General features: G+C 56.3%; 47 protein-coding genes (1 of these 47 cut by a window edge). 37 read left to right on the plus strand and 10 right to left on the minus strand.

The window, feature by feature from the left end:
* Positions 1-21: 21 nt before the first annotated feature.
* A complete protein-coding gene (gene nhaB / locus ACMWKA_RS10230; protein WP_058682217.1) occupies positions 22-1560 on the minus strand; it encodes a Na(+)/H(+) antiporter NhaB in 1539 nt (512 codons plus the stop codon).
* Between the two features lie 201 nt (positions 1561-1761).
* On the opposite strand from nhaB, the gene fadR reads away from it, so the two are divergent.
* The gene (gene fadR, locus ACMWKA_RS10235) at positions 1762-2481 is read left to right on the plus strand and encodes a fatty acid metabolism transcriptional regulator FadR (RefSeq protein ID WP_013096152.1); all 720 of its coding nucleotides are present in this window, start codon (positions 1762-1764) and stop codon (positions 2479-2481) included.
* 82 nt (positions 2482-2563) lie between these two features.
* Here the strand turns inward: fadR and ACMWKA_RS10240 are convergent, their stop codons facing one another.
* Positions 2564-4096, minus strand: a complete 1533-nt coding sequence (locus tag ACMWKA_RS10240; RefSeq protein WP_013096153.1) for a SpoVR family protein — start codon at positions 4094-4096, stop codon at positions 2564-2566.
* Between the two features lie 320 nt (positions 4097-4416).
* Between ACMWKA_RS10240 and ACMWKA_RS10245 the strand changes: the two genes are divergently transcribed.
* Together ACMWKA_RS10245 and dadX are read left to right on the plus strand one after the other, a co-directional pair.
* Positions 4417-5715, plus strand: coding sequence for a D-amino acid dehydrogenase (locus ACMWKA_RS10245; protein WP_414760170.1), 1299 nt, complete (start codon positions 4417-4419; stop codon positions 5713-5715).
* A 9-nt stretch (positions 5716-5724) separates the two neighbouring features.
* Positions 5725-6795, plus strand: coding sequence for a catabolic alanine racemase DadX (gene dadX / locus ACMWKA_RS10250; RefSeq protein ID WP_161657809.1), 1071 nt, complete (start codon positions 5725-5727; stop codon positions 6793-6795).
* Positions 6796-6842: 47 nt separating this feature from the next.
* On the opposite strand, the gene ACMWKA_RS10255 is transcribed toward dadX, so the two are convergent.
* Together ACMWKA_RS10255 and ldcA are read right to left on the minus strand one after the other, a co-directional pair.
* Positions 6843-8576 (minus strand): potassium/proton antiporter, encoded by a 1734-nt coding sequence (locus tag ACMWKA_RS10255; RefSeq protein WP_013096157.1) that lies wholly within the window; start codon positions 8574-8576, stop codon positions 6843-6845.
* Between the two features lie 97 nt (positions 8577-8673).
* Positions 8674-9588, minus strand: coding sequence for a muramoyltetrapeptide carboxypeptidase (gene ldcA, locus ACMWKA_RS10260; protein WP_057071797.1), 915 nt, complete (start codon positions 9586-9588; stop codon positions 8674-8676).
* A 96-nt stretch (positions 9589-9684) separates the two neighbouring features.
* On the opposite strand from ldcA, the gene emtA reads away from it, so the two are divergent.
* On the plus strand, positions 9685-10296 hold the full coding sequence (emtA, locus tag ACMWKA_RS10265; protein ID WP_023621731.1) for a membrane-bound lytic murein transglycosylase EmtA: 612 nt from the start codon (positions 9685-9687) through the stop codon (positions 10294-10296).
* Positions 10297-10334: 38 nt separating this feature from the next.
* On the opposite strand, the gene ycgR is transcribed toward emtA, so the two are convergent.
* On the minus strand, positions 10335-11066 hold the full coding sequence (ycgR, locus tag ACMWKA_RS10270; RefSeq protein ID WP_023621730.1) for a flagellar brake protein YcgR: 732 nt from the start codon (positions 11064-11066) through the stop codon (positions 10335-10337).
* Positions 11067-11272: 206 nt separating this feature from the next.
* Between ycgR and ACMWKA_RS10275 the strand changes: the two genes are divergently transcribed.
* On the plus strand, positions 11273-11527 hold the full coding sequence (locus tag ACMWKA_RS10275; RefSeq protein WP_020690853.1) for a GlsB/YeaQ/YmgE family stress response membrane protein: 255 nt from the start codon (positions 11273-11275) through the stop codon (positions 11525-11527).
* Between the two features lie 113 nt (positions 11528-11640).
* Positions 11641-13743, plus strand: coding sequence for a TonB-dependent siderophore receptor (locus ACMWKA_RS10280; RefSeq protein WP_414760171.1), 2103 nt, complete (start codon positions 11641-11643; stop codon positions 13741-13743).
* Positions 13744-13810: 67 nt separating this feature from the next.
* On the opposite strand, the gene ACMWKA_RS10285 is transcribed toward ACMWKA_RS10280, so the two are convergent.
* A complete protein-coding gene (locus ACMWKA_RS10285; protein WP_414760172.1) occupies positions 13811-15496 on the minus strand; it encodes an alpha,alpha-trehalase in 1686 nt (561 codons plus the stop codon).
* A gap of 365 nt (positions 15497-15861) precedes the next feature.
* Between ACMWKA_RS10285 and ACMWKA_RS10290 the strand changes: the two genes are divergently transcribed.
* The gene (locus tag ACMWKA_RS10290; protein WP_013096164.1) at positions 15862-17220 is read left to right on the plus strand and encodes a glycoside-pentoside-hexuronide (GPH):cation symporter; all 1359 of its coding nucleotides are present in this window, start codon (positions 15862-15864) and stop codon (positions 17218-17220) included.
* A gap of 94 nt (positions 17221-17314) precedes the next feature.
* Complete coding sequence (locus ACMWKA_RS10295) at positions 17315-18694, plus strand: carbohydrate porin (RefSeq protein WP_414760173.1); 1380 nt, start codon at positions 17315-17317, stop codon at positions 18692-18694.
* A 13-nt stretch (positions 18695-18707) separates the two neighbouring features.
* On the opposite strand, the gene ACMWKA_RS10300 is transcribed toward ACMWKA_RS10295, so the two are convergent.
* Positions 18708-19664: an AraC family transcriptional regulator gene (locus tag ACMWKA_RS10300; RefSeq protein ID WP_029882287.1), complete on the minus strand. Its 957-nt coding sequence runs from the start codon at positions 19662-19664 to the stop codon at positions 18708-18710.
* Between the two features lie 115 nt (positions 19665-19779).
* On the opposite strand from ACMWKA_RS10300, the gene ACMWKA_RS10305 reads away from it, so the two are divergent.
* Entirely contained in the window at positions 19780-20967 is a 1188-nt protein-coding gene (locus ACMWKA_RS10305) for an MFS transporter (protein ID WP_013096167.1), read from the plus strand.
* 41 nt (positions 20968-21008) lie between these two features.
* Here ACMWKA_RS10305 and gap read toward each other — a convergent pair whose 3' ends face one another.
* On the minus strand, positions 21009-22019 hold the full coding sequence (gap, locus tag ACMWKA_RS10310) for a type I glyceraldehyde-3-phosphate dehydrogenase (RefSeq protein WP_414760174.1): 1011 nt from the start codon (positions 22017-22019) through the stop codon (positions 21009-21011).
* Between the two features lie 78 nt (positions 22020-22097).
* Positions 22098-23078: a GlxA family transcriptional regulator gene (locus ACMWKA_RS10315; protein WP_020690861.1), complete on the minus strand. Its 981-nt coding sequence runs from the start codon at positions 23076-23078 to the stop codon at positions 22098-22100.
* A gap of 164 nt (positions 23079-23242) precedes the next feature.
* Between ACMWKA_RS10315 and ACMWKA_RS10320 the strand changes: the two genes are divergently transcribed.
* Positions 23243-24214, plus strand: a complete 972-nt coding sequence (locus tag ACMWKA_RS10320) for a fatty acid desaturase (protein ID WP_414760175.1) — start codon at positions 23243-23245, stop codon at positions 24212-24214.
* Entirely contained in the window at positions 24207-24998 is a 792-nt protein-coding gene (locus ACMWKA_RS10325; protein WP_414760176.1) for a phosphate/phosphite/phosphonate ABC transporter substrate-binding protein, read from the plus strand. The genes ACMWKA_RS10320 and ACMWKA_RS10325 overlap by 8 nt, the downstream gene beginning before the upstream one ends.
* Here the strand turns inward: ACMWKA_RS10325 and ACMWKA_RS10330 are convergent.
* The gene (locus ACMWKA_RS10330) at positions 24964-27252 is read right to left on the minus strand and encodes an FdhF/YdeP family oxidoreductase (RefSeq protein WP_414760177.1); all 2289 of its coding nucleotides are present in this window, start codon (positions 27250-27252) and stop codon (positions 24964-24966) included. The two genes, ACMWKA_RS10325 and ACMWKA_RS10330, sit on opposite strands and share 35 nt — an antisense overlap.
* Before the next feature lie 862 nt (positions 27253-28114).
* On the opposite strand from ACMWKA_RS10330, the gene ACMWKA_RS10335 reads away from it, so the two are divergent.
* The 26 genes from ACMWKA_RS10335 to ACMWKA_RS10460 form a co-directional block, all read left to right on the plus strand.
* On the plus strand, positions 28115-28609 hold the full coding sequence (locus ACMWKA_RS10335; protein WP_013096174.1) for a hypothetical protein: 495 nt from the start codon (positions 28115-28117) through the stop codon (positions 28607-28609).
* Between the two features lie 23 nt (positions 28610-28632).
* A complete protein-coding gene (gene tssJ, locus ACMWKA_RS10340; RefSeq protein WP_414760178.1) occupies positions 28633-29136 on the plus strand; it encodes a type VI secretion system lipoprotein TssJ in 504 nt (167 codons plus the stop codon).
* Between the two features lie 25 nt (positions 29137-29161).
* On the plus strand, positions 29162-30505 hold the full coding sequence (gene tssK / locus ACMWKA_RS10345) for a type VI secretion system baseplate subunit TssK (protein ID WP_013096176.1): 1344 nt from the start codon (positions 29162-29164) through the stop codon (positions 30503-30505).
* 17 nt (positions 30506-30522) lie between these two features.
* Complete coding sequence (locus ACMWKA_RS10350; protein WP_013096177.1) at positions 30523-31761, plus strand: DotU family type VI secretion system protein; 1239 nt, start codon at positions 30523-30525, stop codon at positions 31759-31761.
* 2 nt (positions 31762-31763) lie between these two features.
* A complete protein-coding gene (tssM, locus tag ACMWKA_RS10355) occupies positions 31764-35384 on the plus strand; it encodes a type VI secretion system membrane subunit TssM (RefSeq protein WP_414760179.1) in 3621 nt (1206 codons plus the stop codon).
* A 16-nt stretch (positions 35385-35400) separates the two neighbouring features.
* Positions 35401-36117 (plus strand): type VI secretion system-associated protein TagF, encoded by a 717-nt coding sequence (gene tagF, locus ACMWKA_RS10360; RefSeq protein WP_013096179.1) that lies wholly within the window; start codon positions 35401-35403, stop codon positions 36115-36117.
* 11 nt (positions 36118-36128) lie between these two features.
* Positions 36129-37145: a type VI secretion system protein TssA gene (gene tssA / locus ACMWKA_RS10365; protein ID WP_020690868.1), complete on the plus strand. Its 1017-nt coding sequence runs from the start codon at positions 36129-36131 to the stop codon at positions 37143-37145.
* 75 nt (positions 37146-37220) lie between these two features.
* The gene (gene tssB, locus ACMWKA_RS10370; RefSeq protein ID WP_008502644.1) at positions 37221-37745 is read left to right on the plus strand and encodes a type VI secretion system contractile sheath small subunit; all 525 of its coding nucleotides are present in this window, start codon (positions 37221-37223) and stop codon (positions 37743-37745) included.
* Between the two features lie 3 nt (positions 37746-37748).
* A complete protein-coding gene (tssC, locus tag ACMWKA_RS10375; RefSeq protein WP_013096181.1) occupies positions 37749-39248 on the plus strand; it encodes a type VI secretion system contractile sheath large subunit in 1500 nt (499 codons plus the stop codon).
* Positions 39249-39583: 335 nt separating this feature from the next.
* A complete protein-coding gene (locus tag ACMWKA_RS10380) occupies positions 39584-40066 on the plus strand; it encodes an Hcp family type VI secretion system effector (RefSeq protein WP_008502640.1) in 483 nt (160 codons plus the stop codon).
* 58 nt (positions 40067-40124) lie between these two features.
* A complete protein-coding gene (locus ACMWKA_RS10385; RefSeq protein ID WP_013096182.1) occupies positions 40125-40616 on the plus strand; it encodes a type VI secretion system amidase effector protein Tae4 in 492 nt (163 codons plus the stop codon).
* Complete coding sequence (locus ACMWKA_RS10390; RefSeq protein ID WP_013096183.1) at positions 40613-40966, plus strand: T6SS amidase immunity protein Tai4 family protein; 354 nt, start codon at positions 40613-40615, stop codon at positions 40964-40966. Before ACMWKA_RS10385 ends, ACMWKA_RS10390 begins: the two co-directional genes overlap by 4 nt.
* An 87-nt stretch (positions 40967-41053) precedes the next feature.
* Positions 41054-42823 carry a type VI secretion system-associated FHA domain protein TagH gene (gene tagH, locus ACMWKA_RS10395; RefSeq protein WP_340347088.1) on the plus strand — a complete coding sequence of 590 codons (1770 nt, stop codon included), beginning with the start codon at positions 41054-41056 and terminating at the stop codon, positions 42821-42823.
* Complete coding sequence (locus ACMWKA_RS10400; protein ID WP_013096185.1) at positions 42820-43617, plus strand: PP2C family protein-serine/threonine phosphatase; 798 nt, start codon at positions 42820-42822, stop codon at positions 43615-43617. The genes tagH and ACMWKA_RS10400 overlap by 4 nt, the downstream gene beginning before the upstream one ends.
* Before the next feature lie 16 nt (positions 43618-43633).
* Positions 43634-44620, plus strand: coding sequence for a hypothetical protein (locus tag ACMWKA_RS10405; RefSeq protein ID WP_414760180.1), 987 nt, complete (start codon positions 43634-43636; stop codon positions 44618-44620).
* Between the two features lie 9 nt (positions 44621-44629).
* Entirely contained in the window at positions 44630-45442 is an 813-nt protein-coding gene (locus ACMWKA_RS10410; RefSeq protein ID WP_414760181.1) for a type VI secretion system accessory protein TagJ, read from the plus strand.
* Positions 45435-45998, plus strand: coding sequence for a type VI secretion system baseplate subunit TssE (tssE, locus tag ACMWKA_RS10415; RefSeq protein ID WP_013096188.1), 564 nt, complete (start codon positions 45435-45437; stop codon positions 45996-45998). Before ACMWKA_RS10410 ends, tssE begins: the two co-directional genes overlap by 8 nt.
* A gap of 2 nt (positions 45999-46000) precedes the next feature.
* Complete coding sequence (tssF, locus tag ACMWKA_RS10420; protein ID WP_038420938.1) at positions 46001-47872, plus strand: type VI secretion system baseplate subunit TssF; 1872 nt, start codon at positions 46001-46003, stop codon at positions 47870-47872.
* Entirely contained in the window at positions 47869-48912 is a 1044-nt protein-coding gene (tssG, locus tag ACMWKA_RS10425; protein ID WP_048972778.1) for a type VI secretion system baseplate subunit TssG, read from the plus strand. Before tssF ends, tssG begins: the two co-directional genes overlap by 4 nt.
* A gap of 38 nt (positions 48913-48950) precedes the next feature.
* Positions 48951-51566, plus strand: a complete 2616-nt coding sequence (gene tssH / locus ACMWKA_RS10430; protein WP_414760182.1) for a type VI secretion system ATPase TssH — start codon at positions 48951-48953, stop codon at positions 51564-51566.
* Between the two features lie 24 nt (positions 51567-51590).
* Positions 51591-53024, plus strand: a complete 1434-nt coding sequence (locus ACMWKA_RS10435) for a serine/threonine protein kinase (protein ID WP_023620597.1) — start codon at positions 51591-51593, stop codon at positions 53022-53024.
* Positions 53025-53060: 36 nt separating this feature from the next.
* Positions 53061-54527, plus strand: a complete 1467-nt coding sequence (locus ACMWKA_RS10440; RefSeq protein ID WP_058650777.1) for a hypothetical protein — start codon at positions 53061-53063, stop codon at positions 54525-54527.
* The gene (locus ACMWKA_RS10445; protein ID WP_048972776.1) at positions 54524-55288 is read left to right on the plus strand and encodes an ankyrin repeat domain-containing protein; all 765 of its coding nucleotides are present in this window, start codon (positions 54524-54526) and stop codon (positions 55286-55288) included. The genes ACMWKA_RS10440 and ACMWKA_RS10445 overlap by 4 nt, the downstream gene beginning before the upstream one ends.
* A 42-nt stretch (positions 55289-55330) precedes the next feature.
* The gene (locus ACMWKA_RS10450) at positions 55331-56104 is read left to right on the plus strand and encodes an ankyrin repeat domain-containing protein (RefSeq protein ID WP_050860167.1); all 774 of its coding nucleotides are present in this window, start codon (positions 55331-55333) and stop codon (positions 56102-56104) included.
* Complete coding sequence (locus tag ACMWKA_RS10455) at positions 56101-56571, plus strand: hypothetical protein (RefSeq protein ID WP_058661897.1); 471 nt, start codon at positions 56101-56103, stop codon at positions 56569-56571. The genes ACMWKA_RS10450 and ACMWKA_RS10455 overlap by 4 nt, the downstream gene beginning before the upstream one ends.
* A gap of 170 nt (positions 56572-56741) precedes the next feature.
* A protein-coding gene (locus tag ACMWKA_RS10460) for a type VI secretion system Vgr family protein (RefSeq protein WP_058661898.1) crosses the window boundary here: on the plus strand, positions 56742-57671 show its 5' portion. The gene runs 999 nt beyond the window's last position; only the first 930 of its 1929 coding nucleotides appear in the window; it begins with the start codon at positions 56742-56744; the stop codon falls past the right edge of the window.

Raw genomic sequence — 57671 nt, forward strand, 5'->3', positions numbered from 1 at the left:
AAAGCGCAGTGTAAACGAATTTTAATGCGCCGCAAGTATACCCGCTTGTATCAGCCATTGCGTACAGGGAATGAGGGTAATTTTGACGCAAAGCAATCCCACAATGGTGAGAACCAGCGTATAGGGCAGCGCCATCCAGACCATCTTTCCATAAGAAAGACGTATGAGTGGCGCGAGGGCCGAGGTCAGCAGGAACAGGAACGCGGCCTGTCCGTTTGGCGTCGCCACCGACGGCAGGTTGGTGCCGGTATTAATGGCAACCGCCAGCAGCTCGAACTGCCCGGCGTTGATAATGCCTTCTTCCATCGCCGCTTTGGCTTCATTGATGTAGACCGTGCCGACAAAAACGTTATCGGAGATGGACGACAGCAGGCCGTTGAACAGATAGAAGAGCGACAGCTGCGCGTCGGGCGCCGCCTGCAGTACAAAAGTAATAATCGGGGCGAACAGGTGTTGGTCGATAATCACCGCCACCACCGCAAAGAAGACCGCCAGCAGCGCGGTAAACGGCAGGGCTTCGGTAAAGGCTTTACCGATAGCATGTTCATCCGTTACCCCGCTAAAGGTCGTCGCAAGAATAATAACCGAGAGACCAATCAGCCCGACTTCGGCAAGATGGAAAGCCAGCGCGACGATAAGCCAGAGACCGATGATCCCCTGCGCAATCAGACGCAGCGTCTCCTGGCGCGTGCGTTGCGTACGGTTCTGCTCGTCAAATTTATGCAGCTCTTTGCGAACTGGCTCAGGCAACTGCGCACCGTAGCCGAAAACGTTGAATTTCTCGACCAGGATACAGGTCGCTAACCCGCAGACGAACACGGGCAGGCTGACCGGGGCCATGCGCAGGAAAAACTCGCCAAAATGCCACTCAGCCGCTTTGGCGATGATCAGGTTTTGCGGCTCACCTACCATGGTCATCACGCCACCTAATGCGGTACCGACGCCCGCGTGCATCATCAGGCTGCGCAGAAACGCGCGGAACTGTTCCAGCACCTCACGGTTATGCGCCTCGACGTGGCTGTCGTCCTGCAAATCCTCGCCCGGACGGGACGATGCCACGCGGTGATAAATGCCGTAAAACCCGACGGCAACGCTGATGACCACCGCCACGACGGTTAGCGCATCCAGGAAGGCCGAAAGGAATGCGGCAGCAAGGCAGAACGCCAGCGACAGCATCGTTTTAGACGGAATGCTGAGCAACAGGCGGGTGAAGATAAACAGCAGCAGCTGTTTCATAAAGTAGATACCGGCCACCATGAAGATCAGCAGCAGAAGCACTTCCAGGTTGGATGCCAGCTCGGCTTTGACATGCTCTGCGCTCGTCATACCGATAACCACGGCTTCAAAAGCCAGCAAACCACCCGGCAGCAGGGGATAACATTTCAGCGCCATGGCCAGGGTGAAGATAAACTCCGCCACCAGCAGCCACCCGGCGACGAACGGAGCGATACTAAAAATAATGGGATTAACAACCAGGAAAACCAGAAGTATCAGTTTGTACCAGTCAGGAGACTGGCCTAAAAAATTGCGCCACAGCGCGCGCCCAAAAGAAATTTCCACAACAGACGTCCTTCCCCGTCAGGTAAAACAAAACATCAGTATACGCAAAAAACGCGGGGCAGAGGCGGATAAGCGTGTATTGTAAATTTCACGAAAATAAAACAGCGATCCCTCTTTTCTCTCTTTCACGCGCTACCTGCCACTGCATGCCTCTGGTATGATGAGTGCAATTTGCAAAAGCTGTGTAATGGAAATCTCACTATGGTCATTAAGGCGCAGAGCCCGGCGGGTTTCGCGGAAGAGTACATCATTGAAAGCATCTGGAATAATCGCTTCCCTGCGGGATCCATTCTTCCAGCTGAACGCGAACTCTCTGAACTGATTGGCGTCACTCGCACCACGCTGCGTGAAGTGCTCCAGCGACTGGCGCGCGATGGCTGGTTGACGATCCAGCACGGTAAGCCAACGAAAGTAAACAACTTCTGGGAAACTTCCGGGCTGAACATTCTTGAAACGCTGGCGCGCCTCGATCACGAAAGCGTGCCACAGCTGATTGATAATCTGCTCTCGGTGCGTACCAACATTGCGACAATCTTTATTCGTACCGCTTTTCGTCAGCATCCGGAAGACGCGCTGCAGGTGCTTGCCAGCGCGAACGAAGTGGAAGATCACGCCGATGCCTTTGCCACGCTCGATTACAACGTTTTCCGCGGACTGGCGTTTGCCTCCGGTAACCCGGTGTACGGTCTGATCCTGAACGGCATGAAAGGGCTGTATACCCGTATCGGTCGCCACTACTTTGCCAACCCTGAGGCGCGCAGCCTGGCGCTGGGCTTCTACCATAAGCTAAGCAAGCTCTGTACTGAAGGCCTGCACGATCAGGTGTATGAGACGGTGCGCCGCTACGGCCACGATTCCGGTGAAATCTGGCACCGGATGCAGAAAACACTGCCGGGTGATTTAGCCATTCAGGGCCGCTGAAATAAAAAACCTCTCAAGTGAGAGGTTTTTTTTCGCCCGGTGGCGCTTCGCTTACCGGGCCTACAAAACCCGGCAAAAACCATTACAACGTATTCAACCGCGCCGGGCAACGTTCCAGCAGCTCCACGCTGCCATCTTCATTCTGCTGCTCCAGCAGTACATCAAAGCCCCACAGGCGATGCACATGCTTCAGCACCTCTTTGCGTCCTTTATCCAGCGGCGCCCGGTTGTGCGGAATATAGCGCAGCGTCAGGGAGCGATCGCCGCGTAAATCCACGTTCCATACCTGAATGTTGGGTTCAAGGTTGCTCAGGTTGTACTGGGAGGAGAGGCGAGAGCGGATCTCACGGTAGCCTTCCTCGTTATGGATCGCAGAAATCTCCAGGTAGTTATTGCGGTCGTCATCCAGCACGGTGAAGAAGCGGAAATCACGCATGATCTTCGGCGACATAAACTGGCTGATGAAGCTCTCATCCTTAAAGTCACGCATCGCGAAATGCAGCGTTTCCAGCCAGTCAGAGCCGGCGATATCCGGGAACCAGTATTTATCTTCTTCCGTTGGCGACTGGCAGATGCGTTTAATGTCCTGGAACATCGCAAAGCCGAGCGCGTACGGGTTAATGCCGCTATACCACGGGCTGTTGTAAGGCGGCTGGAACACCACGTTTGTATGGCTGTGCAGGAACTCCATCATGAACCGCTCGGTGACTTTCCCTTCATCGTACAGATGGTTAAGGATGGTGTAATGCCAGAAGGTGGCCCAGCCTTCGTTCATCACCTGGGTCTGTTTCTGCGGATAGAAATACTGGCTGACCTTACGCACGATGCGCAGGATCTCACGCTGCCACGGCTCCAGCAGCGGCGCGTTTTTCTCCATAAAATAGAGCAGGTTTTCCTGCGGCTCAGACGGGTAGCGACGCGCTTCGGCAACCGCTTTCTCTTCTTCACGTTTCGGCAGGGTGCGCCACAGCATATTCACCTGGCTTTGCAGATACTCTTCGCGGCTTTTCTGCCGCGCTTTCTCCTCCTGAAGGGAGATTTTCTGTGGACGTTTGTAACGATCAACGCCGTAGTTCATCAGCGCGTGACAGGAGTCGAGCAGTTTCTCCACTTCGTCCACGCCGTAGCGCTCTTCGCAGTCGGTAATGTACTTACGCGCGAAGATCAGGTAATCGACAATCGAGCTGGCATCCGTCCAGCTGCGGAACAGGTAGTTATTCTTGAAGAACGAGTTATGTCCATAGCAGGCATGCGCCATCACCAGCGCCTGCATGGTAATGGTGTTCTCTTCCATCAGGTAGGCGATACACGGATTGGAGTTGATCACGATCTCATACGCCAGCCCCTGCTGGCCGTGCTTATATAAGCGCTCCGTTTCAATGAATTTTTTACCAAACGACCAGTGCGGATAATTGATCGGCATCCCGACGCTGGAGTAGGCGTCCATCATCTGCTCGGACGTAATGACTTCAATCTGATGGGGATAAGTATCCAGACGATACAGTTTTGCCACCCGGTCGATTTCGGCGAGATAGACATCCAGCAACTCGAAGGTCCAGTCGGGTCCATCGCTCAGACGTGTGCTGTCCTTATTCAGGGAATCAATAGTAGCCATTAGCGCGCCCTCGTTGTGGGAGCTCTCTCTGTCTGGAGAGCCTCCTGATAAGCATAGATCACCGTGTTAAAAAGCGTGCTGGAGCAGAAATTTTTTCTTTGCGATTTCCCGTTTTTGATGCGGCAAAAAAAGCGGTCTTCACAGAATTTTATACTGGTTAAAAATAACGCGCAGCAGGAGATCCCAAATTCGCCTCATCCCCTGATGCTGGGGGATGTGTGAGGTAAGTCACCATAAAAAAGTCGTATGTTGAATAATATTTTCAACTAGGTTATCAATCTGTAATTAGAAGATTGTTCTTTTGCACATATGGAGTGGCTATGCGTGTTGTCATACTGGGAAGTGGTGTCGTTGGCGTAACCAGCGCCTGGTATTTAAGTCAGGCGGGACATGACGTGACCGTAATCGATCGTGAGTCAGGGCCTGCGCTGGAAACCAGTGCGGCGAACGCCGGACAGATCTCTCCGGGCTATGCCGCGCCGTGGGCGGCACCCGGCGTTCCGCTGAAGGCAATTAAGTGGATGTTCCAGCGCCATGCGCCGCTGGCCATCAGCCTCGACGGCACCCAGTTCCAGCTGAAGTGGATGTGGCAGATGCTGCGCAACTGCGACACCCGGCACTACATGGAAAACAAAGGTCGGATGGTGCGTCTGGCGGAATACAGCCGTGACTGCCTGAAAGCACTGCGCGCCTCCACCGGTATTGAGTACGAAGGTCGTCAGGGCGGCACGCTGCAGCTGTTCCGTACGGCGCAACAGTATGAAAACGCCACCCGTGATATTGCCGTGCTGGAAGATGCGGGCGTACCGTATCAACTGCTCGAAGCCAGCCAGCTTGGGCAGGTTGAACCGGCGCTGGCAGATGTGTCGCACAAGCTGACGGGCGGCCTGCGTTTGCCGAATGATGAAACCGGCGACTGCCAGCTGTTTACGCAGCGTCTCGCGCAGATGTGCGAGCAGGCGGGGGTGAAATTCCGCTTTAATACCGCGGTCGATAAACTGCTGTCAGAAGGCGGCAGTATCTACGGCGTGAAGTGTGGCGATGAAGTCATTAAAGCGGATGCCTACGTCATGGCGTTTGGCTCCTATTCCACCGCGATGCTGAAGGGCATTCTCGACATTCCGGTTTACCCGCTGAAGGGCTACTCCCTGACCATTCCGGTAAAAGAGGACAGCGGGGCGCCAGTTTCCACCATTCTGGATGAAACCTACAAAATCGCCATTACCCGCTTCGATAACCGCATCCGCGTTGGCGGGATGGCGGAGATTGTCGGCTTTAACACCGAGCTGCTGAAGCCGCGCCGTGAAACGCTGGAGATGGTGGTTGGCGACCTGTTCCCGCGTGGCGGTTTTGTCGAGCAGGCAACCTTCTGGACCGGGCTGCGTCCAATGACGCCAGACGGCACGCCAATTGTTGGCCGTACGCCGTTCAAAAACCTGTGGACCAATACCGGCCACGGTACGCTTGGCTGGACAATGGCCTGCGGCTCTGGCCAGCTGCTTAGCGATTTGATATCCGGGCGCACGCCGGCAATTCCGTTTGACGATTTAAGTGCCGCACGCTATCAATCGGGGTTTACCCCTTCGCGTCCACAGCACCTGCACGGCGCGCATAACTAAGGAGTTGTCATGTCCCGTCCTGTTCTGGCTCAGCTCGATTTGCAGGCCCTGAAGGATAACCTACAAATTATTCGCCGGGCGGCGCCAGGTTCACGCGTCTGGTCGGTGGTGAAAGCCAATGCCTACGGCCACGGTATCGATCGTATCTGGAGTGCGCTCAGCGCCACCGATGGTTTTGCGTTACTGAATCTGGAAGAGGCCATTCTGCTGCGCGAGCGCGGCTGGAAAGGGCCCATTCTGTTGCTTGAGGGGTTCTTCCACGCCGACGATCTGCCGCTGCTGGATAAGTACCGGCTGACCACCAGCGTTCACAGCAACTGGCAAATTAAAGCGATTCAGGATGCAAAACTGCATGCGCCGCTGGATATTTATCTCAAGGTGAATAGCGGTATGAACCGCCTGGGCTTCCAGCCTGAGCGGGTCCATACGGTATGGCAACAGCTGCGCGCCCTGAAGAACGTGGGCGAAATGACGCTGATGGCGCATTTTGCCGATGCGGAAAAACCGGACGGTATTGCCGATGCGATGGTGCGCATTGAGCAGGCGGCAGAAGGGCTGGATTGCCCACGTTCGCTCTCCAACTCAGCGGCCACGCTGTGGCATCCTGAGGCGCATTATAACTGGGTGCGTCCTGGCATTGTCCTTTATGGCGCCTCTCCCTCAGGCCAGTGGCAGGATATCGCCAACAGTGGCCTTAAGCCGGTGATGACCCTGCGCAGCGAAATCATCGGTGTGCAGACGCTGAAGGCCGGCGACACGGTGGGCTATGGCAGCCGTTACCGGGCGACAGGCGAGCAACGGATTGGTATTGTGGCGGGCGGTTATGCTGACGGCTACCCGCGTATCGCGCCGAGCGGCACGCCAGTCTGGGTAGACGGGGTGCGTACGGGAACGGTGGGCACCGTCTCCATGGATATGCTGGCCGTTGATCTCACGCCATGTCCGCAGGCGGGCATTGGTTCCCCGGTCGAGCTGTGGGGTAACGAAGTCAAAATTGATGACGTGGCTGCCGCGGCGGGGACGGTAGGGTATGAACTGATGTGCGCGCTAGCCCCAAGAGTGCCGGTTGTGACGGTGTAACGTGTCTGTGTGCCGGGTAAGCGTCAGCGCCACCCGGCAAAAAACCACTACTCCACGTCCTCTTCCATCGGCCGCAAACCGACTTTCCGCACTGCGTTATCTTCTTTCTCTGCTACGGTCCAGATCATCCCGGCAAACTCCACCTGGTCACCCACAACCGGGGCCGCACCAAGGCGCTGCTGGATGATTTCGCCCAGCGTTTGCTGGTTATCGTCGCCTTCAGCACCTTCATCCAGCCCATAAATCAGGGCCACATCCGCAAACCTGGCGCTGGCTTCCAGAATAAAATCGCCGAAGAAACGCTGATCCAGCGCCACCGGAGGCGACTGGCTGAACAGTTTACCCAGGGCGGGCAGGTCCCGCTCACGGCCAATCACACACAGAATATCGCCTTCGCGTAGCCGGGTGCTGCCGGTTGGGTGCAGCAGGACATTATCGCGGAACAGGGCGGCAATTCGCGTTTCCGCAGGCATGTGCAAATCGCGCAGCGATGCCCCCACGCACCATTTATCAGCGCTGAGCTGGTAAACAAACTGTTCCCACGGGTTTTCCGGGTGAATATCCAGCCCCACGCGGGAAACCGGCCAGCCCACAGGAGGAACCACCACTTTGGCTTTTTTCGCTGCCCACCCGAGCGAGGTTCCCTGGAACAGCAGCGAGATCAGCACCACGAAGAAGGCGACGTTAAAGAACAGCCGCGCGTTATCCAGTCCGGCCATCATCGGGAAGACAGCCAGGATAATGGGTACCGCGCCGCGCAGCCCCACCCAGCTGATAAAGACCCGTTCGCGCAGGTTGAAGCCGCGAAACGGCAGCAGACCGGCAAACACCGACAGGGGGCGTGCGAAGAAGATCATCCACGCCGATAAAATCAGCGCCGGAACGGCAATCGGCAGCAGGTCTGACGGCGTCACCAGCAGGCCCAGCACGAGGAACATCCCGATTTGCGCCAGCCAGGCCAGCCCGTCGAAGTTCTGCAAAATGGCGTGACGGTTGCGAATAGGGCGATTGCCCAGCAGGAAGCCGCAGAGATAAACCGCGAGGATCCCGCTGCCGTTCAGCGCAGTGGTGACGGCAAAAATGAGAATGCCGCCGCTCAGGGCAAGCAGCGGATACAGCCCCGAAGGCAGCGATATCCGGTTGATCGTCTGCTGAAGCAGGTAACCCCCGGCCAGGCCGAGCGCAATCCCCAGGCCGAACTGCTGCAGGATATGCAGGACAAACATCCAGCTTAAGCCTGTTTCATGCTGCTGGATCATCTCTATCAGCGTGATGGTGAGAAATACCGCCATCGGATCGTTACTGCCGGATTCAATCTCAAGCGTGGACCCGACGCGTTCGTTCAACCCTTTGCCCCCCAGCAGGGAAAACACCGCCGCCGCGTCGGTTGAGCCGACAATCGCGCCAATCAGTAAACCTTCCATCAGATCGAGATGGAACAGCCACGCCGCCATCATGCCGGTCAGACCGGAGGTAATTAACACCCCGACCGTCGCCAGCGACAGGGCGGGCCCCAGCGCCACGCGAAATGAGCTCGCCTGGGTGCGCATCCCGCCGTCGAGCAGGATCACCGCCAGCGCAAGGTTACTGATCATGTAAGCGAAAGGGTAGTTATCGAAAGGAATACCGCCGATACCATCGACACCCGCCAGCATGCCGATGGCAAGGAAAATAACAAGAATAGGTATGCCGAGACGCGATGAAAATGAACTTAATAAAATACTACAGGTTACGAGCACAGAACCCAGAATGAAAAGACTGATTATCGCTGTGGCATCCAATGTTGTCTTACTCCCACCTCAATGTTAATGCTGTTACTAAAACCCTAACATATTAACGACGGAAACAGCGGTTTATTGAGGGGGATTAACGGCTTTTTTATGCCTTTAAGACCGGATGACCCCCAATCGTTAACCGACTGCCCGTTTCATCATGCTTCAGGGTGGCCTGCGCGCCTAACGCCAGGGTGACGGTTTGCTGCTCGTGGCCGAAGTCCAGCCCGGTAATAACAGGAATATCAAGGCGTGAGCGGATGAAATCGACCATTGTTTCCAGCGAGTATCCTGCGTCATAGTCATTCGGTGCGGCACCGGTAAAACTGCCAAGAATAACCGCGGATTGACGTTCCAGAATACCGGCGTAATACAGCTGCAATAACATGCGCTCGACGCGGAACGGATGTTCATTGATATCTTCCAGCACCAGAATGCCGCCGTCAATTTGCGGCAGCCATGGCGTTCCAATGAGCGACACCAGCATTGCCAGATTTCCGCCCCAGAGTTGTCCTTCACACGACCAGTGCGGCCCGTTGCCCTGCCACTCAACGCTGTAGGTCGGGTTTTTCAGGGCGCGCCAGAAGTTTTCCACCGTAAATGGGTCAAGCTCGGGTGCCCCGAAATTACCGGCCAGCATCGGGCCGCTGAAGGTCACCACGTTATGCAGCGCGAGCAGCCCGAGCTGGATTACGGTAAAGTCGCTGTGGCCGCAGATAAGCAGCGGATCCTGCTGCTGACGCTTTGCCAGCCCTTGCCAGTCAATACTCTCCAGCAACCGGCTCGCACCATAGCCGCCGCGCACCGCCAGCACGATATTGTTCTCACCCTGCAGGTTCACCAGGCTGTTGATATCATTCAGCCTTTGCGCTTCCGTACCGGCAAAACGCTGCTGGCGGCGGGGGATAATTGTCTGATTTTCTACCGGGTAACCGAGTTCCAGTAAGCGCTCAACGCCCCGCTGTGCCGCCTCCTGGTTGATGCAGTACCCGGACGGCGCGATAAGATGAAACTGAGACATGGCAATTCCTTGCTGAATGAGAATCTAATTGTCTATATCATGCCGCTTATACGTTGCCTGCTTCAAGGGCGATGACCGGCTATAAGGATAGATGACGTGAAATTGAGATGGTTTGCTTTTTTGATTGTGTTGCTGGCTGGCTGTAGTTCAAAACATGACTATCAAAACCCGGCATGGAACCCGGAAGTGCCTGTAAAACGGGCCATGCAGTGGATGCCGATCAGTGAACAGGCAGGCAAGGCCTGGGGCGTCAGCCCGCGACTGATCACGGCGATCATTGCCGTGGAATCCGGCGGTAACCCAACGCTTGTCAGCAAATCTAACGCCGTGGGGCTGATGCAGCTTAAGGCCTCAACCGCAGGGAGAGAGGTCTACCGCTATATGGGCTGGCGTGGTCAGCCGTCAACCAGCGAGCTGAAAAACCCGGAACGCAACATCTCCATGGGCACGGCCTATTTGAGCATTCTGGAACACGGCGTGCTGAAGGGAATCGAGGATCCTGAAGTGATGCAGTATGCGCTGGTGGTCTCTTACGTGAACGGCGCGGGTGCGCTGCTCAGGACGTTCTCATCGGACCGTAAAGAGGCGATAGAAGAGATCAACGACATGGACAAAGACGAGTTCTTTGAACACGTGGTGAAAAATCATCCGGCACCACAGGCTCCGCGTTATATCTGGAAAGTTCAGAAAGCAATGGATGCCATGTAATGCCGTTGTCGGGCGGCCTGTGTGCTGCCCGGCTCCTGTCACAACACTTTATTCGCCCGCTCCCGCGCCTCTCGCTCCAGAGAATAGATAATCCGCTGCAGTTCACGCTCTGCGCCCGGCCCGACGTTCAGGAAGCGGAAGCTCAGACGCGGCGTGACGATCGTTTCATTTTTGCTGTCGACCACCTTACGCTCGCTGATGGCAATCAGCTGCGCATCAAAGTAAAAACGCCCCCAGCCTCCCATATCCAGTTCGATTTGGGTAAATCGCATGCCTTCTACCAGTCCGTCAGGCTTTGGCGTATCCATCAGCGCACCCATGCCGCCCAGGGAGAGGTCAAAAAGGCGAAAGCGGATCTCTTTTTTGTCCGGCATTTTGGCCTTACCAAAATAGGCAGGGTGAAGCGGGGCACTGATACGAAAATATTCACGGCGCTGAACAAACCAGAGGTTGGCCGGCAGCGGGGTGACAAACGCCGGAAGACCACCGTATTCGCTCAGCTCCAGGCGCGGCAGGACAAATTCCACTTTTGCGCCGTGCGTTTCTGCCATCACCGAGATTTTCTCCGCCCGCAGCGCGGCGCGGTTTTCATGCTCCTGGCTGCCCAGGTCAATGACCAGCCTCTCTGCAGAAGCATCCAGGATCTTGCTGATGAACTGATTGTTTGACCAGCTGATGCGCAGCGGCACCTCGCCTTTTTGCAGGTCGCGCAATACCCCTAATACAGCCAGCGGATTTTGCTTCAGGAACTGCTCACTGTAATTACTCACGCCGGATGGCTCCTTGATAAATGACAGACTGTCTCTGCGTTATCGGCAGCGTGAAACGAAACTTAATACAAACCGGTGAGTTTTTTTCGCAGTACAGAGAAGTTAAGTCGGTGAGATGAAATCGGTTTTACCGTGATGACCTATACTTACGTTACCTGCGCGGAGGGTTTTCTGCGCATGCGTTAAACCTGCAAGAGGGCATCGCTATGGGTATTATCGCGTGGATCATCTTTGGTCTTATTGCCGGGGCTATCGCTAAACTCATCATGCCGGGAAATGATGGCGGCGGCTTTATATTGACCTGTGTTCTTGGGGTTATTGGTGCGGTTGTCGGCGGCTGGCTGGCGACCATGTTTGGTTTTGGGGGCGACATCAGTGGATTCGACCTGCACAGTTTCCTTGTGGCTGTGGTGGGCGCCATTGTTGTCCTGGGCATATTCAGGTTGCTCCGACGGGCATAGATGACACAAAACGGCTCTCGCGACAGGGCCGTTTTTTTTGCCGTGATATTGATTTGCTAATCGAAATGATAATAATTGTCGTTCCTAGTTACATATAATCACAAGACGACATTATGAACACCTCACGTTTTGCAGTATGCGCGTTGGCAGGAGCCGTGACGCTGGCATTACAGGCACAGGCATTTGCTGAAGAATCCATCATTCTTGTCACCGGCTCTGAGCAGGGCAGCGTACTCCCCGCATGGACAAACAGCGCAACCAAATCGGCCGTTGCCGAAAGTAAAACGCCGCAGGTGATCGATACCGTCTCTGCGCAGCAGATCGCGCAACGCCATGCCAACTCCGTGAACGAAATCCTGCGCTATGTTCCGGGCGTTTCGACAGAGCTGCGTGGCAATACCACCTACATGAGCGAATATAAAATCCGTGGTTTTTCCGTTGACCAGGAGTTCTACAACGGACTGCAACTGCCGTATAACGTCACCGGAAATACCAAAGCGCGCATCGATCCACTACTGATTGAAAGCGTTGATATCCTCAAAGGGCCATCTTCTGTGCTCTACGGCGGTGGCTCCCCGGGGGGGCTGGTGAATATTCAGGGTAAAAAGCCACAAAAAACCGCCCATACCGAGTTGGGTTTCAACACCGGCAATCGCAATCTGAAAGAGGGGTATCTCGACTCGACCGGACAAATTGCCGACAGCGACTGGAACTACCGCCTGCTGGGCAAAGCCACGGAAAATGACGATCAGCCCCATACCACGCGCTATGAAAATTATCTGGTTGCCCCGTCCGTGACCTGGGAGCCGGACAGCAAAACGCGTCTTACGGTTGATGCACTGGCGCAAAACTCCCCGAGCCTGTCTCCATCCAACCCGTTGCCGCTTGCTTATCTGCGCTCGAAATATGCCGACCGCCGGGATTATGCCGGGGATGAGTGGAGCGGTTTCAAACAGCGTCAGTGGATGCTGGGCTACAGCTTTGAACATGAGTTTGACAGTGGCTGGGGCTTTAACCAGAAAGCACGGTACTTTGATGTCGACACCCACCAGCGCAGCGTTTATGCCACGGGGACGGGGAGCGCGGTCTACCAGCTTAACCGGTTTGCTTACACCACGGATGAAGATCTGAAGAGCTTCAACATCGATAACCAGGTAACCAAAACCGTGGCGCTGGGAGAGTGGAAACACCACCTGTTGGCCGGGTTTGACTATCAAAAGATGGACTCTCACTTCTACTACCGTTATGCCTCAACAACGCCTGGCATCGATATGCGAAATCCTGACTATTCGCAGATCAATGAACGCGATCTCGGGTTGTATACGGGGCAGAAAAATCGTCTGAGCTATCAGCAAAACGGCTATTACCTGCAGGATCAGGTGGAGTTTGGCGGTTTAAATCTGCTGGCCAGCCTGCGTTATGACGATTACCGCTCGGTAACCACCAATTATATGCAGAATGGCGACAAGGCGTGGGTCTCGCAGGACCGCGTGACCAAACGCCTGGGCGCGCTTTACGCGTTTGAGAATGGGCTGTCACCGTTCATCAGCTACTCTGAAGGGTTTGCCCCGGTGTCGCCGCAGGGTACGCTCACGGCTAAAGAGGTGAAGCCAACCACCAGCAAGCAGGTGGAAGGCGGGGTGAAATACCTGCTGGCGGATTACGCCACAACCTTTACCGCCTCGGTATTTAATATCCGTCAGAAAAATGTCGTCACCTCCGATCCGGGCTTCCTGAATTACAGCCAGACCGGAGAAGTGGAATCTAAAGGGGCTGAGCTCTCAATCGTCAGCCGCCCAGCAGATAACGTGACCCTGATTGCCAACTATGCCTACACCCATCTGATCAATACCGAAGATGACAAATACCAGGGCAAACGGCCAACGCAGGTACCGGAGAACGCGTTCAACCTGTGGGGGGATTACACCTTTGACAACACGCCGCTGAGAGGGCTGATGCTGGGGGCAGGGGCGCGCTACACCGGTCCAATGGAAATTTCACCGAACAACGATGCGGGCAAACTGGGCGGCACCATGCAGTACGATCTGGCGGCCTCCTATCGTATGGGGGAAATCCTGCCGTCGCTGGAGGGATTGACGCTGAAAGCCAGCGCGCAAAACATCACCAACAAAGAGACGCTGACCTGCTACGACGCGACAAACTGCTGGATTGGGCGTGACCGGACGTATCAGTTGGGGGCGAGCTACAGCTTCTGATTATCGTTTCCCTCTCCCGCAGGGAATGCAGGCCGGGTAGGCGTTAGCGCCCCCCGGCATTGTTCACTTACTGCGCCGTACTTTTCACCGGCGCAGCCTCATCATTCGCCGCAGGCTGATTCTGCGGCACGCTGTCACACGGTTTCTCTTTCGGACAGACCAGATCCAGCATCTTCAGCGTCACGCCGTTGCTCCAGCCGAATCCATCCTGTAGCGGATACTCACCGCCGCCACCGCCCGTACCGGTGGAGGAGACATCATATTTCTCCACCAGTTTCTGCTCGCGATCGTAGGTATGCTGAACATTTTTCAGGAAGCGCCAGGTGACATCCATCGCGACCTTGTCCTGTCCATAATTCTGCAACCCTTCCGTGGCTACCCACTGCAGTGGCGCCCAGCCATTGGGGGCATCCCACTGCTGGCCGCTGTTCACGGTGGTGGTGGTGATGCCGCCCGGTTTCAGCAAACGTGAGGACGTCGCTGCAGCCACTTTATCCGCGCGATCCTGTGCCGCGGCCTTCACATACAGCGGGAAGAGGGCTGCAGCCGTGAGCTGATTACGCACCTTCTTACTCTTCAGGTCGTAATCCGCATACCATCCCTCTTTATCGTTCCACAGATACTTCTCCATCGCCTTCTGGCGCGCCGTGGCCAGGGCTTCATATTTGCTCGCGCTGGCGGCATCGCCACTCTCCTGGCTTGCCCGGACGAGCAGTTTTTCCATCTTGAACATCAGGGCGTTCAGATCCACCGGCACAATACTGGTGGTGCGGATGGTGCCCAGCTTTTGCGGATCGTCCATCCAGCGGGAACTGAAGTCCCAGCCTGAGGCCGCCGCAGAGCGCAAATCGCGGTAGATTTCGGTTGCCGGGCGGTTAGGGTTGCTTTTGGCGGTGGTGATATCGTCAAGCCACGACTCCGGACGCGGCGTGTCGCGGTCATCCCAGTAGCGGTTAAGCAGCGAGCCATCCTCCAGCTTCACCACGCGTTTGTTGGCCTCTCCGGCCTGCAGCGCATCTGCGCCCTCCATCCAGTAGGCGTACTCCTTTTCCATTTGCGGACGGTATTTCTTCAGCGCCTCGCTGTCGTGCGTGGCCAGCAGTTCCACCATCAGCGAGAAAAATGGCGGCTGGGAGCGGCTCAGATAGTAACTGCGGTTGCCGTTCGGAATGTGCCCCCATGTATCCAGTTCGTAGGCAAAGTTGTCCACCATATCGCTGATTTTGTCCCAGTGGCCGCTTTCCGCCAGCCCTAACATGGTGAAATAGCTGTCCCAGTAGTAGACCTCGCGGAAACGCCCGCCCGGCACAACGTAGGATTTTGGTAAGGGCAGGAGTGAATCCCATTTGTTACTGGCTTTATCGGTGGTACGCGTCAGCACAGGCCACAGCCCGTCAATATGCTCACGCAGGCTCTGCCCCGCAGGAGGAACATATTTTTCCCCTTCCGCGGGAAGCGTGAAGTTCATATCAACAAAATGGCGTAAATCAAACCCGGACTGACGACGCTGCATGCGGTAGTCGGCCAGGATCGTCAGGGGATCGCTTTTCGGTACGGCATCGGCAAAGGTTTTTTGATCGGGGAAGAGTTTGGCGCTCTGGACATCGTTGAAGAGAGGGCCGAGCAAGATATCCGGTGAATTTGTCTGGCCAGAGTTCATCTCTTCCGCGTTGCCTGTCGCGGCAACCGCGAGCAGCGCACTGCCCAGAACCAGAGGTAAGAGGCGAGGGCGCAGCTTTTGAGGTGTTATCATCGGTGCTTCTCCTTATTTCGCTGAGCAGCGGTCACGCTGTAATCATTCACCAGAAAACCTTAGTCGAATATTCCGCGCTTCGCGTGTCGAACATCGCACTTTGCACAAATCCAGACAATTTACCGTTGCGTTTAATGCCCCGGTGGCGCGGCTGAAATATTGATATTGTGAATGGCTGTAGGCGAGAAAATAAATTGCGATCCGTTACGCATAATTTTCCGGATAAAGGCTTTCTTTTAATTATCCCGATCACATAAAGCAAAAAACATAACTTCATGGTGAAAAAACATAATGGATCGCCTCGTTGCGCTCAGGCGAAATTATTGCCAAAGCAGAAACCGGTTTCATCAATAAGGAGTAACGTGATGTCAGTGAGTGAAAAAATTCCGGTCCGGGAAAAAATAGGCTACAGCCTTGGAGATGCCGCGAGTCATATTGTTTTTGACTCTTCGGTCGCCATTCTTGCGTATTACTATACGGATATTTATGGCTTACCCCCGGCCGTAATGGGAACCATGTTTCTTTTGGTCCGCTTATTAGATGCCATTACCGACCCCGTTATGGGAGCGATTGCCGATGCAACATCCACACGCTGGGGACGTTTTCGTCCCTGGCTGCTGGCGATATGCGTTCCTTTTGCGGTGAGCTGCGTGCTGGTATATTCCATACCTGATTTTTCTGAAACCGGGAAAATTTATTATGCCGTTGGCGCGTATATATTTATGACCCTGATGTATACAGCCATAAATATCCCGTATTGTTCTTTGGGGGCGGCGCTAACGTCCGATCCGCGTGAAAACCTCTCGTTGCAGTCCTGGCGCTTTGCCATTACGCCAATTGGCGGGGCGCTCGGCACCGCGTTGATTCTGCCCCTGGCGGACTATCTCTACCCCGGCGACAGGGCGACCGGCATCCAGGTGGCGATGGCGCTTTTTGGCGCAATCGGCTGCGTGATGTTTATCATTTGTTTTGTCACCACCAAAGAGCGCGTCCAGCCGATCAAAGAGGAGAATCTGAACATTGCCCGGGACGTTAAAATCCTCTTTCGTAACGATCAGTGGCGCATTCTCTCGATCTACAACTTTATGATGCTGGTGGCGGTGGTGATCCGCGGTGGTGCAGTGGTCTATTACGTGAACACTGTTCTCAACAAGGGGGCTGACGTCATCTCGTTCTTTATGTTGGGTGGGATGCTGGCCTCGATGTTTGGTTCGGTTCTGGCGCAGCCGTTCGGGACCCGTTTTTGCAAGGTTAAACTCTCGTTCTGGATCAATATTCTCAACGCTGCGTTAGGCGTGGCCTGCTTCTGGCTGCCGCTGGAGTTCTGGGTCATTCCACTGATTGCCCATGTGCTCATTCAGATTGTCCAGGGCGGTAACGGCGCGTTGCAGTGGTCAATGATCACTGATGCAAATAATTACGGTGAATGGAAAACCCAACGTCGTATTACAGGTATGAATGTTGCGGCCAATATTTTCGTGATTAAGTTGGGTGTCGCCGTCGGTGGTGCTATTCTGGGTTGGGTGCTGGCCTGGTTTAATTACCAGTCGAACAGTACCGTACAGTCAGAATCCGCCATTCAGGGCGTTATTTTATTGTTCACGTTAATCCCTTCACTCTTTTATTTACTCACCGCATTCTCGATCAAATTTTATAAATTAACTGAAAACGTCATGAATGGCGTGGTGAGTGATTTAAACAAAGGCGAATTCGCTAACTCTTAATAGTTGAAGCAGTAAGCCGATAATTCATTTGAATTATCGGTGAGGTTCTCTGTGTCCGTCAGGAAATAATGATTAACTCACGAGGATGGAGTCGATGAAAGTGAAAAATATTGCACTGCTCGTCAGTGCGTTTTGTTCTACCGCAGCAATGGCAGCAAATGATACCCAACGTCTGGAAGATAAACTGGCGCAACTGGAGGCGCGCCTCGAAAAGGCCGAAACAAGGGCAGCAAAGGCAGAAGCACAAATTCAGGTTCTTGAGCAACAGCAGCATCCCGTGGTAGCTGCAAATCCTGTGGTGGTTGAATCCACAGAGCCTGCGACAGCGCAAACGGCACCTAAGCTTACGTTATCCGGCTACGGTGATATTAAATTTTATGGTGACGTTGAATTTAATATGGATGCGGCCAGCAAGACCGGCAGTTTAACGTCCATGAAAACGACAGCCAATAAAGACTGGGCACCCGGTAACCATGAACGCTGGGATATTAACGGGCGTTTGCTGCTGGGGTTTGACGGCTATAAGCGAATGGAAAACGGCAATTTTGCCGGTTTCTCCGTACAGCCGCTGGCGGACTTGACGGGCAAAATGAACCTGGATGACGCGGTCTTCTTCTTTGGCACGGAAAACGACTGGAAGGTAAAAGTTGGTCGCTTTGAAGCCTATGACATGTTCCCGCTTAACCAGGATACCTTCGTTGAATATTCCGGCAACACCGCTAACGATCTCTACGGCGATGGTTACGGCTATATCTATATGATGAAAGAGGGGCGGGGGCGTAGCGACAGCGGCGGTAACTTCCTGATGAGTAAAACCCTGGGCAACTGGTATCTCGAGGTTAACACGCTGCTGGAAGACGGCAGCTCGCTGTTTGTTGACCAGCAGTATCATGGCATGGACCTGGATAACGATAAAAACGTCGCCTACGTCCGTCCGGTGATTGCCTGGCAGGAAGGAAACTTCTCGACCGCCATCGCGATGGAGAGCAACCTCGTCAACAATGCCTACGGCTACCACGATGCGTCCGGAAGATGGGTCGACCAGTCTGACCGCACCGGCTATGGCTTTACCATGACCTGGAACGGGCAAAAAACCGATCCGGATGACGGTATCGTGGCGAACCTGAATACCGCCTACATGGATGCTACCGACGAGACGGATTTCACCGCGGGCGTGAATGCCTTATGGCGCAATGTTGAGCTGGGCTATATCTACGCGCATAACCAGATCGATAATTTCAACACCGCCAACTTTAATGCGGATTGTGATGGCGACTGCTGGGTGACCGATCCCGGTGATTATGATATTCACACCATTCATGCGTCGTACCTGATCCCGAACGTCATGAAGATGAAGAATTTCAATATCTATCTTGGTGCGTATGCCTCCTGGGTTGAAGCACATCCGAATGACGGCGATGACCGTAACGACGATCGCTATGGCGGGCGCGTGCGCTTCAAATACTACTTCTGATGTCCTGCGCCAGTCAGGCCTCTTCCGGGGTCTGGCTGGTCTCCCGCAGCGTGCCCGGCGCATGGCCGATTATTCGCTTGAACGCCCGGCTAAACGCCGCAAGGGATCCGTACCCCAGGCGCAGTGCGACCGTTTCAATAGGCTGATTTTCATGGCGAATGTACTGAATGGCCAGGCGCATCCTCAATTCGCTGAGGTATTTCGCCGGGGTGGTGCCCGTCGCGGCGAGAAAACGTTCCGCAAACACCGAGCGGGAGGTGCCAGCCTCTTTTGCCAGATCCGCCACGCTCCAGTTCAGACCCGGCTGCTGGTGCATGGCGTAAATGGCCCGGCTCAGACGCGGGTCACGCAGTACCTGGACCCAGCCGGTGGCTTTTCCGCAGCCTCCTTCAACCCAGCCCCGCACGATTAGCGCCGCCACTACGTCCGCCAGCCGCGCGAGGATCCCGGCGAATCCGGCCTGACGCGTCATGGATTCGCGCTCCATCGCCGCCAGCAGCGGGTGGATCTCCGGCCAGGTGGACATCAACCGGCTCACCATCATTACTTCCGGCATCGCTTTAATTAGCGGCTGCATTCCGCCCAGTTCAAAGTCCATGCATCCGCTGAAAATCACGGTGTTCTCGCTGTCCGGGCAGGGTTCGCAGGTGATGGCGCAGACCGAGCCGCAGATAGGCTCGCTGGGAAACGCGCTAACCGGCGTGATGGTTGCTTTCTCGTCAGACAGCAGGGCGTGCGCATTACCGTTCGGAATAAAAAGGGCATCGCCACCGCTTAAGGTAAACGTTGCGCCATTCTCCATACGCAGCAGGGCGCTGCCACGGCTGACAAAATGAAACTGTGCTTTGCCCGGCGCCTGGTGGAACGCCACGCCGAAAGGCGCGCTGGCTTCAATGCGGCGGTATTTCACGCCCGACAGGCGCATTCCGCGCAACAGCTCGCTGATCAGATCGGGGGACTGAGCGGTCATGGCAAAACTCCGGACGAATAATCAATAAGTGGAGATTATATGTCATAGATCGTCCAGGATGAACACTCTATCCTTTTGCGACAGTTGTCACATTTTCATAACGGGAGATCAACAGATGAGTTCATGTGTCGCGGCGAGAGAGGCTGTTGTGCCTGCAAAACCCGCCTGGCGGGCCGTCTATTCACTGGGGCTGGGGGTGTTTGGTTTGATCACGGCGGAGTTCCTGCCCGCCAGTTTGTTAACGCCCATGGCCGCAAGCCTGGGCGTAACGGAGGGGATGGCTGGGCAGGCAGTGACCGCCACCGCGCTGGTCGCGCTGGTCACCGGATTGCTGATCACCCCGGCGACCAAAAGTATCGACCGTCGCTGGGTACTGATGTTTTTCTCGGTGCTGCAAATCGTCTCCAGCCTGCTGGTGGCTTTTGCACCCACGCTGCACGTACTGCTGATGGGACGCCTGCTGTTAGGGATTGCCATCGGGGGATTCTGGGCGATGTCGACCGCCACGGCGATGCGTCTGGTGCCTGCCGATAAAGTGCCGAAAGCGCTGGCGGTGATCTTCTCCAGCGTGTCAATCGCCACTGTGGTCGCGGCCCCGCTGGGCAGCTATCTTGGCAGCCTGATTGGCTGGCGTAACGTCTTTATCCTCTGCATTCTGCCGAGCATGCTGGCGCTGCTGTGGCAGCTCTGGGTACTGCCGTCAATGAAGCCGGAGAGCAGCGGCAGCCTGGGGACACTGTTCCGCGTGCTGCGTCGTCCGGGAATGATCGGTGGAATGCTGGCGACCATTCTGATCTTCAGCGGTCATTTTGCCTTCTTTACCTATCTGCGTCCGTTCCTTGAAACGGTGGGGCAGGCAAGCGTGGAGAGCATCTCGCTGATCCTGCTGGGCTTTGGGATAGCCAACTTTATCGGTACCTCCGTAGCCGGACATCTGCTGGCGCGTAATCTGCGCCTGACGCTGGCGCTGGTACCGTTCGCCATGGGCGTGCTGGCACTCACCATGGTGGCGTTTGGTCATCTGGCGATACTGGATGGATTACTGGTGGCGATGTGGGGCTTTGCGTTTGGTCTGGTTCCGGTGGGCTGGTCAACCTGGCTTGCCACGACGGTGCCAGATGAAGCCGAAAGCGCAGGTGGTTTGCTGGTAGCCTCTATCCAGCTGGCAATCAGCGCCGGTGCGGCCGTGGGCGGGGCGGTATTTGACCTCAACGGCGCCAGCGGCGTCTTTGCCGGAAGCGGTTTCCTGCTGGTAACGGCGATGGTGATTGTGTTGATGGGCGTGAAGGTTAAGGCGGAGTGATTTATTAGCCGGGTAAGCGCAAGCGCCACCCGGCTTAAACCTTACAACCCTTTCTTATCCATCAGCACCGCCAGATCCACCAGGCGGTTAGAGAAGCCCCACTCGTTGTCATACCACGCCAGAATTTTCACCATCCGACCACCAATCACCAGGGTGGAGAGACCGTCAATAATCGAAGAGCGCGGGTCGCCCTGATAATCGCTGGAGACCAGCGGTTCATCGCTGTATCCCAGAATGCCTTTCAGTGGCCCGCTGGCCGCGGCTTTGCGGAACGCATCGTTCACCTCTTCGGCCGTAACGTCACGGCTCAGCGTTACCGTTAAGTCCACAATCGAGACCACCGGAACCGGTACGCGCAGGGAATAGCCGGTCAGCTTGCCGTCCAGAGACGGGATGACTTTCCCCAGCGCCTTCGCGGCACCGCTGGAGTACGGCACAATCGACAGGGCTGCTGCACGTGCGCCGCGCAGATCTTTTTCCGGCTGGTCGTGCAGCGCCTGGCTGTTGGTATAAGCGTGCGTGGTGTTCATCAGGCCATGCTCAATACCAAACTGCTGATGCAGGACCTGAGCAGCCGGGGCCAGGCCGTTCGTGGTGCAACTCCCGTTGCTCACTACCACGTGCTTAGCCGGATCGTACTGCTCGTGGTTAACGCCCATCACCACCGTCAGATCGTCATTTTTACCCGGCGCGGAGATGATGACGCGCTTCGCCCCGCCGTGGGTGATATGCACCAGCGCTTTTTCGCGCTCGGTGAAGAAACCGGTCGCTTCAATCACCACGTCAACGCCCGCATCGCGCCAGGGAATATTCGCCGGATCGCGTTCGCTAAAGACGGTAATGCGCTGGACGTCAACCTGCAGCGCGCCTTCCGCCGCTTCAACGGGTGCCGGTAGTGTGCCGAGCAGGGAATCATGCTTAAGCAAATGGGCGAGGGTTTTGCTGTCCGTCAGATCGTTAATCGCCACAATCTGCAGGTCCGGATTGCCCAGCGCCGCGCGCAGGAAATTACGTCCGATACGGCCGAAACCGTTAATGCCGACCTTAACCATAATGCACTCCTTATCTCTGTTGTCTGGAGTCACTGTAGGCTTCAGGCCGGATGGCGTAAACGACAAAAAAGGATCACATTACGCCATTTTGCGGCAGTGAAAACGCTGACGGTATTCACCGGGTGTGAGGTGGAGCTGTTTTTCAAATACGCGACGCAGGTTGATGCTGGTGCCAAATCCGCTTTTCTCGGCGATAACGGACAGCGGATCGTCGGTCTGTTCAAGCAACTGTCGGGCTGCGGCAAGGCGCGCTTCGGTCACATAGCGTGCCGGAGACGCCCCCGTGTCGCGGGTGAATACCCGGGTGAAGTTGCGCGGGCTCATGGCTACTTTTTCCGCCAGCTTTTCGACGCACAGATCGGCCGTCAGGTTTTGCAGGATCCAGGTTTGCAGCTCGCTGATGGGGCCGGAGGAGCCGGACTGCGACAGGTTATAGCGGCTGAACTGTAGCTGTCCTCCCGGGCGGCGCAGATACATCACCATATCCTGCGCCACGTCGCGCGCGAGGCTGAAGCCATAATCGTCTTCCACTAGCGCCAGGGTCAGATCAAAGCCGGAACTCACGCCACCGGAGGTCCAGACAGGGCCATCCTGAATATAGAGCGGCCCCCCCTCAACACGGATGGTGGGGTACTGCGCTTGCATGGTTTCCAGCAGCCGCCAGTGGGTGGTTGCCCGACGGCCGTCAAGCAAACCGGTCTGGGCCAGCAGCATTGCGCCACCGCAAATGGAGGCGATCCGCCGCGCATGGGGGGCTGCAAGATGCAGCCAGTCCACCACGGCGGTGCTCTCCTGCTCGTTCATACCGCGCCCGGTAATGATGATGGTATCAAGCGGCTCACGGGGATCCAGCTCCGGCAGGCGATAATCTGCCAGCAGATTGAGACCAGACTGGCCGTGGATCACCTGGTGCGGCTGGGTCGTGGCGATGATGATGCGATAGCAGGGCTGCGCAAGGCCTCCCGGGTGCAGGCGGTTGGCTTGCATCAGAATGTCGGCGATGCCGGCGGCTTCAAACAACATGCCGCCGTCAGGAACAATAATCAGGATCTTCTTCATGTCCTGAAAAGTACCTTTATTGCAAAATAAGTCAAGCGGAGGGCAAGGGCGTTGGCTGGCACAACACACCTTTCTGGCAAAGCAAAGTGATTTAAGTTCTTTGTTATTTCAGGCGTTATCCCGGATCGTCAGCATATTATCTCTGGCGAAACGGCTCTGAAGGAATGGGTAAACGAAGCTCCCTCTATTTACATCCGCAGCAACGCGACCAAATTCACCATCTCGCCTCGGGGTTTCTCTGGCGAACCGAACTGCCCACGTGGCTATTGATCGCCACCATTTATGGCGGCTGGTTCTCGACGCTGGCGTTCTGGCACACCCTGGGTCTGCTGCCTGCCACGCTGTTGCTGATTGGGTTTACCGCCTGGTATATGTCCCTTCAGCATGAATTGATCCACGGCCATCCCACGCGTTTCGTGTGGCTGAACCAGCTCTTTGGCACGCTGCCGCTGGCGGTCTGGTATCCGTATGGCCTGTACCGGGATTCTCATCTGGCCCACCATCGTCACGACCATCTCACCATTCCGGTGGATGACCCGGAGTCATATTACTTTACGCAGGCGAGCTGGGCGCGATTGTCGCCCTGGCAGAAGCGGGTGATCCACGCCCGAAACACCTTTACCGGGCGACTGTTGCTGGCGCCGCTGCTGGATATTCTCCAGACGCTGGGCAGCGCGGTGGCGGCGTTTCGCCATCTTCAACTGCGGGCGATGGTGATGTGGCTTGTGCATATAGCGTTATTGGCGCTGCTTTTTACCTGGATGATGCACAACGGTTTCTCTCCGCTCTGGTTTGTGCTGGCGGTAAGCTACCCGGCGCTGGCGCTGACAAAAGTACGCTCTTTTCTGGAACATCGCGCGGCGGACGACCCGCTGGCGCGTTCGGTGATTAACGAAGCAGGCTTGTTCTGGCGCCTGCTGTTTTTAAATCTTAACTACCATTCAATACATCACGATTTACCCGGCGTGCCCTGGTACGGGCTGAAGACGATCTATCTGCAAAACCAGCAGGCGTACCGGGAGCGTAACCACGGGTTTCTGGTCAGAGGATATGGCGAATGGATGCGACGGTTCTGGAAAACGTCGGTGGACGTCACCGTACATCCCTGGCGTCAACAGGAGGAAGGAGATGAGTAACCGGCTGGCGTTTCCGATGTATGCGGTGGATAGTACAGATACTCTTGCCCTGTGGCGGGCCGTCCAGCGTCTGCTGGTGGCGCGTGGTCTGCCGGTGGATAAGTTTATTCCCGGCAGGCCTGAGCCTGACCTGCTGGCACACTGGCAGCAGCCTAATCTTATCCTGAGCCAGACCTGCGGCTACCCGCTGATGACACAACTGCCGGAGGTGCAGGTCGTCGGCTGTTTTCACTACCGGGTACCGGGCTGCGAAGGGATAAATTACCGCAGTTTTCTGGTGGCACGTGATGAGGATAAACACCGCACGCTGGCTGATTTTCGCGGACGGCGGGTGGTATGTAACGCGCCCGATTCCCAGTCTGGCTACAATGCGCTGCGCAACCGCGTGCCGTCACGTGCGTTAAACGCCTGGTTCTCAGAGGTTATCTTTAGCGGCAGCCATCGCCAGTCGCTGATCGAAGTAAAACGTGGGGGAGGGGATATCGCAGCGATCGACTGCGTGACGTATGCGCTGTTGCAGCGGCATGAACCGACCCTGCTGGCGGGGCTGACTGTGATTGACCAGACGCCCTTTACGCCAGGACTGCCGCTAATCACTGCGTCCGGCACCACCCCCGAAACGCTTCATGCCATCCGTGATGCGCTAACCACGCTGGTGAGCGCCCCGGAATACCGGGGCGTGTGTGATGCGCTGTTCATCGGCGGGTTTAGCGTCGTGGCGCGTGAGGCCTGGTCTGTGTTAACCGGGATTACAGCGGACGGATCTCTTTCGAGCGCAGGGTGAGGCGGACAGGCACCGATTTATACGACGGCGTGCCGCTCTCTTTATCCAGATAGTTGAGCGGAACCAGCACGTTGGCCTCAGGATAGTAGGCCCCGACCGAGCCCGGAGCGATGGCATACGCCACCACAGTGATATCCTCCAGACGCTGAGCGCTGCCCGGCAGGGCGGTTTCGATATCCACCCGGTCGCCGTGCTCCAGTCCTGACTGCGCCATATCCGCTTCATTCATAAACAGCACGTCGCGACGGCCAAAGACGCCCCGGTAGCGGTCGTCGAGAGCGTAAATCGTGGTGTTGTACTGGTCGTGACTGCGCAGCGTGATCAGACGCAGGACGTTATCGCCTTCACCGCTGGCATCTTCATTGACCCCTTCAAATACCGAGAACATCGCTTTGCCCGTCGCCGTCGGCCAGATACGTTTCGTGGGCGGCAGCGGCATACGGAATCCACCGGGTAACCGGATCCGCGCGTTATAGTCCTCAAAGCCCGGAATGGTCTGCTCAATCAGATCGCGAATGCGATCGTAATCCGCAACCAGGTGCATCCAGTCCACGCGGGTTGTCTTCAGGGTTGCCTTCGCCATGCCGGCCACAATAGCCGGTTCGGCGCGAAGCAGGGGAGAGGCAGGTTTCAGCTTGCCTGAGGAGGCATGAACCATCGACATGGAATCTTCAACGGTAATGGACTGACGTCCGCTGGCCTGCATATCCAGTTCCGTGCGGCCAAGGCAGGGGAGAATGAAGGTCTCTTTACCCACCAGCAGGTGCGTACGGTTCAGCTTGGTGCCAACGTGCACGCTCAGATCCAGCTTACTCATCGCCGGGAAGCCGTTTTCGTGATCGGGCATCGCCACCGCAAAGTTGCCGCCGAGGCAGATAAGCGCTCTGGCACGACCGTCAATCATGGCCTGGGTTGCCTGCACTGCGTCGTGGCCATGGTGAGAGGGCGGCTCAAAGCCAAACACCTCCTTAAGACGGTTCAGAAATGCCGGGGTTGGTTTCTCGCTTATCCCGACGGTACGGTTTCCCTGAACGTTAGAGTGGCCGCGCAGCGGACAGATCCCCGCACCGGGCTTGCCTATATTGCCGCGCAGCAGCAGCACATCGGCGATCAGGCGGACGTTGGAAGTCCCTTTATTATGCTGCGTAATGCCCATGCCGTAGGTAATGATGGTGGCATTCGATTTCGCGTAGGCATCGGCGACCTGTTTCAGCGCCGCCTGGCTCAGCCCGGACTCGCGCTCAATGGCGTCCCAGCTCGTTTGCGCAATGTCTGCCGCAAAGTCTTCAAAGCCCTGTGTGTGTTCAGCGATAAACGCGTGGTCGAGCACGTTGCCGCGCCCGGCTTCCATTTGCAGCAGGTGTTTGGCGATGCCTTTTAGCGCGGCGGCATCGCCCCCGGCTTTAACCTGAAAGTAGGTAGAGGCGATGTCGGTAGAGCTGTAGGTCGCCATCTCAATCACGCTCTGGGGATCGGCAAACCGTTCCAGCGCGCGCTCGCGCAGCGGGTTCAGGACGATGATCGGCACGCCGCGGCGGGCCAGTTCATGCAGAGTGCCCATCATACGCGGATGGTTGGTGCCGGGATTATGCCCGATGGAGATCACCAGCTCCGTCTTGTCAAAATCGTCCAGCGAGACGGTGCCTTTTCCGATACCAATAGAGCGCGGTAAACCGACGCTGGTGGCTTCGTGACACATGTTGGAGCAGTCGGGAAAATTATTGGTTCCGTACTCACGGGCAAAAAGCTGGAACAGCCAGGCCGCTTCGTTGGAGGCGCGACCGGAGGTATAAAACTCCACCTGGTCTGGTTCAAGCCCACGCAGAACCTCGCCGATGCGTTCGAAGGCATCCTCCCACTCAACGGGGCGGAAGGTATCACTTGCCTGGTCATAGCGCAGGGGATGGGTCAGGCGCCCGTATCCTTCCAGCTCAAAGTCAGATTTTGCCAGTAACGACGTAACGGTGTTATGAGCGAGGAACTCAGGGGTCACCCGTTTGCTGGTGGCTTCCCAGGTGACCGCTTTTGCCCCGTTCTCGCAGAACTGAAATGTGGATTTATGCTCTTTGTCTGGCCACGCGCAGCCCGGGCAGTCGAAGCCGTCAGGCTGGTTGGTGCGCAACAGCGTGGCGGGAGCATCCAGGGCATCCATCTGTGTTCGCACGGCAATTGCCGTCGCTTTTAATGCTCCCCAGCCGCCTGCAGGGCCGTCGTAAGGTCTGATGCCGGGAACGGCACGTCGTTTGTTATTCATTCCAAATTACCCTGTTAGACCGCGGGTCGTGCATGATGCGGCTGAGAAAAATTAAAGAAATCATAACAAATTTTTATCATGTCGATAATGTGTCCTGACAAGGGTGGCGTGAAGGCGACAATGTTAGTGACAGTAAAATTTTCAAACGAAAGGCGGGCAGGGGAACCTGCAATATATTTACCCGACGATGCTAAAGGCGATAAAGTAAACAATGCGCCGGGGAAAAAAGATGTAGTCCTGCTTAACTGTTAATTCTCTGCAGGTGGTGTAAATCGTGCCTCTAAGGGATTAAAGGCACCAGGTTATTTTGCGCCGTAAAATTAATTTTTTTCATCGTCTATGAATTGTCTTAATTCAGGGCGGAAAAGTCATCGCTATTAAAGATACGCTATCAATGCAACAAATAATTCATGGAAGATATATTCATACTCCCCCTGAAAAAATCCCCATTCTACTAATTATGGTAGTGGCGATAATAGCAGTATTGCGTTAATGACAATGGTTCTCTTTTGATTTTTTCATTTCTGAATCAATGGTTTGTGTTAGAGGAATGTGTAATAATAAGACAAATTCAGCAAAGTAAGCTTTTTTTCTCAGATTAATCCTATAATGAGTCGGGTGCTTCATTAAGCAGCAGTTGTGAGGAAGGAAATATTGAATTGGTGACAAGCTCATGTAAACTTGTTTACCGTTTGTCAAAATATGTCAGGAAGACGCTGGGCCTTATTCTGAAGGGCTCGTGCGGTAGCTATGCCCGAATAATAGTAACGCCCCGAAAATATCCTGGCTATTTTAACGATAGCACTTAAGTCAAACTTCATCCCCTTTATCTCATCATCGAAATATCGCTACGGAAAAGCATATGAAAATGCGCGTATTGTTTTCACTTCTGTTTGTAATGGCGGTGGCGGGCTGTAAAGCGCCGCAGAAACCTGTGATCACCGACGATACGATCGTGACCAGCCAGGTCAACGGCGTCACCTTAACCCACCGTCATGCCATCACGCCTCCTGCTGAGTTCACTCAGGTTAACGAGCCATACCGTGCCATGTATCCGGCCTCCCTGATGAGCCGCCCTGATTTCGGTGGGAAAGTGGTCAGTACGCTTGTCACCGGTAAAACCTACGTGGTGCTGGGGCAGGTTGAACACTACTGGATGGCGCTTGCCGATGAAGGACAAGACCAGCTGATTGGTTACGTTCCAATGCGTGCGGTAATCAAAGCCGATCAGTACGAAGCCACCGTGCGTAAACAGGCTATTCGTCCTAAGGCGCGTAAAAAAGCGACCTGTGTCGATGTCGATGGTAACAGCAAAGCCTGCAAAGACAGCGCTAACGGTACCTGGATCCTGAACTAAACGGCTTTTCTGAGCGTATTTTTATGAATAATAAAAATTTTCATAAGCTGTGGTTCGTCTTTTACGCGGTGATATTCGCCCTGGTCAGTGGTTGTTCGTCGTCTTCACACAGCGACCCCTCCCGCTACAATCTGCAGTTTCAGGCTCATCCACAAATCAATGATTCTGCGCCGCTTAAAGTCAGAGTGCTGCTGTTGAAGTCCGATGCGGATTTCATGTCCAGTGACTTCTATTCCCTGCAGAACAACGCGTCAGCCACGCTTGGCGCGAATCTGCTGAGCAGCGATGTTTTCTTCCTGATGCCGGGCCAGCTTTCGAAAACCCTTAGCGGACAAAGCTCACCCGAGGCGCGCTATATCGGTGTTATGGCCGAATATCAGATGCTGGATGGAAAGAAATGGCGTGTCTCACTCCCACTGCCTGTTCCGGGCGAAAACCATCTCTACCAGTTCTGGAAATGGTCATCCGATGAACTCCAGGCCAATGTCTTTCTCGACATAAATGGCATCCGGGTCATCAGCCAGTAACGCGCTTAAAAACAGGAAACCTATCATGACCAAAGCAGAGAAGGTCGTCTGGACCGAAGGCATGTTCCTGCGTCCACACCATTTTCAACGGACAGAAAGTTATCTGCTCAACCACGTTCGGGAATGGGGTGCGCTGCAGCGATCGTATCTTTGGGGCTTCCTCGATGTTGAACTGGACGAAGCGATGCTTCGCCAGGGCTGCATTGCCCTGAGCTATGCCAGCGGTGTGCTACCCGACGGTACGTTTTTCCAGGTTCGCAATGGGCGCAATGGCCCAGCCCCGCTGAAAATTCCCGACAATCTCACCAACGAAAAGGTGGTGCTCGCGCTGCCGGTACGTAGGGGAGAGCGTGAAGAGGTTATTTTCAGCGAAGAGCCCGCGTCACTGGCGCGTTTTATCGCCTTCGAACAGGAGGTGGAAGACGATAACGCCATGTCGGTGGGGGATGCCACGGTGCAGTTTGGCCGTTTACGTCTGACCCTGATGCTGGAAAAAGATCTGACGGCCGAATGGACGGCGATTGGCATCGCGTTTGTCGCGGAAAAGCGCAACGACAACCATGTGCGTCTGGATAGCAGCTACATTCCGCCGATGCTGAACGCCTGCAACAGCCCGCAACTTTACAGCATGGTCAACGATCTCCACGGCTTGCTGGTGCAGCGCAGCCAGCAGATTGGGGGGCGTTTGCGCCAGCCTGGCCGCTTTAACACCTCAGAGCTGATCGAATTTACGCTGCTGTCGCTGGTTAACCGTCACCTGGGCGAAGTCTCCCATTTAAAAACGCTCCCGCTACTGCACCCGGAAACGCTCTGGCGCAGCTGGCTGCCGTTTGCCACGGAGCTTGCCACCTGGACCTCGCAACGCACCGCCGAAAGCGTGCTGCCGATTTACGATCACGACGACCTTGCGGGATGCTTCAGCAAGCTGATGCTGATGCTGCGTCAGGGGCTGTCGCTGGTGATGGAAGATCAGGCCATTCAGCTGCCGCTGAACGAGCGCTCCCATGGCCTGAACATCGCCACGGTGCCGGAGACCAGCATGGTGCGCGAGTTCGGCTTCGTCCTGGCGGTCAAAGCCAACGTGCCGGGCGAACACCTGCAAACCCATTTCCCTGCCCAGATGAAAGTCGCGCCGGTGTCGAAAATCCGCGATCTGGTTCAGTTACAGCTGCCGGGCATTATGCTGCGCGCCATGCCGGTTGCGCCGCCGCAAATCCCATGGCATGCGGGCTACAGCTACTTTGAGCTGGAGAAGGGCAGCGAGCTGTGGCACGAGATGGATAAGTCCGGTGCATTCGCCCTGCATCTCGCAGGTGAGTTCCCGGGTCTTGATATGGAGTTTTGGGCCATCCGTAGCCCGACTGAATAATAAAGCGAGCGCTTAATATGCAGGAACGACAGGATACCGGCAGTGATGCCGCGTTTACCGGAGCCAGTAGCAACAATCAGCTGGTGGCGGCCGCCAATCCGCTGCTCAACGCGATTCCGCAAATCCGTCATTCGGTGTCTCATGACGATCAGGTGGCACTGCGCCAGCGTCTAATCGACGAGATTCGCCGTTTTGAAGTCCGCTGCCAGCAGGCAGGGCTGGCGTATGAGGTGATCGTCGGGGCGCGCTATTGCCTCTGCACGGCGCTGGATGAAGCCGCGGCGCTGACCCCCTGGGGCAGCAGCGGTGTCTGGTCAAGCAATGGTCTGCTGGTCACGTTTCATAACGAAACCTGGGGCGGCGAAAAGTTCTTCCAGCTGCTGGCGCGTCTGTCGCAGAACCCGCGTGAACATATCCTCCTGCTGGAGATGATCAACTACTGCCTGCTGCTCGGTTTCGAAGGGCGCTATCGGGTTCTGGATAATGGCCGCACCCAGCTTGAAACTATAAAGCAGCGGCTGTGGCAGATGATCCGTGGCGTGCGCGGCAGCTATCCGGCACCGCTCTCTCCACACCCGGAAGATCGTCCCGTGCTGCGCAAGCTGTGGCGGCCGATGGTGCCGCTGTGGGCCTGTGTCGCGCTGGCCGGGTTTATCGCCTGCCTGTTCTACATCATTCTCAACTGGCGTCTTGGCGACAACACCAACCCGGTACTGGCGAAGATTTACCAGTCTCAGCTGCCTGAAACCACCATTCAGCAACCTGCGCGTCAACTGCCTGCGGTGCTTAACCTGCGTGGCTTCCTGAAGCCGGAAATCGACGCCGGTCTGGTGGCGGTGAAGGATGAAGCGGATCGCAGCGTGGTGATCCTGAAAGGAGACGGATTGTTCGCTTCAGCCTCTACCGTAGTGCGTGACCGCTATGAGCCGGTCATCAACCGGATTGCCCAGGCGATGAACAACGTCAGCGGCAAAATTCTGGTGGTGGGCTACAGCGATAACGTGCCAATTCGCAGCGCGCGCTTCGCCTCCAACTATGAACTCTCTTTGGATCGCGCCCGGTCCGTGCAAAAAATGTTGCAGGGAAGCCTCTCGCAGCCTGACCGCGTGAAAGCGGAAGGGCGGGGAGAGATCAATCCTGTGGCGCCAAACAATACGCCTGAAAACCGCGCCCGTAACCGCCGTGTGGAAATAACTCTGCTGGTGTCGCCTGAAAATACGCAGGCTGAGCTGAACGGATTGCCGCAAGGAAACTAAGGATGCTGACGACTCTTCTTTCCATACTGACCAATCGCATTCTGTGGAGCTTCCTGGGCGTTACCGCGCTGTCGGCGGTGATCTGGATGATTGGTCCGCTGTTATCCATCGTGGATACCCGCCCGCTCGAATCTGAACAAAACCGCATCATCAGTATTGCGGTGGTTTATCTGCTCTGGGCGCAGGGGCATATTCTGCCGCGGCTGTACAACGCCTGGCTGAACCGCAAGCTGATGGACAAGCTCAATGAAAACACCACCAAACCGGACGCGGCCGATCCCCAGAAGCGGCTGAACAGCGAGGAGCAGATCCTCGCCGGACGTTTTGATGAAGCGGCGCAAATACTGAAAAAAGCCCACTTCAGCAAAGCGGGACACGGTGCCCAGTGGACGCAGCGCTTCAGTACGCAATATCTCTACCAGCTTCCGTGGTACGTCATTATCGGCGCACCGGGCGCCGGTAAAACCACGGCGCTGGTCAATTCCGGCCTGCAATTCCCGCTGGCGGATCGATTCGGTAAAACCGCTCTGCGCGGCATTGGCGGCACCCGCAACTGCGACTGGTGGTTCACTAACGAAGCCGTCCTGCTGGACACCGCGGGCCGCTACACCACTCAGGAGAGCGAGCAGGTTCAGGATGCCGGGGAGTGGCTGGAATTTATCGGCCTGCTTCGTAAGTATCGCCGCCGCCAGCCTATTAACGGCGTCATTATCACCATCAGCATTTCCGATCTGCTGACGCTCTCCCCGGAAGCCGCGCGCCAGCAGGCGGTCAACCTGCGCCAGCGGCTGTCTGAATTGCATGAACAGCTGGGTATCCGCTTCCCGGTTTACGTGATGGTGACCAAGGCGGACCTGCTTAAAGGCTTCCGCGCCTGGTTTGCTGACTACGACAAAACGCAGCGCGACCAGATTTGGGGCTTCACGCTGCCGTGGGAACAGACCAAACACGCCGATTTCGACCTGATGGGGAACTTCCACCAGGAGTTCTCGCTGTTGCAGCAGCGTCTGGACGCCGGGCTGCCGGAGACCATGCTGAAAGAGCATGACGCCAAAACCCGTGCCGAAGCGTATCTCTTCCCGCAGGAGTTCGCGGCGCTGCGCCCGCTGCTGGCTGACTACCTGAGCACGGTCTTTGCCCGCTCTAACTTTGAGACCGAGTTCTCCCCACGCGGAATATACTTCGCCAGCGGTACCCAGGAAGGCATGCCGTTCGACCGCGTCATGGGTGAACTGAACCGCGCCCTGTCACTGCCGGAAGGGGCAGAGGCAGAGAAGTGGGATTCGGTCAGTAAAGAGGCGCCGATCCCCGGTGCAAAAGGGCAGAGCTTCTTCATTAAAAACCTGCTGCAAAACGTCATTTTCCAGGAAGCCGGTATTGCCGGTGAAAACCGCTGGTGGGAACTGCGCAACCGCGCGGTGATCTGGTCCGGATACGCGGCGCTGCTGGCGCTGCTGGTGATCCTCGGCGGATTGTGGCTGACCAGCTATGCCAAAAATAAGGCCTATCTGGAAGAGGTGGACGCTAAAGTTCCGCAGCTGGAGCAGCAGAGTAAAGCATTACAGAATCAGCCTCAGCGCGATCTGTTCGCGCTCCTGCCGCTGCTGAACAGCCTGGTCGATCTGCCGAAAAGCGAGGCCTTCGATGTCAACGACCCGCCGGTCTCCCGCCGTATGGGGCTCTATCGCGGAGATGACGTCAGCGATGCTTCCCAGTCGCTGTATCAGAAAGCGCTGGATCAGATGCTGCTGCCCGCCGTGGCGATGCATATCACCACCTGGCTGCGCAACGACAACGGCAGCGACGTGGAATACAGCTACGAGGCGCTGAAAGCCTACCAGATGCTGTATCAGCCTAAACACTACGACGGCAAATTCCTGCATTCATGGGTGATGCTCAATTTGCAGCGCAATCTGCCGCAGAACGTGACGCAGGCGCAGCTGCAACAGCTGGAGTGGCACCTGACGCAGCTGCTGGAGCCAAAAATTCAGGCTTCGCCGTATGCTCAGGATGAAGCGCTGGTGGCCCGCGAGAGGGCGCTCATCAACCAGCAGCCGCTCTCTACCCGCGTGTATGGGCGTCTGAAGCGTCTGCTGGAGCATGACGACAACCTGAAGCCGGTCTCCCTGTCCGACCTGGGTGGCCCGCAGAGCGAACTGGTGTTCTCCCGCAAAAGCGGCAAACCGGTGAGCGAAGGCGTGCCGGGGCTCTACACTCCGGACGGTTACTGGAAGAGCTTTAACAGCCAGATTGACAGCGTGACCACGGCGCTGCACGAAGATGATGCCTGGGTTCTGGGCACGACCACCTCCGGGGAAGACAAGCAGCAGATCGATAACGCCGTGCGTCAGCTCTACATGCGCGACTTTATCGCAAACTGGGATCGTTTCCTCGCCGACATTCAGCTTAACAACAGCGCCGATCTCTCGCAGCGCATCAACACGGCGCGCCTGCTCTCCGGCGCAAACTCGCCGCTGCGCCGTCTGGTGCAGAACCTGAGCCAGGTGCTGACGCTGTCGCGCAACGCGCCAGCGCCGGAGGACGCGGGGAAAGCGCAAGACCAGAGTAACCGCGCCACCCGTACCCTCGAAGCGCTGTTCAGCAATAACGACAATGCTCCGACGCAGGGGGCAGTAGTGACGCAGGCACCTGAACAGCTGGTGACCGACCACTACGCGCCTATGATCGAGCTGGCTCAGCCGCTGGAGAAGGGCGGCAAGACCATCGTCTTTGATGATTTCCTCAAACAGGTGGATGAGCTGTATCGTTACCTGACCGCGGTGCAGGACGCTGCCAACAGCGGCATGCCAGCCCCGGGTGGTGAAGCAATCAGCCGTCTGCAGGCCAGCGCCGGGCGTCTGCCGGGTGGGCTGCAAACCATGTTCAGCAACATGGCGGTGGGGGCCAGCAGTGATACCCAGCGTCGCGATCTGGAAAACGTCCGTAAGCGCATTAACGTCGAAGTGGGTGGTTTCTGCCGTCAGGCAATTGCCGGTCGCTACCCGCTGGTGCGCAGCGCCAGCACCGAGGTGACGCCGGACGATCTGGCACGCATGTTTGCGCCGGGTACCGGGCTGATGGACACCTTCTTTCGCGACAACCTGACCAACAAAGTGGATACCACTCAGGCGAACTGGCGCTTTATGCCGGGGATCGACGGGAAAACGCTGCCAGGAAGTGAAGGACTGCTGCGACCATTCCAGCAGGCCCAGTCCATTCGCGATGCCTTCTTTGCTAACGGTGCGACGACCCCCTCTTTCAAGGTGACGGTGCGTACCGTGCGGATGGATAACACCATTCTTAACCTGACGCTGGACGTTGACGGCCAACTGCTGCGTTACAGCCACGGTCCACAGGCGGTGCAGATCATGAACTGGCCAGGGCCGGGCGGCACCAACCAGGTGCGTATGCAGCTGGGTCTGGCCAACGGCAGCACCGCGACGCTGGTAACCAACGGCGCCTGGGCCCTGAACCGCTTCTTCGATAAAGCGCGCACCAGCCCTGGGGCAGGTAGTCTGAGCCGTCAGGCCACGTTCAACGTCGATGGCCATCAGGTCACGCTGGAGTTTGCGCCGAACAGCATTCGCAATCCGTTCCAGCTTCCTCGTTTCTCATGCCCATAACCGCAAGGACAGCCGTATGACGAATACCCCTGCGATGAACCGCTACAGCTGGTATGGCAAATTACCCAGCGCCGGAGATTTTTTGCAGCGTCGCTTTCCTGACACCCTACAGCGTCAGTGGTCACACTGGTTTCAGGTCGGCCTGCTGGCCTGGCAACAGGAAGAGCAGCGCAGCGGCGAACGCCAGTTTAACAAGGCGCCGGTGTGGAACTTTGTTGTCCCGCCGATGCTGGGCAGCCAGATGATCCAGATGGGCTGCCTGCTGCCGGGCCGCGACAGCGTGGGCCGACAGTACCCGATCTGCATTCAACTGAGCTTCGCCCCGTCAGAGTGGTCGACCAACCTGCTCAGCCAGGCTGAAAGCTGGTATCAGCAGATTGGCCGTCTCGGGCTGCATGCGGTGCGCAACAGTTTTTCCGCCTCGCAGCTGGATGAGATGCTGATGTCGATTCCGGCGCCGCAGCCCGTCGAGCCGCAAAAGCGTTCCGACATCCTTGATGTGATTGGTTATGACGAAGACGGCCAGAGCACGCTGGGCTGGCCTCAGGCGGCGGAGTGTTTTGACCCGCTTCGTCAGACCAGCTACTGGTGGACCAACCGCTGCGACGGCTACCCGCTCTACACCCACGTCCACAGCGGAAACTTCACCGGACAGCTCTTTACGCTGCTGTTCGATCCGGCTGGCGGCGCCCGACCAGGCCGTCACGGTCTTTATCCGCCTATGTTTGAATAAGCAGGGATCACATGAATATCGAAGAATTTCTCGCGCCGATAAGCGCCGAAAAACCCTGCGGCGACAACCTTGAGTACGACGCCGATTTTCAGGCTATGGGACAGGCAAGCCAGGGTAAAGCGGAACAGCAGTTCGGCGACACGATCATTCCCGCCGAGCCCGCTGACTGGAATACGGTAGAAAAGCTCGCCACCAGCCTGCTGGGGCGCACCAAAGATCTTCGCGTCATGCTGGCGTTAACCCATGCCTGGACCCGACGTCGTGGGCTGCCGGGCTACGCGGACGGCCTGCTGCTGGTGCAGGAGGCGATCACCCGCTACTGGGAGCCGCTCTATCCACTGCTGGAGGAGTATGGCGAAACGGACCCGTTCTATCGCATTAACGCCCTTGCCGCGCTGAGCGATAAATCTGACCTGACCGTCGCGCTGCGAAACGCCTCGCTGCTGCGCTCAAACGGCGATGAAATTTCGCTGCGTGACGCGCAGGCATTGCTGGATGGCAGCAAAACCGAATGCCCGGATTATCCCGGCGGCCGCCCAAGACTGATTGACGAACTGGCGCGCGGCGACCAGCCAGGTACAGAGGCCGTCATCCTGATTAATGAAAGGCTGCTGGCCATTCGCGATCTGCTTAGCGGTTACCTTGGTGAAAGCGGCGTACCGGAAATGGAGCAGTTGCTGAAAACCGTGGGCCTGGTTGCCAGTGCCTGTCAGGTGACCGACATCAGTAAGCTGCTGCCCAATCGGGATGCACAGGCGGAACACCACGCTGAGCCGCAGACGGTGGCCACCCAACCCGTGCAGCAGGTCACCGACTGGCGCAGCGTGCAGGTTACCAGTCGCGCCGACGCCCAGCTGATGCTGGAGAAAGCGAAACAGTATTTTGCGCAGTACGAACCGAGCCACCCCGCACCGCTGATGATTGAACGGGTGCAGCGGCTGTCAGAACTTAACTTTATGGACATTATTCGCGACCTGGCGCCAGACGGCGTTAACCAACTGGAAAATATCTTTGGACGCCGCGAATGACGCGTCCAGGCATTATGACGACGGGCACGGAGCTTGTCGTTTCACCTTCACCGCGCATCTTTGATGGAGAACATCATGGCAATGAGTAACAGTGGGCAGAAATTTATCGCACGTAACCGTGCCCCCCGCGTGCAGATCGAGTACGACGTAGAGATCTACGGTGCAGAACGTAAAATTCAGCTGCCGTTCGTGATGGGCGTTATGGCCGATCTGGTCGGCAAACCGGTGGAAAATCTGCCGGCCGTCGATGAGCGTAAATTCCTCGAAATCGACATTGATAACTTTGACGAACGCATGAAGGCGCTTAAGCCACGCGTGGCGTTCCAGGTGGATAACACCCTCACCGGCGAAGGCAAGCTCAACGTCGATCTGACCTTCGACAGCATGGACGACTTCCTGCCGGATGCGGTGGCACGCAAGGTTGAGCCGCTGAACAAGCTGCTGGAAGCGCGTACTCAGCTTTCCAATCTGCTGACCTACATGGACGGTAAAAACGGCGCGGAAGAGCTGATCGCTAAAATTCTGCAGGATCCGACGCTGCTCAAATCCCTGAGCCAGTTGCCGAAAAATGACGAAAGTGCGAAAGGTAGCGAGGAGTAATCGATGAGCAACCAGACTCAACAACACGAGCAGCAGGCAGGTCAGGCGTTCAGTCAGGACGAGTTCAGCGCACTGCTGAACAAAGAGTTCCGTCCTAAAACTGACCAGGCGCGTTCCGCCGTCGAGAGCGCGGTAAAAACTCTGGCGCAGCAGGCGCTGGAAAACACCGTTACCTTCTCCAACGACACCTATCGCACCATCCAGAACCTGATTGCGGGTATCGACGAACAGCTCTCTCAGCAGGTGAATCAGATCATTCACCACGAAGAGTTTCAGAAGCTGGAGAGCGCCTGGCGCGGTCTGAGCTATCTTGTGAACAACACTGAAACCGACGAGATGCTGAAGATCCGCTTTATGAGCATCTCCAAGCAGGAGCTGGGCCGTACCCTGAAACGCTATAAGGGTGTGGGCTGGGATCAGAGCCCGATCTTCAAGAAAATCTACGAGCAGGAGTACGGTCAGTTTGGTGGTGAGCCGTTTGGCTGCATCGTCGGCGACTACTACTTTGACCACAGCCCGCAGGACGTTGAACTGCTGGGTGAAATGGCGCGCATCGGCTCTGCGGCTCACTGTCCGTTCATCACCGGTACCGCACCGGGCGTGATGCAGATGGAGTCCTGGCAGGAGCTGGCTAACCCACGCGATCTGACCAAAATCTTCCAGAACACCGAATACGCCGCCTGGCGTTCACTGCGTGAATCGGAAGATGCCCGCTATCTGGGCCTGGTGATGCCGCGCTTCCTGTCTCGCCTGCCTTACGGCATTCGTACTAACCCGGTCGACAGCTTTGACTTTGAAGAGCAGACCGACGGCGCGAACCACAACAGCTACGCCTGGGCGAATGCTGCTTACGCGATGGCGGCCAACATCAACCGCTCTTTCAAAGAGTACGGCTGGTGCACCTCCATTCGCGGCGTGGAGTCCGGCGGGGCGGTTGAAAACCTGCCGTGCCATACCTTCCCGAGCGACGACGGCGGCGTGGACATGAAATGTCCGACCGAGATCGCCATCAGCGACCGTCGCGAAGCCGAGCTGGCGAAAAATGGCTTTATGCCGCTGGTTCACCGCAAAAACTCCGACTTTGCTGCCTTCATTGGCGCGCAGTCGCTGCAAAAACCGGCCGAGTACCACGACCCGGATGCCACCGCCAACGCGCGTCTGGCCTCCCGTCTGCCGTACCTGTTCGCCTGCTGCCGCTTTGCGCATTACCTGAAGTGCATCGTGCGTGACAAAATCGGCTCCTTCCGCGAGCGCGAAGAGATGGAACGCTGGCTGAACGACTGGGTCATGAACTACGTGGACGGTGACCCGGCTAACTCCTCTCAGGAGACCAAGTCCCGCAAGCCACTGGCCGCTGCAGAAGTCCAGGTGCAGGAGATTGAAGACAACCCGGGCTACTACGCCGCGAAGTTCTTCCTGCGTCCGCACTACCAGCTGGAAGGTCTGACCGTTTCTCTGCGTCTGGTATCTAAACTGCCGTCGCTGAAGACGAAAGACGCGTAATTTTTGTGAGTTTCGCCCGGCGGCGCTACGCTTGCACGGGCCTACAATGCAACGTGAAATATATTGATATCGCTGCACAGCGTAGGCCGGGTAAGCAAAGCGCCACCCGGCAAGAAAGTCTGGTCCTGAGAGGTTCCGGAATAACGTTCGGTAGTAAAAGACTTCTCATTCTTTCCTTTTATTCGGGAGGGAATGTAAGACTGTCAAATGACACGGGTCATTTGATGTGAGGCAGAGGTAAAATATGGACGGTTTTATTCAGCCCCATGCTTTCCTGTTTGCCATATAAGTGCTTTTTCGAAAGCAATATTGTTCATCCACGAAGAGTAGATATTATGGCTATTGATATGTTTCTGAAGGTCGAGGGTGTTACGGGCGAATCTAAAGATTCTAACCACACCGGTTGGACTGATATTACCTCCTTCTCCTGGGGCGCTTCCCAGCCAGGTAATATGAGCGTTGGCGGTGGCGGCGGTGCCGGTAAAGTTAACTTTAACGATCTGCACGTTAACGCTCTGATCGACAAATCCACCACAGCAATTCTGAAACACTGCGCCAGCGGTAAACACCTGACCAAAGTTGAGCTGTCCGTCTGTAAAGCCGGTGGCCAGCAGGTGGAATACTCTCGCATTACCCTGGAAGACGTTCTGGTAACGTCTGTTCAGTACACCGGTGCAGACAACGGCGATACCGTTGGTGTGACCTATGCATTCCAGGCTGCGAAAGTGAAACAGCAGTACTGGGAGCAGACCACCTCTGGTGGTAAAGGTGCTGAAAGCAGCGCTGGCTGGAACATCAAAGAAAACAAAGAAGCATAATAGTAGTGGGTCCGAAAGGGCCCACTTTTTCCTGAGCTTCTTTTCAAGGAGAAACAAGATGTCTCATATGCGTCCTGCTTTTGGTGCCGCCTGGAACCGATTTAAAGAAGTGAACGTCAACGTAGAACAGGTTGGCAAGTTATTGGGGGGGAAAGTTCAGCATAATATAGATGCTGGTATTTTTAAAAATGCCTGCCCCATTCGTATGAGCTATGTTTTAAATTATTGTGGCATTCCAGTTCCTTCTAATAGTAAATATGCAACTGTGACCGGGAGCGACAAGAAGCGATATATGTTCCGTGTTAAAGATATGATTGCTTTTTTACCCACGGTATTGGGAAAAGCTGACATATCTGTTTCTTCTCCAACCCCAGCACAATTTGCGGGCAAGCAAGGTATTATTATTTTTACCGGGCATGGCTGGCTTGATGCAACCGGGCATGTAACACTCTGGAACGGAAATATTTGTTCGGATGATTGTCATTTCCTTGGCTCACCGGGTAATGGTTCATTTATCCCTACTAACGCAACCTTCTGGAGCCTGAAATGAAAAAGCCATTGCTCTTTGTCTTAGCCTTCGTTGCCTCCGCCGCAAATGCCCAGACGTTGCCTGATATCAGTACTTTTTCTCAACAACAAATCTTCGAAAACTGGGTGCAGAATCGATGCATCGGTAAGATTGCGGACAGTAAAAGCCTGAAAGAAGATGCTGACGCCAGCGCCGCGGCATGGCTGGAAGCAAGCAATCTGCCTGCTGAGAATTTTGAAAAAGCTGATGAGGTGATTGTTTCTTTACTGAAACAGAAGGTAGGTGGTACCGAGCCTGGTCATTATCAGATATTGAAGTGCACCTTGATCGCTAATAGTGACGCTATTCGACCACTCAAATCCTCAAAGTAGTAAAGATGAAATCGGCCCCAAACGCCGCCGTTCTCACCCCCGAGAGCGGCAGCGTTTGAGCGCTAATCATACCAGCAGGAATACGCCATGCGATTCACGATTATTTCTACGAAACCCGGTCATCAGCCGCCGCAGAGCAGTTGTGATTTTTATGCCCCCGGGGGCACTATTGGGCGCGGTACGGATAACAATCTGGTACTGCCGGACAATGACCGCACCATCTCGCGCCTGCAGGCTATTGTTCACGTTGACGCCCAGGGCGAATGCCGCGTGACCAACCGTGGCAGCGTCACCCGCGTGGTTTTGAACGACATCCCGCTGGAGCGGGGGCGTCAGGTAGAGCTGCAGGACGGGGATATTCTCGGTATTGATGACTACCGCATCGAAGTGACGGAACTTATCCACGACACGCAGCCGGTGAGCCGCATGGCCGCCAGTATGCAGCAGCAGGCTCGCCCGACAGTGGCGCCGACATCTGCTCCGCAGCCAAAGCCAGCCAGTGCCGCACCGCGCGGCAAGGCGGAGCCAACGGCCGTGCCGTCGGAAATCTGGGATAGCCTGATGCAGGAGTTCTCTATCTCTGACAGCATCTCCAGCAACCGCGCGAAACCGCAGCCTGCGGCGTCCCACGATCCCTTCTCGCAACCCGCGGCACCCGAGCGTAACGCTGAAGACCCGCTGGCAATGTTCAACGACAGCGAGCCGAAGCTTGAGCGTAAGAATGTCGATCCCGACACGCTGTTCAGCGATGAAGCGTTGTTCAAAAAAGAGAGCATTTTTGACGATGTCACCCCTTCAACGCTGGTGCCGCCGGTAGAGAGCAAACCTGCGCCTGCAGAAGAGGCGACGGATGAACTCGACCCGCTGGCCCTGTTTGGTGGTTCGGCCAGCGCGCCAGCCGCGCGTAACGATGATCCGCTCGGGCTGATGGGCGGGGCGCCATTAACCCATCCGGATGAGATCGTGCCTGAGACATCTGCACCCGCGCCAGAGCCAGAGGCCGTACCGCAGGACGATCCGCTGGCGGATTCTCCGCTGTTTGCCCCTGAGCCACAGGACCCACCGCGTGCGGAAGAGGAAGAGCCGGTACGTACCGATTACGCAGGCTTTACTATGCCTACGCCGCAGGCCGTCGCACGCAGCAGCGCACAGACGCCGAAGGGACGTCTGCGTATCGATCCGGTCAAAAACGCGGCAGCGCCAAGCGCTACGGCGCAAAACGGTGAGAAAGGCGAGGTGCTGCAGGGCGAGCTGCTGGAGGCGCTGCTGGAGGGGATGGGCCTGAGCGAAATGCAGCCGGTGCCGCAGTTTGACCGTGAAAATATGCGTCAGCTGGGCCAGATCCTCGGCATGTTCTCGCAGGGCACCGTGGCGTTGCTCTCTTCGCGCTCTATCCTCAAGCGCGGCGTAAAAGCCGATATGACCATGGTGCTGGACGATGCCAACAACCCGTTCAAGCTGCTGCCGACCGGGAAAACGGTCCTGATTCAGATGTTCGGTACGCCGATGCCGGGCTTTATGCCACCCACCAAATCAGTGCGTGACGCGCTAATCGATCTGCAGGCGCATCAGCTGGGGATGATCTCAGGTATCCGCGCCATCATCGCCGCAATGCTGCAGTCCTTTAATCCGGAGCAACTGGAAGAGCAGGCGAAGCAGAACGGCATGACCTCTCGTCTGGCGCTGCCGGGCAGCCGCAAAGCCGCGCTGTGGGACTACTTTGTTCGCAGCTATGGCGAGACGGCCGGTGAGATTGAGGATGACTTCCACACCCTGTTTGGCGAAGCGTTCCTTCATGCCTATGACATGGAGGTCAATCAGTACAAAGACTCACAGAGCGGATCGGAAGAAAAATGAATATCGCAACGGCTTCTCTCTCCCGCCAGGGAACGCGCGCCAGCAATCAGGACCAGACGGGAGAAACCATAGGGGAACGTTCAGCCTGCTTTGTCGTCTGTGACGGCATCGCTGGTCTGCCGGGCGGTGAGGTGGCCGCTGAACTGGCCCGCAACAGCATCATCTCCCGTTTTGATGGCGACAAACACCTTAATGCGCAGCATATTCGTGACTATGTGCAAACCGCGAATCGCACCATTCTCAGCGAACAGCAGGCGGTGCAGGACTATCGCCGGATGGGTACCACCCTGGTCAGCCTGTTTATCGACCGGGATTACCGTCTGGCCTACTGGGCACACGCCGGGGACAGCCGTCTGTACCTGTTTCGTCGCGGCTGGCTGTGGCATGTCACCACCGACCACAGCCTGGTTCAGCAGATGAAAGATGCCGGTCACCAGACCGATAACCTCAACAGCAACCTGCTGTATCTGGCGCTGGGCATTGAAAACGGTGGCCCGGAAGCGAGTTACAGCGACGTGGTGCAGGTTGAAGACGGCGATGCCTTTTTACTCTGCACCGACGGTTTCTGGCACGGCGTCAGCGAAGAGCAGATGAAACAGTCGCTGCATATGGTCAACACCCCACAGGAGTGGCTGACCTTAATGAACCAAATCATTCAAAAGAATGCTGAACAGGAGGGGAATGCTCAGGATAACTATACGGCGCTGGCGGTATGGATGGGCAACCCTCAGGACACCACTTTGCTGCATACGCTCTCTGACGCAGCACAATTTCTTCCCTGCGGAACTGACTAGACACACAAGGAACGATATGAAACTTTGGCTATCGGGTTTGGCACTTCTGGCGGTGGCCTCCACCGCCCAGGCTGAAAATTTCCGCATCGTGCAGTCACCTGCGCAGAAGCTGGATATCTGGATCGACAACATCAAAGACAACACCCCGCAGAGCTGGTGTAAATCAGAGATTGCGCTGCGCATTGTGGCGAACGGCAATAAAGACGTTTCAGTGCTGGAAAACTTTGTTCCGCGTCTCGGCTCGCTGCTGGAACACCAGTGCAGCAAAGTGAATAAGCTGAGCTGGGCCCTCAACGATCCGGCAGGGACTACGCTTGCGCAGGGAACAGCAGACAAAGCTCAGGAGTGGAAGCTGGTGGTGAAACAGCAGCAGACGACACCCGCTGCGACCCAGACCAGCGGCGCGTTACTGCCACCTGACCAGAACTCTGAAACCAACACGGTGGCCGCTGACCGCACACCGTGGCAGGAGTTTACTCTCCAGGACGGCTGCCATCTGCGCACCTTCTGGGAAGGCGGATCTTCCGCGCCGGCGCTGTTTATCCCGGATTCCGACACGACCCGCTGCGGCAACGGCAGCTGGCTGAGCGGCCACACGGTTATCTCGCAGACCCGCAGCGGCGGTCAAAAAGAGATAGCGGTGACCTACATTCACGGCTTCCCGGTGATGGGGCTGAATCATAGCGTCGACCCGGAACATGCCCTGATCACCTCCGTCAACAAAGAGCGTATGGTCTTCAGCACCCCGAACAGCGACCAGAGCTGGATGATCCTGCCTTACGACAGCGCCCTGAACGGCTGGAAAAGCAACGGCACGGTGGCCGTGGAGATCTCGCGTGAAACCGCCAGCGACGATGCAAAACTGCAGGCGCGTATTGCTGCAGTGAAGAAGGTCTGGAGCGCCTGGGTTACCCCTGGCACCACGTTGAATATTGTCCTGATTGATACCCTGCGTCCTCAGCTGCGTGACCCGGCAGTGGGCGCCTGGCGCGCGGCAAACTAAGGAATGGCTATGAATACGCTCTATCAACATCTGGCGGGCGAGTCGCTCAGCGACGCGCTGGTGCGTCTTGAAAACGAGATTAAAGCCCGTCCGGCGGATGCCGATCTCCGTGCCGCGTTTGTGCAGTTTCTCACCCTCAGCGGTAACTGGACGCGCGCGCTGACCCAGCTGAAAAGCTGGCTGGCGCTTAAGCCGCAGGCGAAACCCACCGTCACCCTGCTGGAGCAGTGCATTCAGGGAGAACTGCAGCGCGCGCAGGTGATGGCGGGAGAACGTCGTCCGGCCATGCCGGAAGCCCAGTGGCCATGGCTGACCACCCTTGCTGCCGCGCTGAGCGAGAGCGATGAACGCGCTCACGCGCTGCGTCTGGAAGCCCTTGAACAGGCGCAGGCGAGCGCGGGGCAATGGACGCTAGAGAATGATGAGACGCAGACCTTTGAATGGCTGATGGACGGCGATGCCCGTCTGGGGCCGGTGTGCGAAACCCTTGTTAACGGCCGTTACTTCTGGCTGCCGTTTAGCGCTATCGCAGAGATCCGTTTCCAGGCGCCGGCCAGCGTCACCGATCTGGTCTGGCGTCATGCGCTGGTGCGTTTGACCGATGGGACGGAGCAGGTGTGTCAGATCCCGGCGCGTTATCCTTTTGCAGCCGATGCCTCTGACGCCATTAAACTCGCACGCACCACCGAGTGGCTGCCGCTCGATGATGACGGCACTCTGTATGAAGGGTTGGGGCAGAAAGCCTGGCTCAGCGAGCAAAGCGAAAGCCCGCTGCTGTCGCTGAGTCTCGTTACTTTTGCAACGGATGGAGCCCATGAGTAATCCTGCTGGCGAAGGCGATCTGCTGCGCAGCGGCTGGCAAGCCCGCAGTAAGCAGGAGAAGGTGGGGGCGCGCGATAAAATGCAGCCCTCGCTGCTCGATCGCCTCACCGATAACGACCCGGAGAAAAAGCGCGAGTCGGCCAACAGCAACCTGATCACCCATGCCGCGCTGCGTCGCAACGTGCTACGGGATCTGCAGTGGCTGTTTAATACCATCAATCACGACGCCTCCGGCGATTTGAGCATGCTGCCACACGTAAGCCGTTCGGTAGTGAATTTTGGCGTTGCGCCGCTGGCCGGAAAGCGCATGTCGGATATCGAATGGCACGACATTCAGCGCAAACTCACCGAGGCCATTGTCAACTTTGAACCCCGCATTTTGCCCCAGGGGCTGCAGGTCCGCTGTGTGTCGGACACCTCCTCGCTGGATCTGCACAACGTGCTCTCCATCGAGATAAAAGGGCGTTTGTGGTGTGTGCCGTACCCGCTGGAGTTTCTGTTTCGTACCGATGTCGATCTGGAAAACGGCCACTTTGAACTGAAAGATGCGGGGTGATCGTGGAAAGTAAACTGCTCGAATATTACAACCGTGAGCTGGCCTATCTGCGTGAGATGGGCGCCGAATTTGCCGAGCGCTATCCCAAAGTGGCCGGACGGCTGGGCATGCGCGGCATCGAAGTGGCGGATCCGTACACCGAACGACTGATGGAGGGCTTCGCCTTTCTGACCTCGCGCGTGCAGATGAAAATGGACGCGGAGTTTCCGCGCTTCTCCCAGCGCTTGCTGGAGATGATTGCGCCGAACTATCTCGCGCCCACTCCGTCCATGGCGATTGCTGAAATTCAGCCTGACAGCAGCCGTGGCGATTTGAGCAACGGTTTTATCGTGCCGCGCGGCACAATGATGGACAGCCTGGCGCTGAAGAAAACCGGCGTGACCTGCAGCTACACCACGGCGCATGAGGTGAACCTGCTGCCGCTGAAAATCGACAAGGTTGAGCTGGGCGGTGTGCCTGCCGACCTGCCCCTGACACAGCTTGGTCTGGGCCAGCAGGGGATCAGCAGCGCCTTACGGATCCGCATTGCCTGCGACGGTCCGCAAAACCTCGGCCACCTTGATTTTGACCGGCTGGAGTTTTTCCTTAGCGGCCCGGATATCGAGGCGTTAAAGCTGCTGGAGCTGGTAATGGAGCACCATGTCGGGGTGGTCTGCCAGACCGTCAGCAAGCATCCGCAGCGTGATGTGCTGGCATCTGATGCCCTGCGTCAGGAAGGGTTTGACGCGGATCAGTCGCTACTCCCGGACGATCTGCGCAACTTTGACGGCTACCGTCTGCTGCAGGAGTACTTTGCTTTTCCGGCCCGTTTCCGCTTCATCAGCCTGAGCGGGCTGAGCAAACTGATCCAGCGCTGCGAAAACGAAAAAGCCTTCGATATCTTCATTCTGCTGGATAAAACCGATGAACAGCTGGAGCGCGTTGTCGATGCCAGCCATCTGGCCCTGCACTGCACGCCGGTGATCAACCTGTTCCCGAAGGTAGCGGCGCGTCAGAAGCTGAGCGAAGGCCAGCATGAATATCATCTGGTGGTGGATAACATCCGCCCGCTGGATTATGAAATTTACGCGGTAAACAAGATATACGGCAGCGCGGATGGTCAGCGCGACGACCAGACGTTTCGTCCGTTCTGGAGCACCTGGAGCGGTGATGCGGGCAACTACGGGGCCTACTTTTCCCTGCGCCGGGAACAACGCGTGCTCTCTGAGCACGCCCTGCGTTACGGCACCCGCACCGGCTACATTGGCTCGGAGGTCTTTGTCTCGCTGGTGGATGAGCAGCATGCGCCCTGGCAGGAGAACCTGCGCTACATCTCGGCCGAGGTGCTGTGCACCAGCCGGGATCTGCCGCTGATGCTGCAGCAGGAGCTGGGACAGTTCATTATGGCTGACTCCATGCCGGTGAAGTCGCTGACCTTGCGTAAGGGACCGACGCCGCCGCGTCCGGCGCTGGCAGAAGGGTTCAGCACCTGGCGGTTGATCAGCCAGCTACAGATGAACTACCTCAGCCTGATGGACAGTGAAAACGAAGAGGGCGCCGCCGCGCTGCGTCAGCTGTTAGGGCTGTACGCCAATCTCGCGGAGACGCCGGTTGCGCGTCAGGTAGAAGGGGTTCGTCACTGCGTGCTGGAGCCGGTTCACCGCCGCGTGCCCGAGCCGGGACCGGTCGTCTTCGCCCGTGGCATCGGCATTACCCTGACGGTGGATGAACGTGCGTTTTCCGGTGCCAGTCCCTGGCTTTTCGGTAGCGTGCTGGAGCGGCTGTTTGCCCGTCTGGTGTCGATCAACAGCTTCACGGAATTCACCCTGAAAAGTCAGCAGCGCGGCGAGATTGGCTACTGGGCGCCGCGTATGGGCAAAAGGGCACTGGTATGAGCGACGTTGTCACTGCGCCACTGAAGGTTCATCGTCTGACGCCGCTGCCGGACACTTTCTGGCGCGGGGTTCGCGAGACGCCATGGCGCTACGATCTGTTCCAGCTGTTAAGGCGCATTGATGCTCAGGGCGGGGAACGCTACCCGCTGGGGCGTGCGCCGCTGCCAAAATTCGAGCCGCTACGCCTGGGCCAGCAGCCGTCGATGAGTTTTGCACCTTCGACGGTGGCGCAGGTACGCCAGCGCGAAGGCAACGGGCTGCACGAGGTCTCCATTCTGAGCTTCGGCCTGTTTGGTCCTAACGGGCCGCTGCCGGTTCACATGACCGAGTACGCCCGCGAGCGGATTCATCATCATCAGGACACCAGCCTGAGCGCGTTTGCCGATCTGTTCCATCATCGTCTGACGCTGCTGTTTTATCGCGCCTGGGCCGATGCGCAGCCTGCCGTCTCCCTCGACCGCGCCGACAATAAACGTTTTGAGGGATATCTGGCGTCGTTGATTGGTATGGGGCAGCCCGGCCAGATGGACAAAGGCAGCCTGAGCGCCCATGCCCGCTTTACCCACGCCGGACACCTGACCCGCCACGGACGGGATCCTGAAGGTCTGGAAAAAATCCTGCGTAACTATTTTAAAGCCCCGGTCAAACTGATCGCCAACGTACCGCAGTGGATGCCGCTTTCACCGCGCGAGCAGGCGCAGCTGGGAGCAGGACGCCGCGTGCCGCGGATGGGCGAATCTGCGTTTTTGGGCGTGGCGGTCCGCGACGTGCAGCATAAATTTCGCATCGAGATTGGCCCACTCAGCGCGGAAGAGTACAACCGGTTTTTGCCCGGAGAAGCATGGGTAACCGAACTGCGGGACTGGGTACGCCAGTACGCAGGGGTGGAATTTGAATGGGAAACACGGGTGATCCTGCGCGCTGACGCCGTGCAGGGCGCCACGCTCGGCAGCACCGGGCGATTGGGGTACAACACCTGGCTGGGCCTTCAGCCGCAGCCTGTCCCGCGTGGCGATCTGGTGTATCGCGCAGAGCGGTAATCCTTCCGTATACCGAATCATTGTTAATGGAAACTAACATGTCAGAAATTAGCCGTGCCGTGCTTTTCGGCAAACTGGATACGCTGTTATTTACCTCTCTGGAAAGCGCCACCGCGTTCTGCAAGCTGCGCGGCAACCCCTACGTCGAGCTGGTGCACTGGCTGCATCAGTTGATGCAGCAGCAGGATGGCGATCTGCAACAGGTGATCCGTCATTTTGCCCTCGACGAACAGCAGCTGACGCGCGATATCGTGGCGGCGCTCGATGCCCTGCCGCGCGGAGCCAGTTCCGTTTCCGATCTCTCCGAACATATCGACAGCGCCGTCGAGCGCGCCTGGGTCTATGGATCGCTGAAGTTTGGCGTCAGCCGTATCCGCGGCGGCCATCTGCTGATCGGCATTCTGAAAACCTGGAATCTGGCGAACGTGCTGAAGAGCATCTCGGCGCAGTTTACCCGTCTTAACGTCGAGGTGCTGATTGAGCAGTTCGATACCATCTGCGCCAATAGCAAAGAGACGCAGCAGGCCGCTGCCGCAGTGGATGCGCCAGCCGGTTCGGTGCCTGCTGCCCAGGGAACGCTGGCCCAGTATGGTCAGGACCTGACCGCCCGTGCCCGTGAAGGCAAAATTGACCCGGTGGTTGGGCGCGATGAAGAGATCCGCCAGATGATCGATATCCTGATGCGTCGTCGCCAGAACAACCCGCTGCTGACCGGGGAAGCCGGCGTCGGAAAAACGGCGGTGGTGGAAGGGCTGGCGCTGCGCATCGCCGACGGCGATGTGCCGGAGCCGCTGCAAAACATTCAACTGTGGCTGCTGGATATCGGCATGCTGCAGGCCGGTGCCGGGATGAAAGGCGAGTTCGAAGCCCGTCTGCAGGCATTAATCAATGAAGTACAGTCCAGCGCCACGCCAGTCATTCTGTTTATCGATGAAATCCACACCCTGATTGGTGCGGGCGGTCAGCAGGGCACCGGTGATGCCGCCAACCTGCTGAAGCCAGCGCTGGCGCGTGGACAACTGCGTACCATTGGCGCCACTACCTGGGCGGAATACAAAAAATACATCGAGAAAGATCCGGCGCTGACCCGTCGCTTCCAGACGGTGCAGGTACATGAACCCGATGAGGCCAAAGCGGTTCTGATGCTGCGCAGCACCGTGTCGCCGCTGGAGACCCACCACCAGGTCTTACTGCTCGACGAAGCGGTTAGCGCAGCCGTGAAGCTTTCGCATCGCTACATTCCGGCCCGTCAGCTGCCGGATAAAGCCGTTGCGCTGCTGGATACGGCCTGCGCCCGCGTGGCGGTGAGCCAGAGTGCACCTCCGGCGCAGCTGGAAGATTGCCTGCGCCATCTTGCGGTGCTGGACGTGGAAATTGAGATAGCGGAGCGCGAAGCGCGCGTCGGTGCAGGGGAATCTGAGCGCGTCACGGCATTAACCGCAGAGCGTGACGCGTATGAGGCCAAACGTGAGGCCCTGGCCCGGCGCTGGGAAGACGAGCGTAGCCTGGTGCAGGAGATCATTCGCCTGCGTGCCGCACTGTTTGCGGCGGGCGATGACGATACCGCTGAGCTGCGCAGCCAATTGGCAGAGCAGCAGCAGGCGCTGAACGCCTTACAGGGTGATGAACCGCTGCTGTTTGCCGCTGTGGATGAAAACGTGGTGGCGGCCGTAGTCTCTGACTGGACCGGCATCCCGCTGGGCCGGATGGTGAAAAACGAGATTGATGCGGTACTGAACCTCGCCGACACGCTGAACCAGCGGGTGATTGGCCAGCGTCACGGTCTGGATCTGATTGCCCGCCGGGTGAAAACCTCCCGGGCAAAACTCGACGATCCGAACAAGCCGGTTGGCGTGTTTATGCTCTGTGGCCCGTCCGGCGTGGGGAAAACCGAAACCGCGCTGGCGCTGGCGGAGTCGCTGTACGGTGGTGAGCAGAACGTTATTACCATCAACATGAGTGAATTCCAGGAAGCGCACACCGTTTCCACCTTAAAAGGTGCACCCCCGGGATACGTCGGGTATGGTGAAGGCGGGGTGTTAACCGAGGCCGTCCGTCGCCGTCCTTATAGCGTGGTGCTGCTGGACGAAATCGAAAAAGCGCACCCGGACGTACATGAGATCTTCTTCCAGGTCTTCGACAAAGGCTGGATGGAGGATGGCGAAGGTCGTCACATTGATTTCCGTAATACGATTATTATTCTGACGTCTAACGTCGGAACCGAGCTTATCAGCGCCATGTGTGCCGATCCGGAACTGATGCCGGAGCCGGAGGCGTTAAGCGGGGCGCTGCGCCAGCCGCTGCTGGAGGTGTTCCCACCGGCGCTGCTGGGCCGTCTGCTGGTGGTGCCGTACTATCCGCTGAGCGACGCGATGCTGGGGCAGATTGTTCGCCTGCAGCTCAAACGCATTCAGCGTCGACTGGAAGAGAATCACAATATTATTTCCGAGTTTGATGACAGCGTTGTAGAACAGATTGTTCAGCGCTGTACCGAGGTGGAATCAGGTGGACGTATGGTGGATGCGATCCTGACAAACACCTTGCTGCCTCAGATGAGTCAGATATTACTTACCGCCAGCCGCAGCGACGAGCAGTACCGACGTCTGCATGTCACCTGCGAGCAGGGCGAGTTTCACTGTCAGTTTGCCGCGTAATAATCATCAAGAGAACTGTAAAAGATGACGGATAATGATAACAATCGGACTGTCCCAAACGCGCTCCCGGTCGGGTATCGCTTCAACGAGTTTGAAATTAAAGAGGTGATTGGCGGCGGCGGATTCGGCATCGTCTATCGCGCCTGGGATCACCAGCTCGAACGCACTATCGCTATCAAAGAATTTATGCCTTCCTCGCTCGCCGTGCGCGGCGACGACATGACGCTGGTACTGCGCAGCGAACGCTTTGGCAAAGCGTTTTCGGCGGGGCTGAACAGCTTCATTCAGGAAGCCCGCCTGCTGGCGCGCTTCAACCACCCGAACCTGCTGCACGTGTTGCGCTTCTGGGTGCAAAACGATACGGCTTACATGGGCACGCTGTTTTACAGCGGCACCACGCTTTCTCGCCTGCGCGAGGAGAAGCCGGAGCTGATTAACGAGGCATGGATCCGTCGTACGCTGCCGATGCTGTTTGGCGCAATCAAGACCATCCATGACGAGGGCTATCTGCACCGCGATATTTCGCTGGATAACATCCAGATCCAGGATAACGGCCTGCCGGTGCTGCTGGACTTCGGCTCCGCGCGTCGCACCATCGGTAACCTCTCTGACGAAACCGAAACCATGCTGCGTCCGGGCTTTGCGCCTATCGAGCAGTACACCGACGACAACGAAAGCGAGCAGGGACCGTGGACGGATATCTACGCGCTCGGCGCGGTGCTGCGCACCCTGATCGTGGGCTCACCGCCGCCGGTCAGCGTGGTGCGTTCCATTCAGGATACCTGCAAACCGCTGGCGGAAATCCAGCCGCAGGGGTACTCCCTGTCGCTGTTGCAGGCTATCGACCGTGCCTTGGCGTTGCACATGGAAGACCGTCCGCAGTCTATTGATGAGTTCGCGGCGTTAATCGAGATGCCGGTCGCCGGTATCGATGACGTGCTGACTGCTAAAAAACCGGGCACCATGCTGGTGCCGGTGGAAGAAGAGGCACCGGCTTCGGCGTTTGACTGGCGTCGTTACAAGATCCCCGGGATGGTTGCCGCGGGTGTGCTGGTTGGGGTGGTCGCTGGCGCGATGCTGTTCAGCGGCGGCCACGATGCGCCAGAGCAGGCTGCGCAAGCGCCGGAAGCATCCCGCACGACGGAAACCGCATCGAACGCGCCAGACGTCAAACCGGAGACCGCGAAGGTGAGCGAACAAGCGGCAACGCCTGCAACAGCGCAACCGACGCCGCCACCGGTTGAAGCCAGCCCGATTGCTCTGGTCTACATTCGCATCCTTGACGGCGAGACGTTGAAAGTGAACGGCGAGCCGAAAGCGCTGCGTCCGGCGAACAACGGCTATGCATCGCTCAAGCTGCCAGCGGGTGAGGTGAGCATTGAACTGCAGGGCAACGGCAGAACCCGTAGCCAGACGCTGGATATCGTGAAGCCTGGCACCTGGCTGGTGAATCCGTAAACAAGGCGAACAGGGACTGGTAACAGGACGGAGCGAATGTACAACATAAAATTTGTCTATCTTTTCAGCGAGAACGTCTCGCCCGCGCTTTTTGCGAAAATTATCCGCCCGTCCGTTGCCGGGCAGTGGATTATGTCGGTGCCCGACAATTCGCTGCGCTCGCTGTTTACACGTTACGACTTGCTGCACTCCATCACAGGCGCGAATCCTTACCAGTCCGGGCGCGATACCCGTAAGCTGATTGTGCAGGATCTCGACATGGGCAGAGTGGTGGCGATCGACGAGAGCTATCGTAACTGGTCGTCAGTGACGGAGATATTTTATATCAATGCTGATGGCCGACTGCAGGCTGCCTCGTTGGACGGTCTGGGCTGGTACCCGGTGAGTACAATTGTCGACCGCTACGAAACCATGGTGCGAACCTATGGCTCCCGCCCTGCGCCAACGGTGCTGCCGAAACAGGTAGTCAAATCCAAAGCGGCACAGATGCCGGACGAGCCGACGCCGGGCAAAGACGGTAAAACCTATGCGGCACAGCTGGAGAATATGACCAAAGCTGAACGCTGGCAGGCGCGTAAGGATCTGATTGCGAAGGGGAGTAATAGCCTCTATCCGGATGCGCAAATCGCGGCTAAGCGGCTGGCGGCGAATAATATCGCGGTTGAGAAAGCGAAGCTGGCAGAGAATGTGTATAAGACCGTGAACCCGCTTGAGGCCACGCCGGGAGTACCGGAGGGGTGGAAGGATATCAGTAATGATGCGGGTGCTTTGCAAAAGTTTGGCCTTAAAAGCAAAGATCTTTTCGATAGAGCTGACTCACCTGATTTTCTGTCACGCGTATATCAGCCTGATCCGGGTGTATTCGGTAAAGACATGAATTCGACGTTGGTTTTTAGAGGATCGAGGGAACCGGGGTTGCCATCGCTTTCAGAGCATCTGGACTCGCTGCGAAATAAAAATGGGTTCGCCTCAATAAAAAATGGTGCCGACTGGGCGAATAACTTTAAGCAAGGAATAGGGTTTGAAGCACCTTATTACCGCAGTGCAGTGCAACTGGGTGAAAAAATAGCAATGTCTTCCCAGCCGATTGATATTGCTGGGCATTCTTTAGGGGGCGGCTTGGCCTCGGCAACGTCTATAGCGAGTGGAAAAGCGGCCTGGACATTTAATGCGTCAGGGTTAAATAGCGGGACAGTAGAAAAATATGGCGGACGTTTGTTGGGAAGCGCTGAAAACATACAGGCCTACCGCGTCAAAGGAGAGCTGCTGACTAAAATTCAGGAAGTCGATCTTGTTGAAGACTTCAAAATGGTGAGAGGACATGTCCCGTCCTTAATCGCTAAAGAAGAGTTGTCAGCACTGGCACCTGATGCCGCAGGTATTCCTCATGATCTGCCTGGTGGGGTTGGTGGAGCACTCGACAGGCACGGGATTGGACAAGCCATTAATTGTATAGAACAGCAAAAAGACGAAGATATTTCGATAATCAGGAGTCGTTTGTGAATAAGCTTTTTGTATCCTTTTTCGTGATTCTATTTTCATTGCTGATTCAGGGGTGTAAACAAGATATGGATCTAAATCCACAAGATTATTTCAGCGGTCAGCAACTGGTTCTGGCTGAAGATATTCAGCGTGGCGATATTGACGGTGTTGAAAAACTTGCGCCGCAAACTGATCTTAACAAACCAGGTAAGCAAGACATGACGCTTCTGTTTTGGGCGCTTGGTAACAGTATCAATGACAATAAAACTCCTTCTCGATTAAAAATCGTCACTTTATTGGTTAAATCTGGTGCTGATCCCCTGCAACCGAGGCCGCAGGGTAAAAGCAGTCCCGCTGAGTTTGTATTGAATGCGGACAGTGCAGATTGGATCAATGCTTTACTCGACGGGGGATTATCGCCTGACGCTAAAGATAAAACGTTTCATGAGCCTATAATTTTTGAAACCATCAAAGCAAAAAATACGGACACGCTTGAGGCTCTGCTGGATCGAGGGGCAAACATTAATATCACTGATTCACTAAACAGTACATTATTGTTTGAAGCCTTAAACTATCATGCTTATGATCACGTAATGCTACTGCTGAAACGGGGTGCTGATACAGAAATTAGAGCCAAAAATGGCTGGACGATGGGTAACCAACTCCAACGCTATCTTGAAAGAGCTAAAGAAGGTAGTGATGAGTATAAAAAACTTAACGAAATAAAAGAACTCCTTATTCAACATGGCGGTAAATGGCCACCTGCGCCAGTAAAACAATGATAAGCAGTAGGATATACGTTCAATATATTATATGGAATTGACGTGAAAATACGGTTAATTGCTAGCCTCATAGTGGTTTTCATTTTTCTGATACAGGGATGTAGACAAAATTCGGATTTGAATCCCGAAGATTACTTTAGCGGCCAGCAGCTTATTCTGGCGCGGGCGATTGAAAGCGGCAATATGGATGAAGTCAAAAAATTTCTTCCGAAAACCGATCTCAATAAACCCGGTCAACATGATATGACGCTACTTTTTTGGGCGTTGACGAATACACTTTATGATAAGAAAACGCAACCGCGCTTACATATCGTGACCGAACTGATAAAGGCCGGTGCCGACCCGCTTCAGCCAAGACCCAATGGAAAAAGTAGCCCGGCAGAGTTTGTACTTATGGCCGACAGTGGAGACTGGATAAAGGCGATGCTGGATGGGGGATTATCTCCAAATGCTAAAGATTACGTTTTTAATAAACCAATTATTTTTCAAACTCTGGAAGCGAAAAACACCGAGACACTAAAAGCAATGCTTGACCGGGGCAGCAATATCGACATAACGGATTCCCTGGGTGAGACTCTGCTGATAAATGCTTTCGATTTTCATTCCTACGATCATGTTTTCCTTTTACTTGAGCGTGGGGCTGATCCTGACATTCGTGCTGATAACGGGTGGGCCTTAGGAAATCAGTTGCAGCGTTTTCTTGAAAGAGCGAAAAAAGACAGTGACGAGTATAAAAACCTTATCGCTATTAAAGAATCACTTATCCGACATGGTGGTAAGTGGCCACCCGAGCCGGTCAAAAGAGGGATTGAGTGAACATAAACGCAAAAAATAAAATACTCTATTTCTGGGGCATTATGGATGTCATCGGCATTGTGTTTTATTTTGTCGGCCCATACCACTTGCTTCAGTCATGGTGGGATTCTACCGGTGGGAATTTTGGTGTTATCATCTTCATGCTGATAGCAGGAGGGGTAAACGGTTTATTGACGGGTCTTTTTTACCTGGTATACCTTCTGTGGCCGGTTTCATTACTCTTTTCTGCCTGGTTTTTTTTCACAACTCACCGATATGCCGTCCGGTTTGCTCTGGCGCAGGAAGTGCTACGCCTGCTCACCATGAGTTGTTCGGTGACCTTGTTCCCGATGATTATTGTCGGTCTCGGAATGAGTGTTATATCTCTTAATATCACGCTGTTCATTTTGTCGGAAATAGTAAAAATCGGCTCGCTCATATTTGTAATGAAAAGATTGGGTATAGATAAATGGGCCGTAACAAAATAGTTTTTACCGTGGTTTATTGATCAAAATGCCGCTAGCGTAGCGTCAACAGCAGAACAACTTACGATCAAAATCAAGCACTCGGTGACTTGTGCATATCACCAAACGTCTTGTCAGAAATCTCGTCTTTGTTAATACATTTATTTAGCATAAAACATTACGGAATACAGATTATGCTCAACCGAATTACCGTTCAGCTCCCCGTCGAGGGGCTGCTTTTCTGGAAACTCTCCGGCCGCGAGGCGATGTCCGAGTCGTTCGCCCTGACGCTGACCCTGCTCGGCACGGATGCGCGTATCGACCGCAGCAAACTGCTGGGCCAGCCGGTCACGGTGACCATCCCGACCCAGAACCTGCTTACCCCGCGCTACATCAACGGTAAAGTCACGCGCGTGGCGGTGAGCGCCGTTGAGCTGACGGGCACGCGCTATGCGGTGTATCAGCTGACGGTGGAGCCGGACCTGTGGCCGATGAAGCGCGACCGTAACCTGCGTATCTTCCAGGGCCAGACGGTGCCGCAGATTGTGAAAACCCTGCTGGGCGAGCATCAGGTCAACGTGGAAGATAAGCTCACCGGCAGCTACCGGGTGTGGGACTATTGTGTCCAGTATCAGGAGTCGAGCCTGGACTTCATCAGCCGCCTGATGGAGCTGGAGGGAATAGCGTATTACTTCAGCCACGAGGCCGACAAACATACCCTGGTGCTCACCGATGCCGCGACGCAGCATCAGCCATTCAGCGGCTACGAGGTCATCCCCTATCACCAGACGCCGTCCGGCGGCAGCACGGACGAAGAGGGCATCAGCCAGTGGGCGCTGGAGGACAGCGTCACGCCGGGCATTTACAGCCTCGACGACTACGACTTCCGCAAGCCGAACGCGTGGCTGTTCCAGGCGCAGCAGAACCCGGCCTCGCCGAAACCGGGCAGCATTGACGTGTACGACTGGCCGGGGCGCTTTGTGGAGACCGGGCATGCGGAGTTCTACGCCCGCATTCGCCAGGAGCGCTGGCAGGTGGAGCATCAGCAGATTCAGGCCACGGCCACGGCAGCGGGAATTGCGCCGGGCCACACCTTCACCCTGACCAACGCACCGTTCTTCAGC

It is taken from the genome of Enterobacter sp. 03-F-07-AD-ECC (assembly GCF_047530935.1).
Taxonomy (GTDB): Bacteria; Pseudomonadota; Gammaproteobacteria; order Enterobacterales; family Enterobacteriaceae; genus Enterobacter; species Enterobacter cloacae.

Bases quoted from the DNA above. Each gene is read 5' to 3' on its own strand.
- fadR (WP_013096152.1), top strand. From the start codon at position 1,762: ATGGTCATTAAGGCGCAGAGCCCGGCGGGTTTCGCGGAAGAGTACATC.
- ACMWKA_RS10240 (WP_013096153.1), bottom strand. From the start codon at position 4,096: ATGGCTACTATTGATTCCCTGAATAAGGACAGCACACGTCTGAGCGAT.
- ACMWKA_RS10245 (WP_414760170.1), top strand. From the start codon at position 4,417: ATGCGTGTTGTCATACTGGGAAGTGGTGTCGTTGGCGTAACCAGCGCC.
- dadX (WP_161657809.1), top strand. From the start codon at position 5,725: ATGTCCCGTCCTGTTCTGGCTCAGCTCGATTTGCAGGCCCTGAAGGAT.
- ldcA (WP_057071797.1), bottom strand. From the start codon at position 9,588: ATGTCTCAGTTTCATCTTATCGCGCCGTCCGGGTACTGCATCAACCAG.
- ACMWKA_RS10275 (WP_020690853.1), top strand. From the start codon at position 11,273: ATGGGTATTATCGCGTGGATCATCTTTGGTCTTATTGCCGGGGCTATC.
- ACMWKA_RS10280 (WP_414760171.1), top strand. From the start codon at position 11,641: ATGAACACCTCACGTTTTGCAGTATGCGCGTTGGCAGGAGCCGTGACG.
- ACMWKA_RS10285 (WP_414760172.1), bottom strand. From the start codon at position 15,496: ATGATAACACCTCAAAAGCTGCGCCCTCGCCTCTTACCTCTGGTTCTG.
- ACMWKA_RS10290 (WP_013096164.1), top strand. From the start codon at position 15,862: ATGTCAGTGAGTGAAAAAATTCCGGTCCGGGAAAAAATAGGCTACAGC.
- ACMWKA_RS10295 (WP_414760173.1), top strand. From the start codon at position 17,315: ATGAAAGTGAAAAATATTGCACTGCTCGTCAGTGCGTTTTGTTCTACC.
- ACMWKA_RS10300 (WP_029882287.1), bottom strand. From the start codon at position 19,664: ATGACCGCTCAGTCCCCCGATCTGATCAGCGAGCTGTTGCGCGGAATG.
- ACMWKA_RS10305 (WP_013096167.1), top strand. From the start codon at position 19,780: ATGAGTTCATGTGTCGCGGCGAGAGAGGCTGTTGTGCCTGCAAAACCC.
- gap (WP_414760174.1), bottom strand. From the start codon at position 22,019: ATGGTTAAGGTCGGCATTAACGGTTTCGGCCGTATCGGACGTAATTTC.
- ACMWKA_RS10315 (WP_020690861.1), bottom strand. From the start codon at position 23,078: ATGAAGAAGATCCTGATTATTGTTCCTGACGGCGGCATGTTGTTTGAA.
- ACMWKA_RS10320 (WP_414760175.1), top strand. From the start codon at position 23,243: ATGGGTAAACGAAGCTCCCTCTATTTACATCCGCAGCAACGCGACCAA.
- ACMWKA_RS10325 (WP_414760176.1), top strand. From the start codon at position 24,207: ATGAGTAACCGGCTGGCGTTTCCGATGTATGCGGTGGATAGTACAGAT.
- ACMWKA_RS10330 (WP_414760177.1), bottom strand. From the start codon at position 27,252: ATGAATAACAAACGACGTGCCGTTCCCGGCATCAGACCTTACGACGGC.
- ACMWKA_RS10335 (WP_013096174.1), top strand. From the start codon at position 28,115: ATGAAAATGCGCGTATTGTTTTCACTTCTGTTTGTAATGGCGGTGGCG.
- tssJ (WP_414760178.1), top strand. From the start codon at position 28,633: ATGAATAATAAAAATTTTCATAAGCTGTGGTTCGTCTTTTACGCGGTG.
- tssK (WP_013096176.1), top strand. From the start codon at position 29,162: ATGACCAAAGCAGAGAAGGTCGTCTGGACCGAAGGCATGTTCCTGCGT.
- ACMWKA_RS10350 (WP_013096177.1), top strand. From the start codon at position 30,523: ATGCAGGAACGACAGGATACCGGCAGTGATGCCGCGTTTACCGGAGCC.
- tssM (WP_414760179.1), top strand. From the start codon at position 31,764: ATGCTGACGACTCTTCTTTCCATACTGACCAATCGCATTCTGTGGAGC.
- tagF (WP_013096179.1), top strand. From the start codon at position 35,401: ATGACGAATACCCCTGCGATGAACCGCTACAGCTGGTATGGCAAATTA.
- tssA (WP_020690868.1), top strand. From the start codon at position 36,129: ATGAATATCGAAGAATTTCTCGCGCCGATAAGCGCCGAAAAACCCTGC.
- tssB (WP_008502644.1), top strand. From the start codon at position 37,221: ATGGCAATGAGTAACAGTGGGCAGAAATTTATCGCACGTAACCGTGCC.
- tssC (WP_013096181.1), top strand. From the start codon at position 37,749: ATGAGCAACCAGACTCAACAACACGAGCAGCAGGCAGGTCAGGCGTTC.
- ACMWKA_RS10380 (WP_008502640.1), top strand. From the start codon at position 39,584: ATGGCTATTGATATGTTTCTGAAGGTCGAGGGTGTTACGGGCGAATCT.
- ACMWKA_RS10385 (WP_013096182.1), top strand. From the start codon at position 40,125: ATGTCTCATATGCGTCCTGCTTTTGGTGCCGCCTGGAACCGATTTAAA.
- ACMWKA_RS10390 (WP_013096183.1), top strand. From the start codon at position 40,613: ATGAAAAAGCCATTGCTCTTTGTCTTAGCCTTCGTTGCCTCCGCCGCA.
- tagH (WP_340347088.1), top strand. From the start codon at position 41,054: ATGCGATTCACGATTATTTCTACGAAACCCGGTCATCAGCCGCCGCAG.
- ACMWKA_RS10400 (WP_013096185.1), top strand. From the start codon at position 42,820: ATGAATATCGCAACGGCTTCTCTCTCCCGCCAGGGAACGCGCGCCAGC.
- ACMWKA_RS10405 (WP_414760180.1), top strand. From the start codon at position 43,634: ATGAAACTTTGGCTATCGGGTTTGGCACTTCTGGCGGTGGCCTCCACC.
- ACMWKA_RS10410 (WP_414760181.1), top strand. From the start codon at position 44,630: ATGAATACGCTCTATCAACATCTGGCGGGCGAGTCGCTCAGCGACGCG.
- tssE (WP_013096188.1), top strand. From the start codon at position 45,435: ATGAGTAATCCTGCTGGCGAAGGCGATCTGCTGCGCAGCGGCTGGCAA.
- tssG (WP_048972778.1), top strand. From the start codon at position 47,869: ATGAGCGACGTTGTCACTGCGCCACTGAAGGTTCATCGTCTGACGCCG.
- tssH (WP_414760182.1), top strand. From the start codon at position 48,951: ATGTCAGAAATTAGCCGTGCCGTGCTTTTCGGCAAACTGGATACGCTG.
- ACMWKA_RS10435 (WP_023620597.1), top strand. From the start codon at position 51,591: ATGACGGATAATGATAACAATCGGACTGTCCCAAACGCGCTCCCGGTC.
- ACMWKA_RS10440 (WP_058650777.1), top strand. From the start codon at position 53,061: ATGTACAACATAAAATTTGTCTATCTTTTCAGCGAGAACGTCTCGCCC.